This is a genomic window from Streptomyces sp. NPDC026575, assembly GCF_055567415.1.
On sequence record NZ_JBVHQM010000006.1, the window covers coordinates 1 to 55,937 of the forward strand.

The 55,937-nt window shown below is 71.8% G+C and carries 52 protein-coding genes, 2 tRNA genes and 1 riboswitch (1 of these 55 running past the window's edge); of the genes, 21 read left to right on the top strand and 33 right to left on the bottom strand.

Annotated elements, in window-relative coordinates; genetic code table 11:
* Nucleotides 1–416, top strand: a 416-nt coding sequence (locus tag ACZ4NB_RS09810; protein ID WP_467659835.1) for a sensor histidine kinase, incomplete at its 5' end; no start/stop codon positions are given.
* Nucleotides 417–438: 22 nt separating this feature from the next.
* Here the strand turns inward: ACZ4NB_RS09810 and ACZ4NB_RS09815 are convergent.
* The 4 genes from ACZ4NB_RS09815 to ACZ4NB_RS09830 all read right to left on the bottom strand — a co-directional run bounded on the left by ACZ4NB_RS09815 (nt 439) and on the right by ACZ4NB_RS09830 (nt 5,212).
* Entirely contained in the window at nt 439–1,998 is a 1,560-nt protein-coding gene (locus ACZ4NB_RS09815) for a glycoside hydrolase family 3 protein (RefSeq protein WP_467659837.1), read from the bottom strand.
* Nucleotides 1,999–2,006: 8 nt separating this feature from the next.
* A complete protein-coding gene (locus ACZ4NB_RS09820; RefSeq protein ID WP_467659839.1) occupies nt 2,007–2,837 on the bottom strand; it encodes a carbohydrate ABC transporter permease in 831 nt (276 codons plus the stop codon).
* Nucleotides 2,834–3,850 carry a carbohydrate ABC transporter permease gene (locus ACZ4NB_RS09825; RefSeq protein WP_467659840.1) on the bottom strand — a complete coding sequence of 339 codons (1,017 nt, stop codon included), beginning with the start codon at nt 3,848–3,850 and terminating at the stop codon, nt 2,834–2,836. Before ACZ4NB_RS09825 ends, ACZ4NB_RS09820 begins: the two co-directional genes overlap by 4 nt.
* Before the next feature lie 93 nt (nt 3,851–3,943).
* On the bottom strand, nt 3,944–5,212 hold the full coding sequence (locus ACZ4NB_RS09830; protein ID WP_467659842.1) for an extracellular solute-binding protein: 1,269 nt from the start codon (nt 5,210–5,212) through the stop codon (nt 3,944–3,946).
* 241 nt (nt 5,213–5,453) lie between these two features.
* Here ACZ4NB_RS09830 and ACZ4NB_RS09835 point away from each other — a divergent pair, with 241 nt between their 5' ends.
* From ACZ4NB_RS09835 to ACZ4NB_RS09860, 6 genes are all read left to right on the top strand, one after another.
* On the top strand, nt 5,454–6,209 hold the full coding sequence (locus ACZ4NB_RS09835; protein ID WP_467660324.1) for a GntR family transcriptional regulator: 756 nt from the start codon (nt 5,454–5,456) through the stop codon (nt 6,207–6,209).
* A gap of 134 nt (nt 6,210–6,343) precedes the next feature.
* A complete protein-coding gene (locus ACZ4NB_RS09840) occupies nt 6,344–6,601 on the top strand; it encodes a DUF3311 domain-containing protein (RefSeq protein WP_467659844.1) in 258 nt (85 codons plus the stop codon).
* Entirely contained in the window at nt 6,598–8,286 is a 1,689-nt protein-coding gene (gene mctP / locus ACZ4NB_RS09845; RefSeq protein ID WP_467659845.1) for a monocarboxylate uptake permease MctP, read from the top strand. The genes ACZ4NB_RS09840 and mctP overlap by 4 nt, the downstream gene beginning before the upstream one ends.
* A gap of 172 nt (nt 8,287–8,458) precedes the next feature.
* Nucleotides 8,459–8,608: riboswitch (cobalamin riboswitch) on the top strand.
* 158 nt (nt 8,609–8,766) lie between these two features.
* Entirely contained in the window at nt 8,767–11,202 is a 2,436-nt protein-coding gene (locus ACZ4NB_RS09850; protein WP_467659847.1) for a ribonucleoside-diphosphate reductase subunit alpha, read from the top strand.
* Complete coding sequence (locus ACZ4NB_RS09855) at nt 11,202–12,254, top strand: ribonucleotide-diphosphate reductase subunit beta (RefSeq protein WP_467659849.1); 1,053 nt, start codon at nt 11,202–11,204, stop codon at nt 12,252–12,254. The genes ACZ4NB_RS09850 and ACZ4NB_RS09855 overlap by 1 nt, the downstream gene beginning before the upstream one ends.
* Before the next feature lie 108 nt (nt 12,255–12,362).
* Entirely contained in the window at nt 12,363–14,351 is a 1,989-nt protein-coding gene (locus tag ACZ4NB_RS09860; protein WP_467659851.1) for a transglycosylase domain-containing protein, read from the top strand.
* Nucleotides 14,352–14,393: 42 nt separating this feature from the next.
* Here the strand turns inward: ACZ4NB_RS09860 and def are convergent, their stop codons facing one another.
* The 6 genes from def to ACZ4NB_RS09890 all read right to left on the bottom strand — a co-directional run bounded on the left by def (nt 14,394) and on the right by ACZ4NB_RS09890 (nt 20,686).
* Nucleotides 14,394–15,038, bottom strand: coding sequence for a peptide deformylase (gene def, locus ACZ4NB_RS09865; protein WP_467659853.1), 645 nt, complete (start codon nt 15,036–15,038; stop codon nt 14,394–14,396).
* Between the two features lie 66 nt (nt 15,039–15,104).
* Nucleotides 15,105–16,103, bottom strand: a complete 999-nt coding sequence (locus tag ACZ4NB_RS09870) for a tetratricopeptide repeat protein (protein WP_384433858.1) — start codon at nt 16,101–16,103, stop codon at nt 15,105–15,107.
* A gap of 448 nt (nt 16,104–16,551) precedes the next feature.
* Nucleotides 16,552–17,913 carry an HD-GYP domain-containing protein gene (locus ACZ4NB_RS09875; protein WP_467659855.1) on the bottom strand — a complete coding sequence of 454 codons (1,362 nt, stop codon included), beginning with the start codon at nt 17,911–17,913 and terminating at the stop codon, nt 16,552–16,554.
* On the bottom strand, nt 17,910–19,376 hold the full coding sequence (locus tag ACZ4NB_RS09880; protein ID WP_467659857.1) for an HD-GYP domain-containing protein: 1,467 nt from the start codon (nt 19,374–19,376) through the stop codon (nt 17,910–17,912). Before ACZ4NB_RS09880 ends, ACZ4NB_RS09875 begins: the two co-directional genes overlap by 4 nt.
* 201 nt (nt 19,377–19,577) lie before the next feature.
* A complete protein-coding gene (gene rsrA / locus ACZ4NB_RS09885; RefSeq protein WP_467659859.1) occupies nt 19,578–19,985 on the bottom strand; it encodes a mycothiol system anti-sigma-R factor in 408 nt (135 codons plus the stop codon).
* A complete protein-coding gene (locus ACZ4NB_RS09890) occupies nt 19,982–20,686 on the bottom strand; it encodes a sigma-70 family RNA polymerase sigma factor (RefSeq protein WP_384442926.1) in 705 nt (234 codons plus the stop codon). Before ACZ4NB_RS09890 ends, rsrA begins: the two co-directional genes overlap by 4 nt.
* Nucleotides 20,687–20,993: 307 nt before the next feature.
* On the opposite strand from ACZ4NB_RS09890, the gene ACZ4NB_RS09895 reads away from it, so the two are divergent.
* Nucleotides 20,994–21,620 carry a helix-turn-helix domain-containing protein gene (locus ACZ4NB_RS09895; protein ID WP_467659860.1) on the top strand — a complete coding sequence of 209 codons (627 nt, stop codon included), beginning with the start codon at nt 20,994–20,996 and terminating at the stop codon, nt 21,618–21,620.
* Between the two features lie 24 nt (nt 21,621–21,644).
* On the opposite strand, the gene ACZ4NB_RS09900 is transcribed toward ACZ4NB_RS09895, so the two are convergent.
* Together ACZ4NB_RS09900 and ACZ4NB_RS09905 are read right to left on the bottom strand one after the other, a co-directional pair.
* Nucleotides 21,645–22,292, bottom strand: coding sequence for an alpha/beta hydrolase family protein (locus ACZ4NB_RS09900; protein WP_467659862.1), 648 nt, complete (start codon nt 22,290–22,292; stop codon nt 21,645–21,647).
* A 70-nt stretch (nt 22,293–22,362) separates the two neighbouring features.
* On the bottom strand, nt 22,363–23,193 hold the full coding sequence (locus ACZ4NB_RS09905; RefSeq protein ID WP_467659864.1) for an SOS response-associated peptidase: 831 nt from the start codon (nt 23,191–23,193) through the stop codon (nt 22,363–22,365).
* A gap of 35 nt (nt 23,194–23,228) precedes the next feature.
* On the opposite strand from ACZ4NB_RS09905, the gene ACZ4NB_RS09910 reads away from it, so the two are divergent.
* From ACZ4NB_RS09910 to ACZ4NB_RS09925, 4 genes are all read left to right on the top strand, one after another.
* Complete coding sequence (locus ACZ4NB_RS09910; protein WP_467659865.1) at nt 23,229–23,942, top strand: M50 family metallopeptidase; 714 nt, start codon at nt 23,229–23,231, stop codon at nt 23,940–23,942.
* A gap of 145 nt (nt 23,943–24,087) precedes the next feature.
* Nucleotides 24,088–25,452, top strand: coding sequence for a 3-phosphoshikimate 1-carboxyvinyltransferase (gene aroA / locus ACZ4NB_RS09915; RefSeq protein WP_467659867.1), 1,365 nt, complete (start codon nt 24,088–24,090; stop codon nt 25,450–25,452).
* Between the two features lie 14 nt (nt 25,453–25,466).
* The gene (rsgA, locus tag ACZ4NB_RS09920; protein WP_467659869.1) at nt 25,467–26,474 is read left to right on the top strand and encodes a ribosome small subunit-dependent GTPase A; all 1,008 of its coding nucleotides are present in this window, start codon (nt 25,467–25,469) and stop codon (nt 26,472–26,474) included.
* 153 nt (nt 26,475–26,627) lie between these two features.
* Nucleotides 26,628–26,951, top strand: coding sequence for a DMT family transporter (locus ACZ4NB_RS09925; protein ID WP_399149636.1), 324 nt, complete (start codon nt 26,628–26,630; stop codon nt 26,949–26,951).
* Nucleotides 26,952–27,068: 117 nt separating this feature from the next.
* Here the strand turns inward: ACZ4NB_RS09925 and ACZ4NB_RS09930 are convergent, their stop codons facing one another.
* A complete protein-coding gene (locus tag ACZ4NB_RS09930; RefSeq protein ID WP_467659871.1) occupies nt 27,069–27,788 on the bottom strand; it encodes a TetR/AcrR family transcriptional regulator in 720 nt (239 codons plus the stop codon).
* Nucleotides 27,789–27,997: 209 nt separating this feature from the next.
* Here ACZ4NB_RS09930 and hisN point away from each other — a divergent pair, with 209 nt between their 5' ends.
* Complete coding sequence (gene hisN, locus ACZ4NB_RS09935; RefSeq protein ID WP_393489023.1) at nt 27,998–28,801, top strand: histidinol-phosphatase; 804 nt, start codon at nt 27,998–28,000, stop codon at nt 28,799–28,801.
* A gap of 162 nt (nt 28,802–28,963) precedes the next feature.
* Nucleotides 28,964–29,365 carry a CBS domain-containing protein gene (locus tag ACZ4NB_RS09940; protein ID WP_393489623.1) on the top strand — a complete coding sequence of 134 codons (402 nt, stop codon included), beginning with the start codon at nt 28,964–28,966 and terminating at the stop codon, nt 29,363–29,365.
* 143 nt (nt 29,366–29,508) lie between these two features.
* On the opposite strand, the gene ACZ4NB_RS09945 is transcribed toward ACZ4NB_RS09940, so the two are convergent.
* Complete coding sequence (locus ACZ4NB_RS09945; protein ID WP_467659873.1) at nt 29,509–30,972, bottom strand: catalase; 1,464 nt, start codon at nt 30,970–30,972, stop codon at nt 29,509–29,511.
* Between the two features lie 159 nt (nt 30,973–31,131).
* Here ACZ4NB_RS09945 and ACZ4NB_RS09950 point away from each other — a divergent pair, with 159 nt between their 5' ends.
* Nucleotides 31,132–31,551 carry a Fur family transcriptional regulator gene (locus ACZ4NB_RS09950; RefSeq protein WP_393489027.1) on the top strand — a complete coding sequence of 140 codons (420 nt, stop codon included), beginning with the start codon at nt 31,132–31,134 and terminating at the stop codon, nt 31,549–31,551.
* 186 nt (nt 31,552–31,737) lie between these two features.
* Here the strand turns inward: ACZ4NB_RS09950 and ACZ4NB_RS09955 are convergent.
* From ACZ4NB_RS09955 to ACZ4NB_RS09970, 4 genes are all read right to left on the bottom strand, one after another.
* Nucleotides 31,738–31,811, bottom strand: a tRNA-Met gene (locus tag ACZ4NB_RS09955).
* Between the two features lie 158 nt (nt 31,812–31,969).
* Nucleotides 31,970–33,820 (bottom strand): sel1 repeat family protein, encoded by a 1,851-nt coding sequence (locus ACZ4NB_RS09960; RefSeq protein ID WP_467659875.1) that lies wholly within the window; start codon nt 33,818–33,820, stop codon nt 31,970–31,972.
* Between the two features lie 207 nt (nt 33,821–34,027).
* Nucleotides 34,028–34,101 (bottom strand) — tRNA-Met (locus ACZ4NB_RS09965).
* A 112-nt stretch (nt 34,102–34,213) separates the two neighbouring features.
* Nucleotides 34,214–37,024, bottom strand: coding sequence for a UPF0182 family membrane protein (locus tag ACZ4NB_RS09970; RefSeq protein WP_467659877.1), 2,811 nt, complete (start codon nt 37,022–37,024; stop codon nt 34,214–34,216).
* 214 nt (nt 37,025–37,238) lie between these two features.
* Here ACZ4NB_RS09970 and ACZ4NB_RS09975 point away from each other — a divergent pair, with 214 nt between their 5' ends.
* Nucleotides 37,239–37,793 (top strand): PPA1309 family protein, encoded by a 555-nt coding sequence (locus ACZ4NB_RS09975; protein WP_467659879.1) that lies wholly within the window; start codon nt 37,239–37,241, stop codon nt 37,791–37,793.
* A 77-nt stretch (nt 37,794–37,870) separates the two neighbouring features.
* Here ACZ4NB_RS09975 and ACZ4NB_RS09980 read toward each other — a convergent pair whose 3' ends face one another.
* From ACZ4NB_RS09980 to ACZ4NB_RS09995, 4 genes are all read right to left on the bottom strand, one after another.
* A complete protein-coding gene (locus ACZ4NB_RS09980) occupies nt 37,871–38,968 on the bottom strand; it encodes a YlbL family protein (RefSeq protein WP_467659880.1) in 1,098 nt (365 codons plus the stop codon).
* 124 nt (nt 38,969–39,092) lie between these two features.
* Nucleotides 39,093–39,284 carry a hypothetical protein gene (locus ACZ4NB_RS09985; RefSeq protein WP_467659882.1) on the bottom strand — a complete coding sequence of 64 codons (192 nt, stop codon included), beginning with the start codon at nt 39,282–39,284 and terminating at the stop codon, nt 39,093–39,095.
* 171 nt (nt 39,285–39,455) lie between these two features.
* A complete protein-coding gene (locus ACZ4NB_RS09990) occupies nt 39,456–39,938 on the bottom strand; it encodes a molybdenum cofactor biosynthesis protein MoaE (RefSeq protein WP_467659884.1) in 483 nt (160 codons plus the stop codon).
* Between the two features lie 103 nt (nt 39,939–40,041).
* Nucleotides 40,042–41,193 carry an SDR family oxidoreductase gene (locus ACZ4NB_RS09995; RefSeq protein WP_467659886.1) on the bottom strand — a complete coding sequence of 384 codons (1,152 nt, stop codon included), beginning with the start codon at nt 41,191–41,193 and terminating at the stop codon, nt 40,042–40,044.
* Between the two features lie 192 nt (nt 41,194–41,385).
* On the opposite strand from ACZ4NB_RS09995, the gene ACZ4NB_RS10000 reads away from it, so the two are divergent.
* Together ACZ4NB_RS10000 and ACZ4NB_RS10005 are read left to right on the top strand one after the other, a co-directional pair.
* Entirely contained in the window at nt 41,386–42,849 is a 1,464-nt protein-coding gene (locus ACZ4NB_RS10000) for a zinc-dependent metalloprotease (protein ID WP_467659887.1), read from the top strand.
* On the top strand, nt 42,846–43,376 hold the full coding sequence (locus ACZ4NB_RS10005) for an NUDIX hydrolase (protein ID WP_467659888.1): 531 nt from the start codon (nt 42,846–42,848) through the stop codon (nt 43,374–43,376). Before ACZ4NB_RS10000 ends, ACZ4NB_RS10005 begins: the two co-directional genes overlap by 4 nt.
* 70 nt (nt 43,377–43,446) lie before the next feature.
* On the opposite strand, the gene ACZ4NB_RS10010 is transcribed toward ACZ4NB_RS10005, so the two are convergent.
* From ACZ4NB_RS10010 to ACZ4NB_RS10025, 4 genes are all read right to left on the bottom strand, one after another.
* Nucleotides 43,447–44,205 carry an AIM24 family protein gene (locus tag ACZ4NB_RS10010; RefSeq protein ID WP_384439150.1) on the bottom strand — a complete coding sequence of 253 codons (759 nt, stop codon included), beginning with the start codon at nt 44,203–44,205 and terminating at the stop codon, nt 43,447–43,449.
* Nucleotides 44,206–44,225: 20 nt separating this feature from the next.
* On the bottom strand, nt 44,226–44,909 hold the full coding sequence (locus ACZ4NB_RS10015; protein WP_384439147.1) for an AIM24 family protein: 684 nt from the start codon (nt 44,907–44,909) through the stop codon (nt 44,226–44,228).
* A gap of 15 nt (nt 44,910–44,924) precedes the next feature.
* The gene (locus ACZ4NB_RS10020) at nt 44,925–46,610 is read right to left on the bottom strand and encodes a TerD family protein (protein ID WP_467659891.1); all 1,686 of its coding nucleotides are present in this window, start codon (nt 46,608–46,610) and stop codon (nt 44,925–44,927) included.
* A gap of 111 nt (nt 46,611–46,721) precedes the next feature.
* Nucleotides 46,722–47,348 carry a M48 metallopeptidase family protein gene (locus ACZ4NB_RS10025; protein WP_467659892.1) on the bottom strand — a complete coding sequence of 209 codons (627 nt, stop codon included), beginning with the start codon at nt 47,346–47,348 and terminating at the stop codon, nt 46,722–46,724.
* 191 nt (nt 47,349–47,539) lie between these two features.
* Between ACZ4NB_RS10025 and ACZ4NB_RS10030 the strand changes: the two genes are divergently transcribed.
* Both ACZ4NB_RS10030 and ACZ4NB_RS10035 read left to right on the top strand, forming a co-directional pair.
* Entirely contained in the window at nt 47,540–48,655 is a 1,116-nt protein-coding gene (locus ACZ4NB_RS10030) for a ThiF family adenylyltransferase (RefSeq protein WP_467660326.1), read from the top strand.
* Between the two features lie 56 nt (nt 48,656–48,711).
* On the top strand, nt 48,712–50,106 hold the full coding sequence (locus ACZ4NB_RS10035; RefSeq protein WP_467659894.1) for an ABC1 kinase family protein: 1,395 nt from the start codon (nt 48,712–48,714) through the stop codon (nt 50,104–50,106).
* 21 nt (nt 50,107–50,127) lie between these two features.
* Here ACZ4NB_RS10035 and ACZ4NB_RS10040 read toward each other — a convergent pair whose 3' ends face one another.
* The 5 genes from ACZ4NB_RS10040 to ACZ4NB_RS10060 form a co-directional block, all read right to left on the bottom strand.
* Nucleotides 50,128–50,328 carry a hypothetical protein gene (locus tag ACZ4NB_RS10040; protein WP_467659896.1) on the bottom strand — a complete coding sequence of 67 codons (201 nt, stop codon included), beginning with the start codon at nt 50,326–50,328 and terminating at the stop codon, nt 50,128–50,130.
* Between the two features lie 105 nt (nt 50,329–50,433).
* Complete coding sequence (locus tag ACZ4NB_RS10045; RefSeq protein ID WP_467659898.1) at nt 50,434–50,751, bottom strand: hypothetical protein; 318 nt, start codon at nt 50,749–50,751, stop codon at nt 50,434–50,436.
* Nucleotides 50,748–51,101, bottom strand: coding sequence for a WhiB family transcriptional regulator (locus tag ACZ4NB_RS10050; RefSeq protein ID WP_030081837.1), 354 nt, complete (start codon nt 51,099–51,101; stop codon nt 50,748–50,750). The genes ACZ4NB_RS10045 and ACZ4NB_RS10050 overlap by 4 nt, the downstream gene beginning before the upstream one ends.
* A gap of 118 nt (nt 51,102–51,219) precedes the next feature.
* Nucleotides 51,220–51,546, bottom strand: a complete 327-nt coding sequence (locus ACZ4NB_RS10055; protein ID WP_467659900.1) for a hypothetical protein — start codon at nt 51,544–51,546, stop codon at nt 51,220–51,222.
* 146 nt (nt 51,547–51,692) lie between these two features.
* Nucleotides 51,693–53,921, bottom strand: coding sequence for an ATP-dependent DNA helicase UvrD2 (locus ACZ4NB_RS10060; protein WP_467659902.1), 2,229 nt, complete (start codon nt 53,919–53,921; stop codon nt 51,693–51,695).
* 238 nt (nt 53,922–54,159) lie between these two features.
* Between ACZ4NB_RS10060 and ACZ4NB_RS10065 the strand changes: the two genes are divergently transcribed.
* Nucleotides 54,160–54,405 carry a mycoredoxin gene (locus ACZ4NB_RS10065; protein ID WP_393489069.1) on the top strand — a complete coding sequence of 82 codons (246 nt, stop codon included), beginning with the start codon at nt 54,160–54,162 and terminating at the stop codon, nt 54,403–54,405.
* A 141-nt stretch (nt 54,406–54,546) separates the two neighbouring features.
* Here the strand turns inward: ACZ4NB_RS10065 and nudC are convergent, their stop codons facing one another.
* Together nudC and ACZ4NB_RS10075 are read right to left on the bottom strand one after the other, a co-directional pair.
* Nucleotides 54,547–55,485: an NAD(+) diphosphatase gene (gene nudC, locus ACZ4NB_RS10070; protein ID WP_467659904.1), complete on the bottom strand. Its 939-nt coding sequence runs from the start codon at nt 55,483–55,485 to the stop codon at nt 54,547–54,549.
* Nucleotides 55,486–55,593: 108 nt separating this feature from the next.
* Nucleotides 55,594–55,937, bottom strand: partial view of a dipeptidase gene (locus ACZ4NB_RS10075; RefSeq protein WP_467659906.1) — the end only. Its footprint extends 1,057 nt past the window's final position; 344 of the gene's 1,401 nt are visible here — the last part of the coding sequence; its start codon lies off the right edge, out of view; the stop codon is at nt 55,594–55,596.

Here is a 55,937-nt window from a genome sequence, read left to right on the forward strand (position 1 = left end):
GCGGGGTGCGGCAGCAGGTCTTCGTGCAGGGCAACGGTGTGCTGCTGGAGCGGATCGCGTTGAATCTGGTGCAGAACGCGGTGCGCTACAACGTCGCCGTTCAAGGGCGCGGAGCGCTTCCGGTCGAGGGTGGTGGCGGGCGACGGGAGGGCGGGTGGGTGGAGGTCACCACCGAGCCCCGGCCCGGTGGTGCGGTGCTGGTGGTGGCCAACACCGGGCCGGTGGTGCCGGCCTATGAAGTGGAGAACCTCTTCGAGCCGTTCAGGCGGCTGCGTACCGAGCGCACCGGCAGCGACAAGGGTGTGGGGCTGGGCCTGTCCATCGTGCGCTCGGTGGTCCGCGCCCACGACGGCAGCATCACCGCCGAGCCCCGCGAGGGCGGCGGCCTGACCATGCGCGTCGTCCTGCCGCAGTAGGCGCCGAGCCGCCGCGCGATCCTCAGGTGCCGTCCGCCGGGGCGCGGCCGGTGAGGGTTTCGGCGGCGGCCTGGCCGCAGACGCGGGCGGCGCCGTGGGTGGCGATGTGCAGGGCGCCCCGGGGCGGCGCCTGGGGGACGCCCATTTCCACGACGGCCGTGTCCGGGCGGGCGGTGAGCAGGGCGTCCAGGGCGTCGGCCATCCAGGGGTGGCGGTGGACGTCGCGGACGACGGCGACCACACGTCGGCCGCCGGCCGCGGTGAGCAGGCCGTCGATCAGCGCCCGGGTTCCGGTGCGGGCGGCGGATTCGGCGCTGTAGGCGGCGGTTTCGGTGCCGGGCACGAGCCGGGCCAGCTCGGCGCCGACGCCCCAGGGGGTGTCGTCGCCCACGGCGATATTGGCCAGCGGTGTGAAGGCGGCGACGTGGGCGGGGCCGGTCAGCGGCTCGTACGGACGGCCGGCGGTGGTGACGCGCAGCGCCCGGCGGGCCGCGGTCAGGCCGATCCCGGGTGCGGGCGCGGCCCCCTCCCCCGCGCCCGCACTCCGTGTCCAGCGCGCCAGGGCTCGCACCCGTGCCGCGGCGTCGGCGAGCCGCCTCTCCGGCAGTTCGCCGTCGCGCACCGCCCTCACCAGGGCGTCCCGCAGCCGCAGCACGGTGTCCTCGTCGGCCAGTCCGCCGCCCACGCAGATCGCGTCGGCGCCGGCCGCGATGGCCAGCACGCTGCCGCGCTCGATGCCGAAGGTGGCGGAGATGGCCTGCATCTCCATTCCGTCGGTGACGATCAGCCCGTCGAAGCCCAGCCCGCCCTCGTCGGCGGGCGCGCGCAGCAGGCCGTGCAGGGCGGCGGGGCTGAGCGTGGCCGGGCGGTCGCCGTCCAGGGCGGGCAGCAGGATGTGCGCGCTCATCACGGCCCGGGTGCCGGCGGCGACGGCGGCGCGGAACGGCACCAGTTCGCGTTCCTGGAGGGTGGGCAGGTCGGCGGCGATGCGCGGCAGGTCGTGGTGGGAGTCGACCGCGGTGTCGCCGTGGCCGGGGAAGTGCTTGGTGCAGGCGGCGACGCCCGCCGACTGCAGCCCCTCGACGTAGGCGGCGGTGTGCCGGGCGACCAGCCGCGGGTCGGCGCCGAAGGAGCGGACGCCGATGACCGGATTGGCAGGGTTGGAGTTGACGTCGGCGGACGGCGCCCAGTTGAGGTTGACGCCGCAGTCGGCCAGCCGGCGGCCGAGCTCGCGGGCGACGCCTCGGGTCAGCGCGGTGTCGTCGACGGCGCCCAGCGCGTGGTTGCCGGGGAAGGAGGAGCCGCCGCGCACTTCGAGGCGGGTGACGTCGCCGCCCTCCTCGTCGATGGCGACCAGGACGTCCTCGCGGGCGCCGCGCAACTGGCCGGTGAGGGCGGCCAGTTGCGCGGGGTCGGTGATGTTGCGGCCGAAGAGGCCGACGGCGGCCAGGCCCTCGTCGAGCCGGCGCAGCAGCCAGTCGGGCGCGGTGGTGCCGGTGAAGCCGGGCTGGAGGACGGCGAGCGCGTCGCGGGTGAGGGTGTCGGCGGCGCGTACCGAGCGTGCGGAGCCTACGGGAGTCATGGACTGCGTTATCCCTTCACTGCGCCGGAGGTGAGACCGCCGACCGCCTTGCGTTGCAGGAACAGGAAGAGCACCAGGATCGGGACGGCGAAGATCGAGGCGGCGGCCATGGTGGCGCCCCAGTCGTCCCCGAACTGGCTCTGGAACTGCGAGAGCCACAGCGGCAGGGTGCCCATGGCCGGCTCCTTGTTGAGGACCAGCACGAGCGGGAACTCGTTCCACGCGGTGATGAAGCCGAAGAGGGAGGTGGCCATCAGGCCGGGCGCCAGCAGCGGGAAGACGACCTTGAGGAATGCCTGGCGGCGGGAGCAGCCGTCGACCATCGCGGACTCCTCCAGTTCCCTGGGCACCGCGGCGACATAGCCGCGCAGGGTCAGCAGGGTGAAGGGCAGCACCATCAGCAGGTAGAAGCAGGTGAGCGGCACCAGGCTGTTGAGCATGTCGGCGTCCCGGACGATCAGGTAGATCGAGATCACCATGACCTCCCAGGGGGCCATCTGGGCGACCATGAAGGTCAGCAGGATGCCGCGGCGGCCCTTGAAGCGCATCCGGGTGAGCGCGAACGCCCCGCACAGCGCGATGACCAGCGACAGCCCGACGGCGAGTACGGTCACGATGACCGAGTTCCCGGCCAGGGTCCAGAAGTTCGGGGCGTCCACGGCGGTCGTGAAGTGCTCCAGGGTGCCGTGGAAGGGGAACCACACGGGCTCGTCGCTGATGATGTCCCGGGTCGGCTTGAAGGCCGTGTTGAACATCCAGTAGACGGGGAAGACGAAGCCGGCGGCGAGCACGATCGCCGTGGCGTTGGGCCAGATGCGGCCGGCGAGGGAGGGCTTCACCGCTCGTTCTCCTCTTGCTGTTCCTGCCTGATCGTCAGACGCAGGTAGTACGCGGTCATGGCCAGCAGCACCACGATCGTCAGCAGCGAGATCGCGGCGCCCATACCGAAGTGCAGGTTGCCGACGCCCTCGGTGAAGGCGTAGATCGGCAGCGTCTCGGTGGACCGGTCCGGGCCGCCCTCGTTGATCGCGAAGATCTGCGGGAACGCCTTGAAGACCCAGATCACTTCGAGGAACGTCGTGGCGAGGAAGAAGGGCTTGAGGAACGGGAAGGTGACCGAGGTGAAGACCTTCCAGGTGCCGGCGCCGTCCATCCGGGCCGCCTCGTACAGCTCCTTGGGGATGGTCGTGGTGGCCGCGTAGAGGTTGAGCGCCACGAACGGCAGCGACTGCCAGACGATCAGCACGGTGATCACGAAGAAGGTCGACAGCTGGGTGCCGACCCAGTCGTAGTGGGCCATCGCATGCCAGCCGAGCCGGTCCAGCACCCAGTTGACCACGCCGTAGCGGGAGTCGAAGAGCCACTGGAAGACCGTGGTGGCGGCGATCACCGGCATGGCCCAGGCCAGCACCAGCGCGAGGGAGAGCACCAGCCGCATCTTCTTGCCGAGCCGGGCCAGCAGCAGTCCGATCAGTACGCCCAGGACCATGATCAGGGTGACGTTGACCGCGGTGAAGGCGATGGTGCGGCCGGTGACCCGCCAGAACTGCTCGCTGCCCAGGACCTCCTGGTAGTTGCCGATCCCCCGCCAGTCGGTCAGATGCTGGATCAGCTCCTTCATGTTGAGGTTCTGGAAGGAGAGCAGCAGATTGCGGACCATGGGCCAGCCCAGGAAGACCGCGGTGGCGGCCAGGGCGGGCAGCAGCAGGAGGTACGGGGTGCGGCGGGCGGGGGGACCGGAAGCACCGCGGGCGTCCCGCCGGCCTCCTGTGCCGCGGCGGGCGGGCGGATCGCCGCCCTTGCCGTTCCGCGGCACGGCCGTGGCCGCCGCGTCGTCGAGCTGCACTGCCATGGGTCGCTGCTCCCCCTTGTTGCCGTGGGACCTCGGTGCACCGCCGGCGGGCGTACGGGGCCGGGGCCGGCCGGCCCCGTACGCGGCCGTTTCCTACTGCTTGGCGAGCCGCGCGTTGACCTCGGACTCGATGTCCTTGGCGGCGTCGGCCGGGGACGTGCCGTTCAAAACGGCCGTCATATAGCTCTTGATGGGGTTCGGTACGTTCTCCACCGCCGCCCACTGCGCGATCAGCGGGGTGGTGCCGCCGGACTTCTGCGCCGCGGGAGCGGCGGCAGCGGCCGCGGGATTCTCCTTGGCGGCGCCGGCCAGGTCCGCGGACTTGGGGGTCCAGCCGGACTCCCTGACCATCTGCCCGTCGTTCTCCTTCGACAGGGCGATCTTCAGGAATTCCTTGGCGAGTTCCTGGTTCTTGCCCATACCGGCGACCGCGAAGTTGGAACCGCCGAGGAATACGCCCTCGGGCTTGGCCGCGGTCTCACCGGGAATGGTGAAGAATCCGATGTCGTCCTTGATCTTCGGATTGGCCTTGATGGCGGTGGCGGCCTCATATCCCATGGCGATGACGGCGCCGGTCTTCCCCTTGGCGAAGACCTCGGCCTGCTGCGGGGTGGCCTCGTCCTTGTTCTTCGGGGCGGTGCTGAATGCCTGGTACTGCCGGTAGATGTCCATGGCCTTGGAGACCTTGGGGTCGCCGAGGTTGGAGACCCACTTGCCGCCCTGCTTCTTCACCAGGTCGGCGCCGGTGCCGATGGTCAGCCCGTCGAAGAAGTACCAGTTCTGGCCCGGAAGATACAGCGGCTCGGCGTCGGTCTTCCGCTTGATCGCGTCCAGCGCCTTGAACAGCTGGTTGCGGGTCCGGGGAAGCTCCTTGAGCCCCGCCTGGGCCCAGATCCTCTTGTTGTACATCACCACGCGGTTTCCGGCGTACCAGGGCAGCGCGTACTGCTTCCCGTCCACGAGCGAGGCCCTGTTGAATGCCTCGTTCCAGTCGGCGCCGATCTCCTTCTTCAGGTCGCCGAGGTCGGCCAGGGCGCCGGCCTTCGCGTAGGCGGCGGTCTGGGTGTTGCCGATTTCGACGACGTCCGGCGGAGTGTCCTCGGAGAGTGCGGTACTCAGCTTCTGCTGAATTCCGTTCCACTGCTGGACCTTGAACTCGACGGTGGCTCCGGTCTTCTTCCTGAACTGTTCGGAGACCTGCTTGCTCCACTGCTCCGGATTCGAGCCGCTCATCACCCAGACGGTCAGCTTCTGGCCCTTGAAGCCATCCGCGCCCGCCTTGTTGCCGTCGCTGGACCCACAGGCAGCGACACTCACCAGCATTCCCGCGACGGCCGTCGCCGCTATGAGCCCACGCTTCATTGCGCTCTCCCCTAAAGGCCGGGTGTGGTCTTTAATGGTTTAGACCAGTGCCCGCAGCTTGGCCTAGACCTTTTGGGGTGTCAAGGGTGTATAAGAGTCGCTGTCAGGTCCGTTACCGGACCGACATCCGGCACGCCGGGACCTGCGAGGGAGCACAACGAACCCGCGCGTGCCACGATGTGAGCCGCTACGTACGGAGGAGCCGGTGACGGCAGCACGACAGGCGTCGGAGAGGCGGGCCATGGAGACCGACGGGGGCAGCGCGGAGAGCGGCGGCACGCGGACCGCACGGGTGCCCAAGTACTACCGCCTCAAGCGGCACTTGCTGGAGATCACCGAGACCCTGCCGCCCGGCACCCCGGTACCGCCCGAGCGCACCCTCGCCGCGGAGTTCGACACCTCCCGCACGACGGTGCGCCAGGCGCTGCAGGAGCTGGTCGTCGAGGGCCGGCTGGAGCGCATCCAGGGCAAGGGCACCTTCGTGGCCAAGCCCAAGGTCTCCCAGGCGCTGCAACTGACCTCCTACACGGAGGACATGCGGGCCCAGGGCCTGGAGCCGACCTCCCAGCTGCTGGACATCGGCTACGTCACCGCCGACGACCGGCTGGCCGGCCTGCTGGACATCACCCCCGGCGGCAGGGTGCTGCGCATCGAGCGGCTGCGGCTGGCCAGCGGTGAGCCGATGGCCATCGAGACCACCCACCTGTCGGCGAAGCGCTTCCCCGCACTGCGCCGCAACCTGGTCAAGTACACCTCCCTGTACACCGCGCTGGCCGAGGTCTACGACGTCCGCCTGGCGGAGGCCGAGGAGACCATCGAGACCTCGCTGGCCACCCCGCGCGAGGCCGGTCTGCTGGGCACCGACGTCGGCCTGCCGATGCTGATGCTCTCGCGGCACTCGCTCGACGCCCAGGGCCGGCCGGTGGAGTGGGTGCGCTCGGTCTACCGCGGCGACCGCTACAAGTTCGTGGCCAGGCTGCAGCGCCCCACGGAGTGAACTCCGCCTGCTCACCGCTCCCCCGCTCGGATTCTTCGTACCGATATGCGGACAGCTAGTGACGCGTGCCACGGCCCTGCCATAGATTTTCAGCCGATTGCACAGGAGTTCGCCGCCACGGACGGAGCCACGCGATGCCAGAGCCAGCCGAAGCCCCCAGCAGCAGACAGATCGTCACACCCACACGTGCGGTGGCCGGCCTGTGCCTGCTCGCTCCGTTCGTGGCGATGCTGTGGGTGAGTTCGTACGCCCGGATCGAGCCCACGCTCATCGGGATCCCGTTCTTCTACTGGTACCAGATGCTGTGGGTGCCGATCTCGACGGCGCTGACGATGGTGGCGTACAAGCTCGTGCAGCGTGAGCAGCGCGCCCGCAAGGGCGGTGCCCAGTGACCGACGCGCTCTCCGCAACGGGCGCCGCCACCGCGCTCGCGGCCTCCTCGACCCAGGGCGTCAACGGCGTGGCGCTCGCCGTGTTCGTCTTCTTCTTCCTGGCCGTGACGGTCATGGGCTTCCTGGCGGCCCGCTGGCGCAAGGCCGAGCAGTCCGCCAACCTCGACGAATGGGGCCTGGGCGGGCGGAGCTTCGGCACCTGGGTGACGTGGTTCCTGCTGGGCGGCGACCTCTACACCGCCTACACCTTCGTGGCCGTACCGGCGGCGATCTACGCGGCGGGCGCGGCCGGCTTCTTCGCCGTCCCGTACACCATCCTGGTCTACCCCCTCATCTTCACCTTCCTGCCCCGCCTGTGGTCGGTCTCGCACAAGCACGGCTACGTCACCACCTCCGACTTCGTCCGCGGACGCTTCGGCTCCAAGGGCCTGTCGCTGGCCGTGGCGCTCACCGGCATCCTCGCCACCATGCCGTACATCGCGCTCCAACTCGTCGGCATCCAGGCCGTCCTGGACGTGCTGGGCATCGGCGGCGGCGCGCACACCAACTGGTTCGTCAAGGACCTGCCGCTGCTGATCGCCTTCGCGGTGCTGGCGGCGTACACCTACTCCTCCGGCCTGCGTGCGCCCGCCCTGATCGCCTTCGTCAAGGACGGGCTGATCTACCTGGTCATCATCGTGGCGATCGTCTACATCCCGATCAAGCTGGGCGGTTTCGACCAGATCTTCCACGCCGCCGGCAAGGCGTTCGCCGAGCCCGGCGCCGTCCCCGGCAAACCGCGCGGCGAGCTGACCAGCGGGCCCAACGCGCAGTGGGCGTACGCGACCCTGGCGCTCGGCTCGGCGCTGGCGCTCTTCATGTACCCGCACTCGATCACCGCCACGCTCTCCTCGCGCAGCCGCAACGTGATCCGCCGCAACACCACCATCCTGCCGCTGTACTCCCTGATGCTGGGCCTGCTGGCGCTGCTCGGCTTCATGGCCATCAAGGCCGGTACGGACATCCAGGGCAACCCCCAGCTGGCCATCCCGCAGCTGTTCGAGGACATGTTCCCCAGCTGGTTCGCCGGCGTCGCGTTCGCCGCGATCGGGATCGGCGCGCTGGTCCCGGCGGCCATCATGTCGATCGCCGCGGCCAACCTGTTCACCCGCAACGTCTACAAGGACTTCCTCAAGCCGGCCGCCACGCCCGAGCAGGAGCACAGGGTCGCCAAGCTCGTCTCCCTGCTGGTCAAGGTCGGCGCCCTGGTCTTCGTCCTCACCATGGACAAGACCGTCGCCATCAACTTCCAGCTGCTGGGCGGCATCTGGATCCTGCAGACCCTGCCGGCCCTGGTCGGCGGCCTGTTCACCCGCTGGTTCCACCGCTGGGCGCTGCTGACCGGCTGGGCGGTCGGCATGCTCTACGGCACGCTCGCCGCGTACGGCGTCGCGAGCCCGACCCAGGCCCACTTCGGCGGCTCCAGCAAGGAGATCCCCGGCATCGGCGAGATCGGCTACATCGGCCTGACCGCCCTCGTCCTGAACCTCGTGGTGACGGTCGTCCTGACCGTCGCCCTGAAGGCCCTCAAGGCCCCCGACGGCGTCGACGAGACCTCTCCCGCCGACTACACCGCGGACATCGGCGACGAGGGCGTCTCGGCGGACCTGCCGCCGGCCACGGCGGGGGCACCCGCCGGGCACTGACACCACCGACTCGCCTGCGGCCACGGGCCGTCGCGCTCCTTCGGGGCGCGGCGGCCCGTGGCGTTGTACGGACCGCCGCACACGGCGCCGCCCCGGTGCGAGGCCACTGACAGGCACCACATGATCACTCTCAACACACTAGATGTGGGGGTGCACGCGTGGAGCCACCACCACATGTATGCTCGTCTTCGCTGTCGCCGCAGGGGAATCCGGTGGGAATCCGGAACTGTCCCGCAACGGTGTAAGAGCGCGCCCAGTGCCCGGAAAGGGCCCTGCCGCGCGCCCGTGAAGTCCGAGGACCTGCCGACGGTACGCCCGCACCGCCATGGGTGCGGACGTCGATACGTCCGGGCCCCGAGGGTTGGGCCGGTGGACGCCGCGCGGTGTGCCCGCGCACCCCTGACCGTCACGGGGTGCGGCATGCGCGCGTGCGGCCGTCGCGCCCCCTCCTGGCCCCCGCCGAGTGAGGGAGAGCATCACGTGACCATCGCGCCAACGGAGCCCGCGTCCAACGCCGAGGTCGTGCAGCCTGCGGTGACCGCGCCTGCCGCCCCCGCCGACGGCGGTCCGGGCGAGGACGGCCCGGGCGTCGCGCTGCTGCGCACCCTGACGAAGCTGACCGAGGACCTGACCGCGACCGACCCCGGCAAGGTGGCCGCCGCCGCCCTGCGCGGCCGGTACGAGGGCGCGGGCGAGTTCGAACTGCGGTCGCTGGCCATCGAGGCCGCGGCCGGACTGATCGGTGACGAACCGCAGTACTCCAGGCTGGCCGCGCGGCTGCTCACCCTCTCGATCTCGGAGGAGGCGGCCGCACAGGGGGCGGTCGCCTTCTCCGCCTCCGTCGAGGTCGGCCACCGCGAGGGGCTGATCGCCGACGAGACCGCACAGTTCGTACGGACCCACGCCGCCCGGCTGGACGCCCTGGTCGACCGGGCGCTCGCCGACGGCGCCGACGACCGGTTCGGCTATTTCGGACTGCGCACCCTGCACTCGCGCTACCTGCTGCGCCACCCGACCACCCGCCAGGTCATCGAGACGCCCCAGCACTTCCTGCTGCGGGTGGCCTGCGGCCTCGCCGAGGACCACAGCGAGCGCGCCCTGGACGACGTGGCCGAGCTGTACCGCCTGACCAGCTCGCTGTCGTACCTGCCCTCCTCCCCCACCCTGTTCAACTCCGGCACCCGCCACCCGCAGATGTCGTCCTGCTACCTGCTGGACTCCCCGCTGGACGAGCTGGACTCGATCTACGACCGCTACCACCAGGTGGCGCGGCTGTCGAAGCACGCCGGCGGCATCGGCCTGTCGTACTCCCGCATCCGCGCCCGCGGTTCGCTGATCCGCGGCACCAACGGGCACTCCAACGGCATCGTGCCGTTCCTGCGCACCCTGGACGCCTCGGTCGCGGCCGTGAACCAGGGCGGCCGGCGCAAGGGCGCCGCCTGTGTCTACCTGGAGACCTGGCACGCCGACATCGAGGAGTTCCTGGAGCTGCGCGACAACACCGGTGAGGAGGCCCGCCGCACCCACAACCTGAACATCGCGCACTGGATCCCGGACGAGTTCATGCGCCGGGTGGAGGCGGACGCCGACTGGTCGCTGTTCTCCCCCTCGGACGCCCCGGAGCTGGTGGACCTGTGGGGCGAGGAGTTCGACGCCGCGTACCGCAGGGCCGAGGCCGAGGGCCGGGCGCTCAAGCAGATCCCGGCGCGGGTGCTGTACTCCCGCATGATGCGCACCCTGGCGCAGACCGGCAACGGCTGGATGACGTTCAAGGACGCCGCCAACCGCACCGCCAACCAGACCGCCGAGCCCGGCCAGGTCGTGCACTCCTCCAACCTGTGCACGGAGATCCTGGAGGTGACCAACGACGGGGAGACCGCGGTCTGCAACCTGGGGTCGGTCAACCTCGCCGCCCACCTGGGCGACGACGGACAGATGGACTGGGAGAAGCTGGACGCCACGGTCCGTACCGCCGTCACCTTCCTCGACCGCGTCGTGGACATCAACTTCTACCCGACCGAGCAGGCGGGGGCCTCCAACTCCCGCTGGCGCCCGGTGGGCCTGGGCCTGATGGGCCTGCAGGACGTCTTCTTCCGGCTGCGGCTGCCGTTCGACTCGGCCGAGGCGCAGGAGCTGTCGACCCGGATCTCCGAGCGGATCATGCTCGCCGCGTACGAGGCGTCCGCCGATCTCGCCGAGCGGCACGGCCCGCACCCGGCCTGGTCGGCGACCCGCACCGCCCGCGGTGTGCTGCACCCGGACCACTACCCGAACGCCGAGCCCCGCTGGGCGGACCGCTGGGCGGCGCTGCGCACCCGGATCGCCGCGACCGGGATGCGCAACTCGCTGCTGCTGGCCATCGCGCCGACCGCGACCATCGCCTCGATCGCGGGCGTGTACGAGTGCATCGAGCCGCAGGTCTCCAACCTCTTCAAGCGCGAGACGCTGTCGGGTGAGTTCCTCCAGGTCAACGCGTATCTGATCGAGGAGCTCAAGGCCCTGGGGCTGTGGGACGCGCGGACCCGTGACGCGCTGCGCGAGGCGAACGGCTCGGTGCAGGACGTCGAGTGGATCCCCGAGGACGTCCGGGCGCTGTACCGCACCGCCTGGGAGATCCCGCAGCGCGCCCTGATCGACATGGCCGCGGCCCGTACGCCGTTCCTCGACCAGAGCCAGTCGCTGAACCTCTTCATGGCGTCGCCGACCATCGGCAAGCTCAGCTCGATGTACGCCTACGCCTGGAAGCGCGGCATCAAGACGACGTACTACCTGCGGTCGCGCCCGGCCACCCGGATCGCCCAGTCGGCCCGCGGCACCGCGGCCGCCGCCACCGTGCCCGTCCCGCAGCAGGCCACCGACCCCGAGGCGGTCGCCTGCTCCCTGGAAAACCCCGAGTCCTGCGAGGCCTGCCAGTAATGACCACCGACCAGACCACCGCCGCTGCCGCGCACACCGCCACCACCGGCGAGAAGAACCTCCTCGACCCGGGCTTCGAGCTGACGCTGCGTCCCATGCGGTACCCGGACTTCTACGACCGCTACCGCGACGCGATCAAGAACACCTGGACCGTGGAGGAGGTCGACCTCCACTCCGACGTCGCCGACCTCGCCAAGCTCTCGCCGGGCGAGCAGCACATGATCGGCCGGCTGGTCGCGTTCTTCGCGACCGGTGACTCGATCGTCGCCAACAACCTCGTGCTGACGCTCTACAAGCACATCAACTCCCCCGAGGCGCGGCTGTACCTGAGCCGTCAGCTCTTCGAGGAGGCGGTGCACGTCCAGTTCTATCTGACGCTGCTGGACACCTACCTCCCCGACCCGGACGACCGCGCCGCCGCCTTCGCGGCCGTGGAGAACATCCCCTCCATCCGGGAGAAGGCCGAGTTCTGCTTCAAGTGGATGGACTCGGTCGAGAGCATCGACCGGCTGGAGTCCAAGGCCGACCGGCGCCGCTTCCTGCTGAACCTGATCTGCTTCGCGGCCTGCATCGAGGGGCTGTTCTTCTACGGCGCCTTCGCGTACGTCTACTGGTTCCGCTCGCGCGGTCTGCTGCACGGGCTGGCCACCGGCACCAACTGGGTCTTCCGCGACGAGTCCATGCACATGGACTTCGCGTTCTCGGTGGTGGACACGGTCCGCGAGGAGGAGCCCGAGCTCTTCGACGACAAGCTGGAGCAGCAGGTCACCGAGATGCTCAAGGAGGCCGTCGAGGCCGAGCTGCAGTTCGGCCGCGATCTGTGCGGTGACGGCCTGCCGGGCATGAACACCGAGTCGATGCGCGAGTACCTCCAGTGCGTCGCCGACCAGCGGCTGCAGCGTCTGGGATTTGCTCCCGTGTACGGGTCGGAGAACCCGTTCTCCTTCATGGAGCTGCAGAACGTCCAGGAGCTGACCAACTTCTTCGAGCGCCGGGCCTCGGCCTACCAGGTCGCCGTCGAGGGTTCGGTCTCCTTCGACGACGACTTCTAGGCCCGGGGAACCGAGGATCTGCGACGCCCCGTCGGCCCTGGTCATCCGCCAATGTGAGCGTTCTGTTACCTCGGCAACCGGAGCCGTGGCCACCACATCCTTGTGGATATGAAGGCCACGAAGGGGCGTCGTCGGTTCATCGACTATCCGCGCCAGGGACGAGAGGGGCCGCGCCGCTGGCTGCCGTCATGGCGGCTGTGGCTCGGCACCCTCTCGTTCGGGATCCTCTGCCTGGCGGGGCTGTTCACCGTCGTGTACGCGACGATCGACTTTCCGAACGAGAACGAGTTCGCCGGGCAGGAGGCCACCGTCTACTACTGGGCGGACGGCAGCCAGATGGTGAGCGTGGGCGCCGTCAACCGGCAGAACGTCACCCTCGACAAGGTGCCCGACTCCGTCGAGAACTCCGTGATCGCCGCGGAGAACGCCACCTTCTACAGCGACCCCGGCGTCTCCCTGCAGGGCATCGCCCGCGCCGTGGTCAACATGGTCTCCGGCGAGGAGACCCAGGGCGGCTCCACCATCACCCAGCAGTATGTGAAGAACACCTATCTCTCGCAGGACCAGACGGTCACCCGCAAGGCGCGGGAGTTCATCCTCTCGCTGAAGGTGAGCAACCAGAAGTCCAAGCCGGAGATCCTGCGCGGCTACCTCAACACCAGCTGGTTCGGCCGCGGTTCGTACGGAATCCAGGCGGCCGCCCACGCGTACTACGGCATCGACGCCAAGGACCTCAACCCCAGCCAGGGCGCGCTGCTGGCCGCCCTGCTGAAGGGGTCGGAGCAGTTCGATCCGGGGCTGAGCAAGGCCAACCACCAGCGGGCCGTGGAACGCTGGAAGTGGATACTCGACCGGCAGGTCGCCACCGGCAAGATGAGCCCGCGGGAACGGGCGAAGTACCGCACGTTCCCCGAGCCGCGCACGCTGTCCAAGCCCACCAGCCAGGCCGGCCAGATCGGCTATCTCGTCGATGTCGCCAACAAGTTCGTCAAGGCCGGCACCGGCCTGACCGACAAGGACCTGGCGCGCGGCGGCTACCGCATACACACCACCTTCGACAAGCAGCGCACCCGCCGCCTGGAGAAGGCGGTGAGCGACGTCCGCCGCGAGAACCTCGATCCGAAGGAGCGCACCGCCGACGCCTTCGTGGAGTTCGGCGCGGCCTCCGTACGCCCCAAGGACGGCGCGATCGTCGCCCTGTACGGCGGCGCGGACGCCACCCGGCACTTCAGCAACAACGCGGACACCTCGGCCGTCCCGGCCGGCTCCGCCTTCAAGCCGTTCGTGCTGGCGACCGCGCTCCAGCAGCAGGTCGACGGGCCCGACGAGGACGCCGGCCGGTTCGACGACGCCGACGACATGAGTCCGGTGGACTGGCAGCAGCAGGTCGGTGATCTGCGCGGGGCGCTGATCAAGGCCCAGAGCCCGCCGTTCGTACAGGCCGGGCAGCGCCTCGGGCTGGCGCGGATCCGGGATCTGGCGGTGGACGCGGGGCTGCGCGAGGAGAGCATGGCGCCCCTGGAGCAGACCTTCCCGCTGGGCACCTCGGCGCCCAGCGCGATCCGGATGGCGAGCGCCTACACCACCTTCGCCAACGGCGGACTGCACGCCGACCCCTACGCGGTGACGTCGATGACCTACGACGGCAAGAAGATCCGCGGCTTCGAGCGCACCAAGCCCGAGCAGGTGCTCGACGCCGGGGTCGCCCAGCAGGTCTCCGCGACCCTGGAGGGGCTGGGCCGGCGCACCCTGGGGGCGCCGGACGGCGCGGCGGCCGGGCGGCCGGTCGCGGCCGGCCGCACCGAGCCGGGCGACCGGATGAAGTCGGCGTGGTTCATCGGCAGCCCGACGACCACCGGCCCGGAATTCGGCGCCGGCGCCGGTCCCGGCACGGACAAGGAGGACTGGGCCGCCGTCCGCCCCGACCGCGCGCCCGGCGCGGACGCCGACGCCGAGCCGACCACGGCCGTCACCATGTTCCGCAACAAGCCGGGCGCGCCCGAGCTGCTGCCGATGCAGGGCGTCGGCGGCGACGACAAGGGGCTGGGCACCGCCCTCCCCCCGAAGGTCTGGAGCGCCTACCAGAAGGCGTCCTGACGGGGCCGGGCGCCCGGCCCCGGGACCGGGCGCCCGCCCGCCTCAGTCGTTGGGGACGACGGGGTAGCGCGGCTCCAGCTCGGCCATCTGCTTCAGCGCGGCCTTGCGGTCCCGCTTGCTGAGCCGGTCGATGTAGAGGTAGCCGTTGAGGTGGTCGGTCTCGTGCTGCAGGCAGCGCGCGAAGTAGCCGGTGCCCCGGACGGCGATCGGCTCGCCCTCGGCGTTCTGGCCGCGGCACACGGCGTAGTCGGGACGGGCCAGCTCGGCGTACGCGCCCGGCACGGACAGGCAGCCCTCGTTGGAGTCGTCCAGCACCCGGCGCTCGGCCGGCAGCTCGTCCAGCACCGGGTTGCAGATCGCGCCGACGTGCCGGACGCCCTCGTCGTCCAGGCAGTCGTAGACGAAGACCTTCAGGTCCACGCCGATCTGGTTGGCGGCCAGGCCCACGCCCTCGGCGGTGCGCTGGCTGGCGAACATGTCGTCGATGAGCTGGGCGAGCTCGTCGCCGAAGTCCGTGACGTCCTTGCACTCCTTGTGGAGCACCGGATTGCCGACGACCGTGATCGGCCGCGAGGTGCCGCGCTCGCGGTGGGCGACCTCCCGCTGCTCGGCGTCCGTGACGTCGTCGACGAACTCGCCGTCCACCCGCTCGTCACCGTCTTGATCAAACACAGGCTGCTGGGCCATCTCCGCCGTACGCCTTCCTGAAAACCCTGTTAGTCGCCCTAAGCCTACGGTGGCGCGGGCGGCCGCTCAGCAGACCTCTTCGAGGTCGCGCCATTCCCGGGTGTCCGGGCTGTCCGCGACCCAGCCGTCCAGCAGCCCGCGGACCAGGGCCGACGGCGCGGCGATACCGCATTCGCGCTCGGGCACCCACAGCGAACCCGAGCCGGCGGTGCGGTGCCCGAGCGGGCCCGGGTGGCCCGGCTCGCTGTGGTCGTGCGGGTCCAGATGCTCGCCGTCGCCCTCGTCGCTGGGCATCCGGCTCTCCGAGCACGTACGGCACAGCAGCCGGACGGAGGAGGACCAGTCCTCGGCGGCGAAGCCGGCGTCGGCCGCCAGCTGCTCCAGGGCGTCCCGGTCGGCCTCCGTGGCGGCCTCCAGGAGCACGACCCAGGTGGGCACCGGGGAGGGCGCCCACAGCTCGATCTCGTCGAAGACCGGAAAGGCCCTGGTGGCCCCGTCGGCGTCGACGGTGGTCCGCTCGCCGTGCGGGACGCCGTCGTGCAGCACCACCTCGCCCCAGCGCCGCCCGGAGGACGGCAGCGGGATCGACAGCACCTCGATACGGGCCGGGTCCAGCCGGCGGCCCCAGACCACCTCGGCCTCGCCCTCCGGGGAGAGCCGGACGGCGGCGCTGCCCAGGGCCATACCGTGCGGTTCGCCGGACGGCGAGCCCTCGCCGGGCACCTTGAGGCCGTACGCCTGCCAGGCGCGGCGGGCCAGCGGCCAGTCCTGCAGGGCGGTGGCGGCGATGCCGACGTTCCACCAGTCGGGCGCCCCGGTCTCGCGGTCCAGCAGGGCGACCGCCCGCAGGCCGGCGGCCCGGGCCTGCTCCCAGTCGTGCCGGAACTTGTGCAGCAGGGCGAGGTTGAACCAGGACTCCGACAGCCACGGCTCCATGTCCGCGGCGCGCGTCAGCAGCGCCCCCGCGTCGTCGTAACGGCCGTCGCCGATCAGCGTGAAAGCGCGGTCGGTCGCCTGCCGCCACGAGGCGGAGGGCCGGTGCCGTACCTTGCCGAAGATCCTCACGATTCCCGCCTGCTGGTTGCTCTCGATGCCGCTCCGGAGGTGTCCCGGGCGGTGCCCGGGGCCCTACTGGGGGCCCACTCGACAACCTGCCACAGATTGCCGTCGGGCTCAGCCTGGTTTGCTGTGCCCCTCTGCGGCTCCTTGCCTTCGCCCGACCCCCTGAATCCCCCTGCGGGGGGCTTCCTTCGCATCCAACCATGCCCATCTCGAAGGGCGCTCATTACCCATGGGTTCCCTCCCACCGGGCGCCCGCGGCGGCTCAACCACGGGGTTTCGGGGCGTTCGGGGGCTTCCCGGACCATGCCGGACCCCCCGGCCCGTGAGGGAGCCGCTCGCGACCCTTGCCGGGTCATTTCCGACCTTACCGGCGGATAGCCATCCGTGAAGGGGTTCCGCAGGATGGATCGGGCGGGCAGGCCCGTGACCCCGTCCCACGAAGTCACTCATGTCACACCGGTCGGCCACCGCGCCCCAGGACCCGGGCCAGCGCCTCGACGACCAGGGGTTCGTGCTCCCGCGCGGTGGCCAGCCGCAGCCGCTCCAGGGCGCGCAGCGCGCCGCCGGTCCCCGCGGCGCCGCCCGACAGGTCGTCGTAGGCGTTGACGGTGCGCACGATACGGGCCGTGACCGGCTGGTCCCGGTACGGATCGGCCTGCCGCTCGACGATCACCGCGACCTCCGCGGGGACGCCGGTCTGCCGGACAACGGCGCCGCCCAGCAGGGCGATCCGGCGCTGCTCGGCGGGCGGGAGCGGCGCCGTCGCCCCGTCCGGCACCGGGTCCAGCAGCGAGAGCTGGCCGATGTCGTGCATCAGGGCGGCGTGTTCCAGTACGTCCAAGTCCGGTTCGCTCAGCCCCAGTTCGCGCCCCACCGCACGGCTGAGCGCGGCCACCCGGCGGGCATGGCCGTGCGGAGTGTAGCCGGCGATCTCGGTGGACCGGGCCAGCGAGGCGATGGTCTGGCGGTAGGTGGCGCGGACGGCCGCGAACCGGCGCAGCGCGAACTGGGTCAGCAGCAGCGGCAGGCAGAACACCGGCAGCGCCCACAGCCCGGCGACCGCGGTGGCCAGCGAGATCACCACCCCGGTGGCGCAGATCGCGGTGCCGGTGCCGAGCAGCGCCCGCAACTCGTCGCGCAGCAGCGGCCCGTACGGCCAGCCGGTACGGGCCCGGGCGAGCGCCGCCGCCAGCACCACGTCGCACAGCGCGGTCAGCGCCAGCAGCCCGATCAGCAGGAGCGGGCGGAGGGGCCCGGACGCCGCCCAGCCGCCCAACGCCCCGGCGGGGTGCAGAGGGTGGAAGCAGGTGGCGGCGAAGCCGACGGTCAGCACCCGGCGTGCGAGCGGGTCGAGCGCCGGGCGGCGGCCGTGCGCGAGCCGCGGGACGACTCCCACCAGGCCGGCCGCCAGGACGACGGCCACGGTCTGCGGGACGCCGTGGGCGGTGGGCAGTCCGCCGGCCTCGCCGAGCAGCGCATAGGCGAGCGCACCGGCCGCACCGAGCGGTGCGGCCTCCCGCTCCCCCGGCTCCGGCCGGTCCCCGCTCGCCGGCGCCGGGCCCCATCCGACCAGCTCACCGACCGCGATCAGCACCCCGAAGGCCAGCGCGACCCCCGGCCGGTCCAGCCCGTCCCACAGCGTCCGGCCGAGCGACCAGCAGGCCAGGGCCGCGGCCGGGACGTGGACGGCGGCGACGACGGCGCTGCCGGGGGCGGCCGGCCGACGCGGGCGCGGGGGCCGGGCGGTGCGGTCGTGGCGGTCGCCGCGGCCGCCGGTGCGCCGGGTGCCCGGGGGCTCCTCGGGGGCGGTCATCGCACGCCGCCCTGCCGGGGCTCCGCGGCGCGTTCCGCCCGTGCGGCCCGGTCCGCCCCTCCGGTCCGTCCCGGCGCCGCGGCCGCGGGCACGGTGCGGCCGTCCGGCCCGCCCGCCCGTTCAGGCGTGACGTTTCCTCTACCGCCCCGCACCGCAGCCGGCTCCACGTCCGCCGCCGTCACCAGGTCCGGGTGCCAGCCGTACCGGTCGAGCGACGCGGCCAGCGCCCGGACCATCCGCGGGTCGAACTGCGTACCGGCGCACTTGCGCAGCTCCGCGACCGCCACCGGCACCGGGCGGGCCCGGCTGTAGGAGCGGGTCGAGGTCATCGCGTCGAAGGCGTCGGCAACCGCCACCACCCGCGCGAACTCCGGAATATGACGCCCTTTCAGGCCGTAGGGGTAGCCCGTGCCGTCCAGCCGCTCGTGGTGGTGCAGGATGGCCGACCGCGCCTCCCCCAGGAATCCGATGCCGCGCACGATCTCGTGCCCGTACTCCGGGTGCAGCTCGATGACCCGGCGCTCCTCCGGGGTCAGCGGCCCGTCCTTGCGCAACAGCCGGGTCGGGACGCCGAGTTTGCCGACGTCGTGCAGGATGCCGGCGAACCGGAGCACCTCCATCCGGTCCTCCGCCATGCCCAGTTCCCGGGCGATCATCACCGAGGCCCGGCCGACCCGCTCGCTGTGCCCGCGGGTGTAGCGGTCCTTGATGTCCACGGCCTGGACCAGGGCGCGGATGGTGGCCTGATGGGCGGCGCGCTCGCGGTGGTAGCGGTCGAAGGCCCAGTAGGACAGGTGCATCGGCAGCAGCACCAGCAGCGCCGCCGACGGCCCGTAGGAGCTGCGCCACAGCACGGCCATCATCAGCCCGGCCAGGCCGTGGACCAGGTGCGGGCCCAGCGAGGGGGTCAGCAGTCCGCGCCAGGCGGTGCGTACGGGGTGGCGTTCGGCGGTGACCAGCACCCCGCCCTCCAGCGCGGCCGGCACCGCGCAGAAGGCCGCCGCGGCCGCCGCGGCGGGCAGCAGCAGGGCGGGGAACCGCGGTGCGGACAGCGAGTGGTGGGCGAACGCCCGGAAGACCTCGGCGGCCGCGCAGCAGGCCAGGGCCGGTACGGCGGCGTGCCAGAGCCGGCGGGCGGCAGCCGAACGGGTGTCGGCCGGTGCGAGCAGCGCTCCGGGGACGGCGGTCAGCGCGGCCAGCGGGGGCGGCAGCAGGAAGGCCCCGGCGAGCAGGACGGGGGCGGCCCAGCCGGGTCCGGCGTAGGACGGCGTCCCGTACGGCACCCGGCCGCCGGGCGGTGGTCGGCGGCGGACCTGTTCGCACAGTGCGTAGAGGGTGGCCAGGGCCAGGGCACCGGCCCAGGGGGCGCCGGCGCCGAGCCGTATCGCGGGGGCGGTGCACAGCGCCGCGGCCAGCGCGACGCCTCCGATGTACCCTCGCGCGGCCGCCGGCAGTCCCCGCATCGCGCCCTCCTCAGCATGCCCACCGCTCGCCCCCGGCTCCTGGGGAGCGGGGGAACCCTCGCGGCCGCGGTGCGCTCGCGTCGCCTCCGCGGTGCGCCGGGGTTCGGTGAGAATAGAAGGGGCCGGGGCGCCGGGGAGGGCGCATCGGCGGATCGGGCGGCTCTGACGGCCTGCCCTCACCCCTTCGGGTGATGCGCCGCCCTATTCGGCGCGCGTGGCCTTCGTCCGTGCATCGGCGGAGCCGGCCGCCTCGGACGGACCCGCGGTCCCGCCCGCATCGGCCGCGTCCGCCTGCTCCCGCTGCGCCTGCTCGTGCTTGGCCTGTTCGAGCACGCTCACCTCGGGCACGGCCTCGCCGGCCCGGATCAGATCGATCCGGCCCATGACCTTGGAGCGCAGATCGCTGGGGACGTCGTCATGGCCGCAGCAGCGCTTGACGAGCTTCTTGACGGCCTGCTCCAGGCCGTACTTCTCCAGGCACGGCGAGCATTCGTCGAGATGCACCTGGAACTCCGCGCACTCCCCGGCGGGCATCTCGCGGTCGAGATACTCGTAGAGGTGGTCGAGGACCTCTGAGCAGTCCTTCTCGTGCGGGTCTCCGCAGCTCATGATCCCGAGCCTTTCCGGTCGTGCGATTCCGACGTACGCGCGGCCTGCGGGTCCGCGGCCGCCGCCCCCGCCGGAACCAGCCCGCGCTCACGGGCGTAGTCCTCCAGCATGCCGCGCAGCTGGCGCCGGCCACGGTGCAGTCGGGACATCACCGTGCCGATGGGTGTCCCCATGATGTCCGCGATCTCCTTGTACGCAAACCCCTCGACGTCCGCGAGGTATACCGCGATGCGGAACTCCTCTGGGATCGCCTGGAGCGCGGCCTTCACGTCCGAGTCCGGCAGGTGGTCGAGCGCCTGGGACTCGGCGGAGCGCAGGCCCGTCGACATATGCGACTCGGCGCGCGCCAGCTGCCAGTCCTCGATCTCGTCGGCGGCGCTGCGCTGGGGCTCGCGCTGCTTCTTGCGGTAGGAGTTGATGAAGGTGTTCGTGAGGATGCGGTACAGCCAGGCCTTGAGGTTGGTGCCCTCCCGGAACTGGTGGAAGGACGCATACGCCTTGGCGTAGGTCTCCTGCACCAGGTCCTCCGCATCGGCCGGATTGCGCGTCATGCGCAGCGCGGCGGAGTACATCTGGTCCAGGAAGGTGAGCGCGTCCCGCTCGAAGCGCGCATTGCGCTCGGCCGCGCTCTCCTGTCGGCGCGCGGACTGCTCCTCGGCCGTGCCGTCGGTCCCTGCGTCGGTACCGGTGACCGGACCCACCTCCTCCAACAGCGTCACGGATCCGGAAGCGGACCCACTCGAATCGGAGAATAGACGACGATCCGGTGCCGCCGCCGCTCCAGCCAGGGCGGGCTGCGTCACCTGCATCTGCGACCACGGCAGGTCTGCGGCCGGGCGGGCCGGGCAAGCGATTCCCATGCGGCGGACTCCCATTCCTCATGCTTCGCCGGACGTACTCGACTACCTACGACACCCACAACAGCCGCATACGCCGGGTCATTCCCGCTCCGCACACCGATCTTCGCCACGAGTTGACAAACCGCGTTGCCCCTTCGGCAATGGAGGGGTGGACGGTACGAGGCGGGACGACACGGACGGCACGGGCGGCACGGGCGGCGGCGCCTACGAGCGGGTGCTCGGCGAGGTGGGCCCGCGGCTGCGACGGCTGCGCCAGGAGCGCGGGGTGACGCTCGCCGCGCTGTCCGAAGTGACCGGCATCTCGGTGAGCACCCTCTCGCGCCTGGAGTCCGGCGGCCGCCGGGCCACCCTCGAACTGCTGCTGCCGCTCGCGCAGGCGCACCAGGTACCGCTGGACGAGCTGGTGGGCGCGCCCGAGGTGGGCGATCCGCGGGTGCGTGCGGTGCCGGTGCGGCGCGGGGACCGCACCGTGGTGCCGCTGACCCGCCAGCCGGGCGCCCTGCAGGCGTTCAAGCTGGTCATCGACCCCAGTGGCGAGCCACCCGAGCAGCGTACGCACGAGGGGTACGAGTGGTTCTACGTCCTGTCCGGGCGGCTGCGGCTGCTGCTCGCCGACCGCGATGTGGAGCTGCGGGCCGGCGAGGCCGCCGAGTTCGACACCCGGCTGCCGCACTGGTTCGGCCCCGCGGGCGACGAGCCGGTGGAGCTGCTGAGCCTGTTCGGCAGGCAGGGCGAGCGGATGCACGTACGGGCCCGGCCGCGCGGGCAGGGGTGAGCGGCGGCCGGACCGGCGGCCGGGTCAGCCGAACAGCGTGTCCAGCCAGGCCGCCACGGCCTCCGTGATCACCGCCATCGACTCCGCCTCGCCGACGCCGGCCTTCTTCGGCACCGCGAAGCCGTGGTCGCCGTGCGCGACCTCGGTGATCCGCGTCCCCGGCGGGAACTCCTCCGGCCGGCCGAACGGGTCGCGGCCGCCCTGGACGACCAGGGTCGGCACCCCGGCGCCGGTCAGCTCCTGTGCGCGGGACTTCTCCGGCCGCCCCGGAGGGTGCAGCGGGAAGCTCAGCGCCAATACCGCCTGGGCGCCCAGCTCGCGCGCCGTACGGCAGGCCACCCGGGCCCCCGCGCTCCGGCCGCCGGCGACCACCGGCAGCCCCGGCTTCTCCAGCGCCGGCCACAGCGCGGTCCATCCGGTGTCCAGGGTCTTCGGCGCGGGCGCCACCTTCTTGCCGGCCACCCGCCACGGCTGCTCGACCAGCGCCACGGTGTAGCCGCGGGCCGGCAGCGCGGCCGCCAGGGCCCGCAGATCGCGGGCCTCGATGCCGCCGCCGGCGCCATGGCCGAGGGCCACCACGGCGCGGGCGGGCGTCGCGTCGCGGTACCAGGTGATCCGGGCGTCGCCCGCCGGTGTCGCGACCGTCTCGGTCTCCTTCACCCCTGTACTCATACGCCCCATCCTGCCCGCGCCGACGCGCGAAGGGGCACCGCGGCCCGCCGGTGCCCGCGCCGGGCCGCCGTCAGAACAGGGTGCCGACCTCCGGCCCGTCGAGCTCGGTGAGCAGCTCGGGACCGTTGTTGCGGACGTTGCTGACCTCGGTGGGAACGGGGTAGGCGCGCATCAGGCCGGGCGGCGGGGGCGCGAGCAGCCCGCGCAGCGCGTCGGGGTCCGTACGGGCCGGGTCGAGCCAGGCGTCCCAGCGGTCCGGGGTCAGCACCAGCGGCATCCGGGGGTGGATCTCGGCCAGCGACCGCGGGCCCTCGCCGCCATCCGCCCCGGCCAGCGGGGTGGTCTCGGCCTCGGTGGTGACGACCGTGCACGTCACCCACCAGGCCAGCGGGTGGTCTGCTGGCAGCGTCCGGTCCCGCCAGAACTCGTACAGCCCGGCCATCGCCATCACCGAGCCGTCCGCGGGCGTGACGAAGTACGGCTGCTTGCGGGGCCGCTTCTTGCGGCCCTGCTCCTCCAGCTGCCGCTCGGCGGCGTCGGTGACCCACTCGAAGTAGCCGTCCCCGGGGAGCAGGCAGCGGCGGGTGGCGAACGCCTGCCGGAAGGACGGCTTCTCGTGCACCGTCTCGGCCCGCGCGTTGATCATCCGCGCGGCGCCCTCGGGTGATTTCGACCACGACGGGACCAGGCCCCACTTCAGCGTCCGCAGCTGCCGCACCGGGCCCGGCGGGAACGCGGCGGCCGCCTCGCCCTTGAGGGGGCGCTCCAGCACCACGTGCACCGGGTCCGTCGGCGCCACGTTCCAACTGGGCGCCAGGGTCTCCTTCGGCTCCCACTGCCGCACGCCGAAGACCTCCGCCACGTCCTCGGCCCGTCGACTCGCCGCATACCTACCGCACATGCATGCCACACTGCCATGCCACACGAAGGGGAGACATGGACACCGACCACCTCACCGACATATGGAGCCGCGTCTTCGGGACCCAGCCCGCTCCTTCGCTCTGGCTGGTGATCGTCACCGCGGTGCTCGCGCTGGGCGCCGTCGCCCCGAGGACCGCCTGGCGGCTGTCGCGCAACGCCGTGACCATCGCCCACGAGGGCGGGCACGGGCTGATCGCGCTGGTCACCGGCCGCCGCCTGGACGGCATCCGGCTGCACTCGGACACCTCGGGTCTGACCGTCTCGCGCGGCAAGCCGACCGGTCTGGGCATGGTGCTGACCGCGGCGGCCGGGTACATCGCGCCGTCCCTGCTGGGCCTGGCGGGGGCCGCGCTGCTCGCCGCGGGGCACATCACGGCGCTGCTGTGGGGCGCGACCGCCCTGCTGCTGGCGATGCTGGTCATGATCCGCAATGCCTACGGTGTGCTCACGGTCGTACTGGCCGGCGCCGCGTTCGTGCTGGTGTCCTGGCTGACCACGGCCGCTGTACAGGCGGCGTTCGCGTACGCGGCAGTGTGGTTCCTGCTGCTGGGCGGGGTGCGGCCGCCCTTCGAGCTGCAGGGCAAGCGGCGCCGGGGCGGGGCCGAGGACTCCGATCCGGACCAGCTGGCGCGGCTGACCAACGTCCCGGCGGCCCTCTGGCTCGGCCTGTTCCACGTGGTGACGCTGTGCTCCCTGATCGGCGGCGGACGCTGGCTGCTCGGCCTCTGAGACCGCCGGCGGCCGCCCTCCCGCACCACCGCGCCCCCGGCTGCGCGCGCCCGGCACACGAGCGCACTACCAGTGCCGTGTTTCGGTGAGGTTGCGCCACTTTTGATCAAGATCGGCACCCTTGCCCAGCCATTAAAGTAAGGGCATGACCGAGAGCCCCGCACACCCCGCCCTGTGGCCCGCCCCCCTCGCCTCCGGGGCCGTCGATGCAACCGTCACCGTGCCCGGCTCCAAATCGGTCACCAACCGCGGCCTGGTGCTGGCCGCCCTCTCCTCCGAGCCCGGCTGGCTGCGCCGCCCGCTGCGCTCCCGCGACACGCTGCTGATGGCCGAGGCGCTGCGCACGATGGGCGTCGGCATCGAGGAGACCGCCTCCTCCAGCTCCGTCGGCGCGGCGGGGCAGCCCGGCGGCGGTGAGGCCTGGCGGATCATCCCGGCGGGGCTGCACGGCCCGGCCACCATCGACGTCGGCAACGCAGGAACGGTCATGCGCTTCCTGCCGCCGGTCGCCGCCCTCGCCGACGGCCCGATCCGCTTCGACGGCGACCCGCGCTCCTACGAGCGGCCGCTCGGCGGCGTCATCGACGCGCTGCGCGCCCTGGGCGCCCGGATCGACGACGACCACCGCGGCGCGCTCCCGATGACCGTCTTCGGCGGCGGCGCCCTGGACGGCGGCCCGGTCGAGATCGACGCCTCGTCCTCCTCCCAGTTCGTCAGCGCCCTGCTGCTGTCCGCACCGCGCTTCAACCAGGGCGTCGAGGTCCGGCACGTGGGCGCGGCGCTGCCGTCGATGCCGCACATCCGGATGACCGTCGACATGCTGCGCAGCGTCGGCGCGCAGGTGGACACCCCCGAGGCGGGCGGCGAGCCGAACGTCTGGCGGGTCACTCCGGGCGCGCTGCTCGGCCGCGATCTGGTCGTCGAGCCGGACCTGTCCAACGCCCAGCCGTTCCTGGCCGCGGCGCTGGTCACCGGCGGCCGGGTCACCATTCCGGACTGGCCCGAGCACACCACCCAACCCGGTGACGCGCTGCGCGAGATCTTCACCACCATGGGCGGCTCCTGCGAGCTGACCGAGCACGGCCTGACCTTCACCGGCAGCGGCCGGATCCACGGCATCGACGTCGACCTGGGCGAGGTCGGCGAGCTGACCCCCGGCATCGCCGCGGTCGCCGCGCTGGCCGACTCCCCGTCCACGCTGCGCGGGGTGGCGCACCTCCGGCTGCACGAGACCGACCGGCTGGCCGCGCTCACCAAGGAGCTCAACGAACTCGGCGGCGATGTCACCGAGACCGCGGACGGGCTGCACATCCGGCCGCGCCCGCTGCACGGCGGGATCTTCCACACCTACGAGGACCACCGCCTGGCCACCGCCGCCGCGGTGATCGGCCTCGCGGTCGAGGGCGTGGAGGTGGAGAACGTCGCCACCACCGCCAAGACCCTGCCGGACTTCCCCGCGCTGTGGCGGGACATGCTCGACCCGGCGGCCGCCCCCGCCCGGAGAGCCTGAGGGGTATCGCCGCCATGCGCCGCTACGGCAAGAACCCCGACGAGGACGACATCCGCGTCCGCCCCAACCCCAAGGGCAACCGCCCCCGCACCAACATCCGCCCCAAGCACGAGGACGCCGGCGCGGGCCTGGTCCTGACCGTCGACCGCGGCCGGCTGACCTGCCTCATCGAGGGCCGCACGGTCACCGCGATGAAGGCCCGCGAACTGGGCCGCAAGAGCGCGGTGGTCGGCGACCGGGTCGCCGTCGTCGGCGATCTGAGCGGGACCAAGGACACCCTCGCCCGGATCGTCCGGGTCGAGCCGCGCACCTCGACGCTGCGCCGTACGGCCGATGACGACGACCCCTACGAGCGGGTCGTGGTCGCCAACGCCGACCAGCTCGCGATCGTCACCGCGCTCGCCGACCCCGAGCCGCGCCCCCGGCTCATCGACCGCTGCCTGGTCGCCGCCTACGACGCGGGCCTGGACCCGCTGCTGGTGCTGACCAAGTCCGATCTGGCGTCCGCGGACGCCCTGTTGGAGTCCTACGGCGCGCTCGGTGTCCCCTACATCGTCACCAACCGCGACGAGCTGACCGACGGCAGCGCCGCCGAGCGGGTCAGGGCCGTGCTGACGGGCCGTATGACGGCGTTCGTCGGGCACTCCGGTGTCGGCAAGACGACCCTGGTCAACGCCCTGGTCCCGGAGCGCCGCCGGGCCACCGGGCATGTCAACGCGGTCACCGGCCGCGGCCGGCACACCACCACGTCCGCGCTGGCGCTGCCGCTGCCCGGCGACTCGGGCTGGGTCATCGACACCCCGGGGGTGCGCTCCTTCGGACTGGCGCACATCGATCCGTCCCGGGTCATCCACGCCTTCCCCGACCTGGAGCCGGGCACCGCCGACTGCCCGCGCGCCTGCAGCCACGACGAGCAGGACTGCGCGCTGGACGCCTGGGTCGGCGACGGCCACGCCGAACCGGCCCGCCTCTACTCGCTGCGCCGCCTGCTGGCCACCCGCGAGCGACGCGAGGGCGACTGACCGCCGGCGATCTCCTGCCGCCCGCCCTGGGTAAAGGCATAATCACACAAGGCCGGCGAACTGGTAACGGGGCCGCGGCCGCCCGGTCGGGGCTCCAGATGAGTGCGGGTGACGTCCTGCCGCCGCTCATCCAGCTGACGGAGGCAATGGGTCATGGCGTGGCTGCTGGTGGTGGTGGCGGGGCTGCTGGAGACCGGCTTCGCAGTCTGTCTGAAGCTCTCGCACGGCTTCACCCGTCTGTACCCGACCATCGCCTTCGCCATCTTCGCGCTGGGCAGCTTCGGCCTGCTGACGCTGGCGCTGCGCAAGCTGGACGTCGGGCCGGCGTACGCGGTGTGGACCGGCATCGGTGCGGCGGGCACCGCGATCTACGGCATGGCCTTCCTCGGCGATCTGGTCTCCACGCTGAAGATCGTCTCCATCTCGATGGTCATCGCGGGCGTGATCGGGCTGCAGTTGTCGGGCTCGGCACACTGAGGTCCGGGCGTTGAGCGTCGGGCAGTGAGGTCCGGGCCCGAGGTCCGGGCCGGCGCCACCGGCGCATCGGGTGTGCGCCCGCCGACCGCCGTACGCCGCCGCCACGGTGACGCTCCGTCAGCGCCGGGCGCCCGGCTCCACACCGTCCGACAACCGCGCGAAGGCCCCTCGTACGAGCCGCGACACCGCCTCCGTCTCCCCCTCCCGCCGCGTCCGCCGCGCCGGCAGGCGTCCCGGCGCCGGCCCCGCCGCCGGGGCGACCACACAGGACAGCGTCAGCCGCGCCGCGGTCTCGCAGGCGGCGCCCAGGGCGGCCCGCTCCTCCTCGGGCCAGCCCGGCTCCAGCACGGCGACGGCCTGATCGCGGAGCCGGCCGACGAGCTCGGCGGGCTCGGGCGGCGGCCCCTCGACGGCCGGCGCCCTGCGCTGCGCGGGGACGCCCGGCCGTGCCGTTCCGGCCGGCGCGGGGTCCGCCGCCGGGGCCGGCAGCCGGTCTCCCCAGCAGCCGGTCAGCGCGGCCCTGACCAGGGGGTTGACCCGCGCGGTGCGCAGCGTCCAGGTGGCCGCGGCCGCCATCCGGGCCGCCGCGTCGGCCCGCGTCCCGGCGTCCGGGGTGCCGCCGCGGGCCAGCACCCGGGCGACCCCGGCGAGGTAGCCGTCGGTCTCCCGGCGCACCAGGGCGCGGGCGAGGCCCTCCTTGCTGCCGAACTCGTTGTAGAGCGTCTGCCGGGAGACGCCGGCGGCGGCCGCGACATCGACCATCCGTACGGCCGTCCAGGCCCGGGCCAGCAATGCCGTATAGGCGGCATCCAGCAGGGATTCACGCGCTGCGGACATCCATCGCCTCCCTGGACGCCGGCCCAGGTGGCCGGTTTTCGCACAGAATTGACGTGGCATCAGGGGGTGTCAAGGGGCGTGACGCCCTGATCGCCATGCGCCGCCCGCGCACACCGCGCTCCGGCGCCGCCCCCCGACCGGAGCACGCCACACGCCGGGCGGACCGCGGCCGTGTGGCTCCGGCGTATACCAATGGATACTGTTCGCACATGCCCGACTATCACGATGATCTTCGCCTCGGCCATGTCCTCGCCGACGCCGCGGACGCCGCCACGATGGAGCGCTTCAAGGCGCTCGACCTCAAGGTCGAGACCAAACCGGACATGACGCCGGTGAGCGAGGCGGACAAGAGCGCCGAGGAGCTGATCCGCAGCCAGCTCCAGCGGGCCCGGCCGCGGGACGCGGTGCTCGGCGAGGAGTTCGGCAGCGAGGGCGCGGGGCCGCGCCGCTGGATCATCGACCCGATCGACGGCACGAAGAACTACGTCCGCGGCGTGCCGGTCTGGGCGACGCTGATCGCGCTGATGGAGCGCGGCGAGGGCGGCGACCGCCCGGTGGTCGGCATCGTCTCCGCGCCGGCGCTCAACCGCCGCTGGTGGGCCGCGGAGGGCCTGGGGGCCTTCACCGGCCGCAGCCTGACCTCCGCGACCCGGCTGCAGGTGTCCAAGGTCGGCCGCATCCAGGACGCGTCGTTCGCGTACTCCTCGCTGACCGGCTGGGAGGAGCGCGGCAATCTGGCGGGCTTCCTCGACCTGAGTCGGGACTGCTGGCGCACCCGGGCCTACGGCGACTTCTGGCCGTACATGATGGTCGCCGAGGGCTCGGTGGACATCTGCGCGGAGCCGGAGCTCTCGCTGTGGGACATGGCGGCCTGCGCGGTGGTGGTGAAGGAGGCGGGGGGTCAGTTCTCCGGCCTGGACGGCAAGCCCGGCCCGCACAGCGGCAACGCGGCGGCCTCCAACGGCCTGCTGCACGAGGATCTGCTGGGCTACCTCGGCGACGACAAGCGCTGACCTGCGCCAACGCGGTTGAGGGGGCGGGTAATCGGACTGGTGTCCCGCACTCGCCCCTTGTTGCATCGACGACGGCATGTGAACATGAGAATCCCCCACTTTGTGAACTTGTGAATTCCTTCGCAAGCACACTCACCAAGGAGGTGGCTCCGCTCCATGCCCATGTACGTCAAAGACGCCATGAGCACGGTGGTCCTCACCATCGGGCCCGCTCACACCCTCCGCCAGGCGGCGCAGCTGATGGCGGCCCGCCGCATCGGCTCGGCCGTGGTCCTCGACAACGACAACAGCGGCATCGGCATCCTCACCGAGCGCGACATCCTCAACTCGCTGGGCGCGGGCGAGAACCCCGACCGGGAGACCGCCCAGACCCACACCACCCCCGACGTGGTCTTCGCCGCCCCGGAATGGACCCTGGAAGACGCCGCGGACGCCATGGTGCGCGGCGGCTTCCGCCATCTGATCGTGCTGGACGGGCATGAGCCGGTCGGCGTCGTGTCCGTGCGCGACATCATCCGCTGCTGGTCACCCGCCGCCGCACGAGCGGGTGCCGTACCGGCCTGACACCGGGCTCCGGTACGCGAAGAGGCCGGAGCCCATCGGCATCCGGCCTCTTCGGTTGTTACGGCAAGCGGCAGTCGGGCAACCCCCACGGCGAGCCACCGCATCCGCGGGAGCGGTGGCAGCCCGGCCGCACGGGGCCCTTGTCAGCCGCGCAGGGCCTGGACCGCGGCTTCCAGCCGCTTGCCGTAGTCCGCGTCCGCCTTGCGGAAGTTCTCGATCGCCCGCTGGGCGATGTCGTCGCGGGAGACCTGGGCGATGAAGCCCGCCAGGTTGTCGATCAGGCGCTCCTTCTCGTCCTCCGACATCAGGCGGTAGAGGTTGCCGGCCTGGACGAAGTCGGTGTCCTCGGCGTGCGAGGGCGCGGCCTGCTCGCCCGTGGCGCCGGTGACGGGGGCCGGCTGCCACAGCGGCCGGCCGGTCTGGACGGGGCCGCCGAAGCTGTTCGGCTCGTAGTTCTTCTCGCCCGCGTGACGGCCGTCGTAGAGCACGCCGTCCCGGCCGTGGGTGCGCGCCTCGGTGGCGTGCGGGCGGTTGACCGGCAGGTGGTCGGCGTTGATGCCGACGCGGTAGCGGTGCGCGTCGCCGTACGCGAAGAGACGGCCCTGCAGCATCTTGTCGGGGGACGGGCCGATACCCGGCACGAAGTGGTGCGGGGAGAAGATCGACTGCTCGACCTCGGCGAAGATGTTCTGCGGGTTGCGGTTGAGCTCCAGCTTGCCGATCTCGATCGGCGGGTAGTCCTCGTGCGGCCAGACCTTGGTCAGGTCGAACGGGTTGAAGCGGTAGTTCGCCGCCTCGGCCGCGGGCATGATCTGCACCTGCACGGTCCAGGTCGGGAAGTCGCCCCGCTCGATGGCCGTGCGCAGGTCGCGCTGGTGGCTGTCCGGGTCCTCACCGGCGAGCTTGTTGGCCTCGTCCTGGGTGAGGTTCTCGATGCCCTGGTCGGTCTTGAAGTGGTACTTGACCCAGAAGACCTCGCCCGCCTCGTTGTTCCACTGGAAGGTGTGCGAGCCGTAGCCGTTCATGTGGCGGTACGAAGCCGGGATGCCGCGGTCGCCGAACAGCCAGGTCACCTGGTGGGTGGACTCGGGCGACAGACCCCAGAAGTCCCAGACGTTGTCCGCCTCCTGCGAGCCGGTGTACGGGTCGCGCTTCTGGGTGTGGATGAAGTCCGGGAACTTCATGGCGTCCTTGATGAAGAACACCGGGGTGTTGTTGCCGACGAGGTCGTAATTGCCCTCCTCGGTGTAGAACTTCAGCGCGAAGCCGCGCGGGTCGCGCACCGCGTCGGCGGCACCGAGGTTGCCCGCGACCGTGGAGAAGCGCAGGAAGGTCTCGGTCTGCTTGCCGACCTCGGAGAGGAACTTGGCGCGGGTGTACTTGGTCACGTCCGCGGTCACCGTGAACGTGCCGTACGCACCGGCACCGCGGGCGTGCACGATGCGCTCCGGGATGCGCTCGCGGTTGAAGTGCGCCAGCTTCTCGATCAGGAGCTGGTCCTGGATGAGGCCGGGTCCGCCGATGCCGGCCGTCTCGCTGTTCTGGTTGTCCGCGACCGGAGCACCGGTCTCCGTGGTCAGCGGTCCGGTGCTGCTCTCTACCGACACGTGCGCCTCCTGAAGTCTTCTACACCTGCCCTTGGCTTGCGCCGACCCCGATCCTACATTGGACAATGTCTAAGTCAAGAAGAACACGAAAGTCGTACGCGATCCGGTGATGGACCGGCCACTGCTACCCTGGCTCTATCTGACTGATAGGTGATTGGCATGAGTGACCTGCTGGAACGGCTCCGAGGACGCGGCTGGCGGCTGACCGCGCAGCGACGCGTCGTCGCCGAGGTCCTCGACGGGGACCACGTCCACTACACCGCCGACGAAGTGCACGCGCTGGCATCCGACCGACTCCCGGAGATCTCCCGCGCCACCGTCTACAACACCCTGGGCGAGCTGGTCTCGCTCGGCGAGGTGATCGAGGTGAGCACGGACGGCCGCGCCAAGCGCTACGACCCCAACGCCCATCACGACCATCAGCACCTCGTCTGCTCGCAGTGCGGCACGATCCGCGATGTGCACGTCCAGGGCGACCCGCTGTCCGCCCTCCCCGAGCCGGAGCGCTACGGCTTCCAGGTCTCCGAGGTCACCGTGACCTACCGGGGCATCTGCCCCCACTGCAGCGGCACGTCCTGACGCAAGGCCGCGCCTGCCCCGTTCCGGCAGGCCGCGCCGAAACTCCGCCGAGAGCCCGCGCCCGTCCGGCCGCGGGCTCCTTCGCGCGCACCGGGCCCCGGCACCCGCCGGCGAGCCCGTCGACCGTAACGGCCGCAGACACGACGAAGGCCCGGATCCCACGGAATCCGGGCCTTGGCCTGTGAGTAGCGGGGACAGGATTTGAACCTGCGACCTCTGGGTTATGAGCCCAGCGAGCTACCGAGCTGCTCCACCCCGCGTCGTTGTGGCTTTACTCTAACCCCGGCCCGACGACCAGCGCAAATCCCTTTCCCACCGCCCGGGGGCCGGCCCGCGACCCCGGGGCTTGTGGGCCCCGCCCCGCCCGAAACGCGAGTGCGTGCCGTCCCGGACCGGGCCCGGTCCGGGACGGCACGCACTACGCGCTCAGCTCGTCCTGGAGCGCCGCACTCAGCCGCGCCGCGCGCTCCGCCACCTCCGGCGGCCCCAGCTCCACGGCGCGCGCACACCATGCCTGCGCCTCCGCGAGCGCACCGCGCCGGGCGGCGATCAGCGCCAGCCGCAGGGCGGCCCGGCCGTGCCCGGCCTCGGCGGCCCGCTGCCACCACAGGGCCGCCTCGGGGAGGCTGCCCTCCCGGGCCAGCAGCAGCCCGAGGTTGAAGGCGCCGTTGCGGCTGCCGGACTCGGCCGCCGTGCGGTACCACTCCGCGGCCTCGGCCAGCTCGCCACGAGCCGCCGCGAACATGCCAACCCGGACCTGGGCGCGGCGATGGCCCTGCCGGGCGGCCCGCTCGTACCACTGCATGCTCTCGTCGTCCGCCGCCCGCTCGCTGTCGGCCAGCCCCGCACCCGCCGCCGCGGCCCTGCGGTCCAGCAGGTCCGCGAGCCGGAAGGCCGCCTCGGCGCTGCCGCCGCCGGCCGCACAGCGCAGATTGCGTTCCGCGCGCTGGAGCTCGCCGTCCCGCAGCTGGACGATGGCGACCTGCAGCGCCGCCTCCGTGTGCCCGGCCGCGGCCGCTCGCTCGTACCAGGTGTGCGCCATCCGCTCCTCGCCGCGTCCGGCGAAGAGGATGCCGAGGTTGAACGCGGCATCCACACTGCCCGCCTCGGCCGCCTTGGAGAACCACGGCTCGGCTCCCGAGGCGTCGCCGCGCTGGAGCAGCAGGATGGCCAGTGCGTTGGCGGCCTCGCGGTGCCCGGCGTAGGCGGCGCGGCGGTACCACTGCTCGCCGCGCCCGGCCCGGCCCTGCCGGGTGCACAGCAGGCCGATGTTGTACGCCCCGTTGACGTCCCCGGCGTCCAGCGCGACGCGGTACCAGCGCTCGGCGCTCTGCAGCTCACCGCGCTCGGCGTGCAGCGCGCCCAGCGCGTTGGCGGCGTTGCCGTCGCCGTCCTGGGCGGCGCGCCGCCACCACTCCGCGGCGCTCTCCTCGTCGCCGGCGTCGCGCAGCAGGTAGCCCAGCGCACAGGCCGCGCGCGCCTCGCCGTCCTTGGCGGCGGAGAGGTACCAGCGGCCCGCCTCCTGGACGTCGCCGCGGTCCTCCAGGAGCGCGCCCAGCTGCAGCGCCGCCCTGCGGTGGCCGCGCGCGGCGGCCTGGCGGTACCACTGCTCGGCCTCCTCCTGCTGGTTCAGCTCGCCGTAGGCGGTGGCCGCCCGGCGGTCCGCGTCGCGGCCGTCCTCGATCAGCCGGGCGAGGCGGTAGGCGGCCTCGCGGTGGCCCCGCTCGGCGGCGGCCCGGAACCAGCGCTCGGCGCCGATGTCGCCGCGGTGCTCCAGCAGGTCGGCGAGGGCGTACGCGCCCAGGCAGTGACCGGACTCGGCGGACTGGCGCAGCCAGTACTCGGCGGCCGGCTCGTCGCCGCGCTCGCGGTAGTGCCGGCCCAGGGCGTGCGCGGCGGCGGCGGAGCCGGCGACGGCGGCGATCCGCCACCAGCCGGCGGCCTCGTCCCCGTAGCCGCGCTGGTGCAGCAGCACGCCGAGGTTGTTGGCCGCGGCGCGGTCCCCGGCGGCGGCCGCGGAGCGCAGATGCGGCTCGGCGCCGTCGAGGTCACCGCGGCGCAGCAGCATCGCACCGAGTGCGCTCATCGCGGCGGTGTCGCCCGCCTCGGCCGCCCGGCGGTAGCCGGTCTCGGTCACGGCATCGGACGCGTCGGCGGCCTCCGCGGCCTCCATCGCGTCCATCTGCAGCTCGGATTCGCGCCCGTCGTCGGGCGCGTGCACAAACCGGTCCGTCTCCAACAACCTTGCCTTGTCCCCCATAAGACCCATCGTCGCATCACCTGTAACCCGCGTACACCTGGTATACCGCAGCCAGTGAGGTCACTTCAGCGGTTTGTCGACTTCCCGACACGGCGACTTGTCAAACTCAAGCACACAGGTTCCCTACATAGGCCGCGCGACCCGGCCTTCCTCAGGATCGACCCGAACGCATGACGAAGGCCCGGATCCGTTCGGATCCAGGCCTTCGGCTTTCCGTAGCGGGGACAGGATTTGAACCTGCGACCTCTGGGTTATGAGCCCAGCGAGCTACCGAGCTGCTCCACCCCGCGTCGTTGTGCCATCAATCTATCACGGCGCGGGGTCGGCCCCCGCAGTGGCGCGGCCCCGCGGCCACCGGTTGCGCACCGGCGGCCGCGGGGCCCGGGGACCACCGCCAGCGGGTCAGCCGCCCGACTTGCCGCCCTTCTCGGACGCCTTGGCGGCCCGGTCCAGCGCCGCCTTGAGCTTCTTCTGGGCCTCGCCGTAAGCGCCCCAGTCGCCCGCCACGCGCGCCTTCTCGCCTTCCTCGTAGGCCCTCTGGGCGTCGGACAGGGCCTGCTGCACCGTCTGGTTCGACGGCGGCTGCTGGCCGGTGTCCCCGCCGCCCGGCGGCTTCTCCGTACCCGAACTGGGCGCCTTCTTCCCGAAGACCACGTCCAGCGCGTCCTTGAGGGAGTCCTCCAGGACCGGCTTGTTGTCGCCGTAGCTCACCAACACCTTCTTCAGCAGGGGGTAGTTGGTGTTGGCGCCGCGCAGGTACACCGGTTCGACATAGAGCAGTCCGCCGTCCAGCGGGACGGTCAGCAGATTGCCGTACTCGATCTCCGAGTCGCCGAACTTCTTGAGGATGTTGAGCTCGTTGGCGATGACCGGATCGGAGTTGAACTTGGACTGCACCAGCTGCGGACCCGGGACCGGGGTCTGCGCGGGCAGTTTCAGCAGCCTGATCTTGCCGTAGTCGCCGCTGGTCGCATTGGCGTCGACGGCCATGAAGGCGCCGAGGTTGTCCTTCTTGTTCGGCGTGAAGGTCGTCGTCAGCGAGAAGGTCTGGTCCTTCTGATCCGGCATCTTCAAGCTCAGGTAGTACGGCGGTACCGCGTTGCCCGACTTGGTCGTCGGATCGCTGGGGATCTGCCAGCGCTCGGAGCCGGTGTAGAAGGTCCCCGGGTCCGTGACGTGGTACGTGGTCAGCAGCTGGCGCTGCACCTTGAAGAGGTCCTGCGGGTAGCGCAGGTGCTCCTTGAGCGACGGGCTGATGGCGCTCTTCTTCTCGACCGTGCCGGGGAAGGCGTTCATCCAGGTCTTGAGGACCGGGTCCTTCTCGTCCCACTGGTAGAGCTTGACCGAGCCGTCGTAGGCGTCGACCGTCGCCTTGACGGAGTTGCGGATGTAGTTGACCTGGTTCTGCTGGGCCACCACCGCGCGCTGCCCGTCGGTGAGCGAGTCGGCCGTGGTGTCCCCGAGCGTGGTGCGCGAGGCGTACGGGTAGCCGTTGCTGGTGGTGTAGGCGTCCACGATCCACTTGATCCGGCCGTCGATGACCGCCGGATAGGCGTCGCCGTCGATGGTCAGCCAGGGGGCGACGGACTCGACGCGCTCCTTGGGCGTGCGGTTGTACAGGATCCGCGAGCCGTCGCCGATCGCGCCGGAGTACAGGATCTGCGGCTCCCCGAACGCCACCGCGTACGCGGCGCGGTTGATCGGGTTGGCGAGGTTGACCCCGCTGTCGCCCTGGTAGCTGTAGCTCTTCTCGCCCTTGTCGTCGGAGTAGTCCAGCTCCTTCTGCGGACCGCCGACGATGGAGTACTGCGTGGTCTTCTCGCCGTAGTACACCCGCTGCTCATGCTGGGGGAGCTGCCCCTTGGCGGGCAGATCCGACTGGGTGTACTTCGGACCGCCGCCGTCGGCGGCCTCGGTGCCCTTGGCGGCGACCGCGCCGTAGCCGTGGGTGTACTTGAAGTGGTCGTTGATCCAGTTGCGCTCGGGGATGCCGGCGATGTTCAGCTCGCGCAGACCGATGACGGTGTCCTGCTCGGCGCCGTCCGCGTCCTTGTACCGGTCGACGTCGAGGGTGGAGGGGAACTGGTAGTACGCCCGCACCTGCTGCTGTTGCTGGAAGGCCGGCGAGACCACGTTCGGGTCCAGCAGCCGCATGCTGGCGGTGGTGTCGGCGTTGTCACGCAGCCGCTGGCCGTCCTCCTTGCCGGTGGGCTTGTAGTCGCCCTTGTACGGCGTGACCTCGGCGTCCTGGATGTCGTACGCGTCCCGGGTCGCCTTGATGTTCTGCTTGATGTACGGCGCTTCCTTGGCCTGCTCGTTCGGCTGGACCTGGAACTTCTGCACGATGGCCGGATACAGCCCGCCGATCAGGACCGCCGAGAGCACCATCAGGCCGAAGCCGATCACCGGCAGCTGCCAGGTGCGCCGCCAGAGCGTCGCGAAGAACAGCACCGCGCAGATCGCCGCGATGAAGAACAGGATGGTCTTCGCCGGGAGGTAGGCGTTGGCGTCCACATAGCGCATGCCCGCCCAGTTCTCGGCCGACTTCAGGCCGCTGGACTTCACCGCGAGTCCGTACCGGTCGAGCCAGTACGCGATCGCCTTGAGCGAGACGAAGAGGCCCAGCAGCACCGACAGATGGCCGGTGGCCGCGGCCGTCGCCCGCGAACCGGGGCTGGTCAGCCGCAGTCCGCCGTAGAGGTAGTGCGTCAGCGCGGCGGCCACCAGGCACAGCACCGCGCAGGCGAAGCCGAAGCTCAGCAGAAAGCGGTACCAGGGCAGGTCGAACGCGTAGAAGGAGACGTCCATGCCGAACTGCGGGTCCGTCTTGCCGAACGGGACGCCGTTGACCCACTGCAGCCACGTGCGCCACTCACCGGACGCGGAGGCGCCGGCGATCAGGCCGACCACCGCCGTGATGGCGATCAGCGCCCACTTCTTGAAGGGCGCGATGCTCATCCGATAGCGGTCCAGGCTCTGCTGCTCCATGGACATCGCGCTCAGCGGCGGCCGCAGGCGGTGCGCCAGCCAGACGTTGAAGCCGACGGCCACGGCCATCAGGACACCGAAGACGACGAAGAGGCCGACCTTCGTCGTCAGGGTGGTGGTGAAGACCGAGGAGTACTTGACCGAGCGATACCACAGCCAATCGGTCCAAAACCCCGCAAACATCACGAAGAGCATGGCCAGCACGGCCAGCACACCCAATGTCATGAGCAGGGTCCGGATCCGCCGCGATGGTCGGCCGACTCTGATCCGTGGCCCTGTGGGGCCTCCGCCGCGGTCCGGCATCTGGAAAGCCAAGGTGCGCACCTCGAAGTTCGCTGTCGTGTGGAGCAGGCCCGGCGATAGTAGGACCCACTGATGCAACTTACGAAGGCTTTACTCGGTTCCCGATTTCCGGGGTGGACAAGGCACGATGTTGAGCATGACCAACCTCCCCGTTGACGGCACCCCGCTCGCCGCCGACCCGCTGACCCGCGCGGTGCTCGAAATCGATGAGTACAGCGCCGGGCTCGGCTGGGATCAGCCCGCCCGACTGTTCGCCCTCGTCGACACCGCCAAGCTGCGCGCGCAGGAGCCCTCGCTCGCCGCCCAGCTCGGCATCGACGACTCCACCACCGCTTCCCTGACCCCCGTGGAACAGGACGAGATCCCGGCCGGTGTGCCGCTCGACGAGTTCCTGGGCACCATCGCCTGGCCGGACGCCGTCACCGGCTGTGCGCTGACCGTGGAGCGGCTGATGCTGCCGCCGTCCGCCGAGGACTCCGAGCCCGAGGGCATGGACGAGGCGCAGCTCGCCAAGTGGGTCGCCCAGCACCCGGACCGCCAGGAGGTCCGGATGACGGTGGCCGTGCTGCGCGACGGCTCCCGCGAATCGGCGCTGCGCCTGCGCGAGAAGGACTCCACCGCAGAGGTCCTCACCGGCTCGGCGCTCGTACCGGGCCTCGCCGACGCGCTCGCCGCGACCTTCGAGGCCTGACGCGACGGCGCACCACGGCCCTGGGGGCGTCTTCCACGGGAGCGCCCCGTGAGGAAGTCCTCCCCAGGGAAGGCTTCCTAGGACCGGCCTGCCGGGCTGCAGCTCGGCAGGCCGGCGAGGTCGCCCTTGCGGATCTTCTCCAGCGCCTTGACGGCGTCGCCTATCGTGTCGACCTTGACCAGGCGCAGCCCGCTCGGGGTGTCCTTGGCGGCGGTGGCGCAGTTGTCCTTCGGCGTCAGGAAGAACTCCGCGCCCTTGTCGCGCGCGCCGACCGTCTTCATCGAAATGCCGCCGATCGGGCCGACCTTGCCCTTGTCGTCGATCGTGCCCGTACCGGCCACGAACCTGCCGCCGGTCATGTTCCCGGGCGTGAGCTTGTCGACGATGCCGAGCGCGAACATCAGCCCGGCGCTCGGGCCGCCGACGTCGGCCAGCTTGATGTCGATGGGGAACGGGAAGATGTGGTCCACGCCGGCCTGGATGCCCACGATGGCGCGGCCGTCGTCCGCCTTCTGGGTCGTGATCGAGATCTGCTGCGCGCCGGTCTCGGGCCTCTTGCCCCGCTTCTCGGCCGCGGCCGCCTCCTTGGCGGGGATGATCGTGAAGACGACCTTCTCACCGGGCTCGTGCTTGGTGACGAGCTTGGCGACATCGCCGGCCTGCCTGACCTCCGTGCCGTCCACCGCCTTGATCACATCGCCCGCGTGCAACCGCCCGTCGGCCGGCTTGTCCTTGACGACGGAGCCGACGACGGTCTGCGTGCCGACCGGCACGTGCAGCTGCTGGAGCGCGGCGACCTTGGCGCTCTCCTGGGACTGGCTGAACTCCTCGGCGTTCTCCTGGTCGGCCTGCTCGGCCGTCTGCCCCTCGGGGTAGAGCGTCTTGTGCGGCACCACGGCGCTGTCGTGGTCGAGCCAGCCGTAGAGCGCCTCGAAGAGGTTCATGGTGTAGTCGGGGCCGGTGACCCGGACCGTGGTCATGTTCAGATGACCGGTCGTCGGATAGGTCTTGCGCTCGGAGATCTGCAGCACCGGCTCGCCGTCGTGATCGCCGAGGGTGTTCACCGTCGGTCCCGGAGACATCTCCGCGTACGGCACGGGGAACAGCACCCCCGCGCAGAGCAGCGCGATCAGCATCAGGAACGAGGCGAGCAGCGTCGCGGTGCGGCGTGGCATGGAACGACAGTACGGGACGGGTATGACAACCGGCCCGCGGGGCCGTCCGTCCGGGATCGAACACCTGTCCGTCTGTAGACGCGGACCGGCAGCCCCGATTGCTACTGCGTAGGGAGGACGGCGCTCAGACCGAGTCGGAGCCGGCCGGGGCCGGCTCGGAAGCGGAATGCTCCTTCTCCATCGCGTCACGGAACCGGGCGTAGCCCGCCAGCTCCGCCACATCGCCGGATTTGCGGTGACGCAGGGCCCATGTGCTCCACAGTGCGGCGACCAGCCCGGCACCAACCGGAATCAGCAACCACAGGAGCGCACCCATCAGCGACCTCCCAACCCCTTGCACGACCGCAATCGACGAATAAGCAGATTAACCATCTGCCAGGTCAACGCTCACGCCAGGGGGCGGGTTACGCAACCGGAACGCGCGACACCGGTTCGGCCCCGCGTTCGAGTACTGCCACCTCAGGGCCAAGGGCCGCCGCCCCCGTACTTAGGAGGCTCCTACCCACTCCTCGGTTCCATCCACGAACATCTGGTGCTTCCAGATCGGGACCTCGTGCTTGAGGTCGTCGATCAGCCTGCGGCAGGCCTCGAACGCCTCGCCCCGGTGGGGGCAGGACACCGCCGCGACCACTGCCAGGTCGCCGATGCTCAGGTCGCCCACCCGGTGAACGGCGGCCAGTGCCCGCACCGGGTACTCGGCGACGACCTTCTCGGCGATCCGGCGCATCTCCGCCACGGCGGTCGGGTGCGCGGAGTACCCGAGGCGCTCGACGTCGGCGCCGTTGTCGTGCGAGCGGACCGTGCCGACGAACAGGGCCGTGCCGCCGGCGGCCGCGTCCCCCACGGCCGTGAAGACCTCGTCCAGCGACAGCGCGGTGTCGCGGATATCCAGGAGCCGGATCGGATCCGCCGCGGCCCGCTCACCAGGGTGGTCGCGGCCGGGCGTCGAAGAGGAGGGCGTGCCAGACATACCTCCATCGTGCCGTAACCGCGGGGAGGCTGGGAATGGCGGTTTCCGCCGGGCGTCCCGGCCGCCGTATGGAGACTCCTCCAGGCCGGCGGCCTTCCGCCGCTCAGATGCGCCGGCGGGCCTTGCGGGCGCGCCGCACCAGCGCGGCCGTTCCCAGGAGCGCGACGGTGGCCCCGGCGGCACCCGCGGCGGTGGCGTCCTTGCGGCCCAGCCGGCGGCCGGCGACGGTGTGCCGTCCGGCGACCTCCTCCAGCAGCTCGGCGAGCACCTCCTCGTTCGTCCACCGGGGCCGCCAGCCCGCGTCGTGCAGCCGGCTGCCGCTGACCACCCAGGGGTGCATCGTGTAGGCGAGGTCCCCCGCGGGCGACGGCGTCAGGCCGATGCGGTGCAGCCGGGCGGCGGCCCCCAGGGCCACCGAGGACGGCAGCTCCATCCGCCGGATACCGGACAGCTCCTCGACCTCCTCCTGCTCCAGCCAGCCGTCGCAGCCCACCGCCAGCTCGCCGTCGACCTTCTCCAGGGCCGCGTACTCCAGGGCGCCGACCAGGTCGTCGACATGGCAGAACTGCCAGGCGGGACGGGATCCGGCGACGACCAGGAGGCGGGGCGACTCGAAGTAGCGGGTCAGCGCGGTGTCGGTGCCGCCCACCAGGACGGCGGGGCGCAGCACGGTGACGTTCAGGCCCGGGTGCGCGCGGGGCGCACGGCGCGCCAGGTGCTCGATCTCCAGGAGGTCGCCGACGCCGGTGGCGTCCGCGGTGGCCCGCAGCTCGGCGTCCTCGGCCAGCGGAACATCGTTGTCGGGCAGCGCCCCGTAGACCATGGCGGAGGTGCACAGCACCACCCGGTGGACACCGGCGGCCGCGGCGGCGGTGAGCACGGTCTGGGTGCCGCGCACGTTGTAGGCGGTGCGCGCGGTGTCGTCGGTCCCCAGGTCGAGGTCGAGCGCCAGGTGGACCACGACGTCCGCGCCGCGCAGCTTGTCGGCGATCGCGGGGTCGCGCACGTCCAGGACGTGCCAGTGCGCCTCGGCAACGTCGCCGCGCCGCTCGTCGATGGCCACCACCTGCTTGACCTCGTCGGAGGCGACCAGGGCGCGGGTGAGCTGCGCGCCGACTCCGGAGGCGGCTCCGGTGACGGCGACGACGGGCCGGCGCAGCGGTCGGTCGGGGGCACCGCCTGCTGTGTCGCCTGCCTTTTCGGTCTGGGCCGCAGCGTTTCGCGCTGCGCGAACGGTCGGATCTGGGGAACTCACCGGGCGTCTCCAGCGGTTGTCTTCAGTGCGGACGCGTGCAGCACGCGTCCGCACCAGGTGGCTCCATCCTGCCGCAGCCACCGGGACAGCGAAGCACCGAGCCCCGAAGCGGTCCAGGTGTCTACGCTGGAGGTGATGTCGGGCAGCCGCCGTCGGCCACCTGGTCGGCGGCCCTACGAGCCGAGGAAACCCGTGAGTGACACCCCATTTGGATTCGGCCTTCCGCCGGAGGAGCCGGAGGACGGCGACAACGGCAAGAAGAAGGGCGGCCAGGGAGGTAGCCAGGGCCCCGCGGACCCGTTCGGGTTCGGCGGCGGGAGCGGCGGCGCGGACAATCCGTTCGCGGCGCTCTTCGGCGGCATGGGCGGCCCCGGCGGCGAAATGAACCCTGGCGATCTGGGAGCCGCCTTCCAGAAGCTCGGCCAGATGCTCTCGTACGAGGGCGGCCCGGTGAACTGGGACATGGCCAAGGACATCGCGCGGCAGACCGTCGCGCAGGGCGCCGAGAACGGCAGCAAGGACGCGAGCCTGTCGCCGGGCGAGCGCTCGGCCGTGGAGGAGGCCGTGCGGCTGGCGGATCTGTGGCTGGACGGTGTCACGTCGCTGCCGTCGGGCTCCGGCTCGGTGGTGGCCTGGAGCCGCGCCGAGTGGGTCGAGGAGACCCTGCCGGTGTGGAAGGACCTGGTCAATCCGCTCGCCGAGCGCGTCGGGTCGGCCATGGGCGACGTACTGCCCGGGGAGATGCAGGCCATGGCGGGCCCGCTGCTCGGGATGATGCGCTCCATGGGCGGTGCGATGTTCGGCACCCAGATCGGCCAGGCGCTGGGCGTCCTGGCCGGTGAGGTCGTCGGATCGACGGACATCGGGCTGCCGCTGGGGCCGGCCGGCAAGGCCGCGCTGCTCCCGGTGAACATCGCCACGTTCGGCGAGGGCCTGGGTGTGCCGGCGGAGGAGGTGCGGCTGTATCTGGCCCTGCGCGAGGCCGCCCACCAGCGGCTCTTCGCCCATGTGCCGTGGCTGCGCTCGCATCTGTTCGGTGCCGTCGAGGGCTATGCGCGGGGCATCAAGGTCGACACGACCAAGCTGGAGGACGTGGTCGGCCAGATCGACCCGCAGCATCCGGAGGAGCTGCAGAACGCACTGCAGCAGGGCATGTTCCAGCCCGAGGACACCCCGGAGCAGAAGGCCGCGCTGGCCCGGCTGGAGACCGCGCTGGCGCTCGTCGAGGGCTGGGTGGACGCAGTGGTGCACGCCGCCGCCAAGCCGCATCTGCCCTCGGCGGACAAGCTGCGGGAGACGCTGCGGCGGCGCCGGGCCAGCGGTGGTCCGGCCGAGCAGACGTTCTCGACCCTGATCGGGCTCCAGCTGCGGCCGCGGCGGCTGCGGGACGCCTCGCGGCTGTGGGCGTCGCTCACGGACGCCCGGGGCCTGGACGGCCGCGACGGCCTGTGGGAGCACCCGGACATGCTGCCGACAGCGGCCGATCTGGACGATCCGGACGGGTTTGTGCACCACGAGCAGCCGGACTTCTCCGAGCTCGACAAGATGCTCGGCGAGGCCGCGAGCGGCGGCCGGACGGATCTGGGCAAGCCCTCCCAGGAGGGCGACGGCCCCGATGCGGCGCCGGGCGAGGGCAAGGGTGACGACGGCAAGTGAGTCTGCACGCGGATGCGGCGCGGGTGCTCAAGGAGTGGCCCGCGCCGTCGCCCGATCAGGAGCGGCTGCGGCTGGCGTATCTGGATCACCTCGCTGCCTATCAGGACGGCATGTGGAAGCCCTGCAAGGACGGGCATCTCACGGCGAGCGCGCTGGTGATCGACCCGGCCGGCGGCCGGGTGCTGCTCACCCTGCACCGCAAGCTGGAGATGTGGCTGCAGATGGGCGGCCACTGCGAGCCCGAGGACGCCTCGCTGGCGGACGCGGCGCTGCGTGAGGCGCGCGAGGAGTCGGGCATCGCCCAGGGGCTGACCCTGCTGCCCGGAGGCCCGGTGCGGCTGGATCGCCATCAGACGCCCTGCGCGGTGCATCTGGACGTCCAGTACGCGGCGCTGGCGCCCGAGGGCGCGGTGGCGGCGATCAGCGACGAGTCGCTGGACCTGCGCTGGTTCGCCTACGACGAGGTGCCCGGCGTCGCCGATGCCTCGGTGGCACGCCTGGTGGAGCGCGTCCGCGCGCTGCTGTAGACGACGGCGACCGCATCCGGCGCCCACCCGCTGCGAGGCGGGCGGGCGCCGGATGGGCTTCGGCGGCGGGTCAGTTGGTGAAGATGTTGCCCTGGTTCTGTCCCCGGGCGCCCTGCTGGCCCATGCCGAACTGGGCCGCCATACCGGAGCCGATGACGGCGTTCTGCGGTGGCAGCAGCTCGCTGGGCTGGACCAGCGCATAGCCCTGGCCCAGGAAGCTCAGCTCCCAGCCCTCGCCGGTGTTGCCACGCCGCCGCCACACTCCGGAGGAGTGGGTCTGCGCCTGCATCTGCACCCGCAGCGAGGCGGACCAGGCGACCACCGCGTCGGCGTCGGCGTTGACGTACTTGTCCGGCGTGACCTGCAGCATCAGCGGCTCACCCGAGGTCATCAGGGCGACCTTGCCCTGCCCGGAGATGTTGAGCTGGTACTTGCCGGTGCCGGAGATGCCGTACTGGCTGTCGACGGAGACGGCCTCCCAGTGGAGCCCGGAGTCCAGCGCCAGGACATAGCTGCTGTCGACGGTCAGACCGTCGTGGTCGACGTCGACGACATGGACGTACTGGGCGAGGTTGGCCAGATAGACCGTGCCCTGCCCGGAGACGCGCATCAGGTCGAGGCCCTCGCCGGAGTAGGCGCGGGTGCGCTGCTGCCCGGGCGTCTGGTAGGTGCCGTCGAATTCGAGCAGCCCCTGGTAGGCGACCATCGACCCCTTGCGGGCCAGGACGTCCTCGTGGCCCTGGAGGGCGACGCGCAGCAGCTGGTTGTTCTGCAGGGCGTAGCGGTCCTGGGTCTGTGCCTCGGTGAAGGCGAAAAGCGGACTCTGCATGGCGTGTTCGGTCCTCCCCCTCAGCCCCGGGCCCGGAGCCGGTCGGTGCTGTCCTCGCTGGGCTGGACGACGACGAACCCCTGGCCGGAGAAGCCGAGTTGGTACGCCTCGCCGCTGCCGCGCCCGATCATCGAGGACGCCTTGAAGCTGCGCTTGCCCTTCATCTTCAGATGGGTCGACCAGGCGACCAGGGCGTCCGGGTCCACATACGTCTCGTCCTCGCCGCGGCCGCAGTCGACGACGATGGGCGTGCCCCGGGAGGTCAGCGCGACCCAGCCGGTGCCGGAGATCCCGACGTTGAAGAGTCCCTGGCCGGCGAACTTCGCCATGCCCTTGACGCGCTGCACGCCCCACTGGAGGTGCGCGTCGAAGGCGAGGAGGTTGGTGCCGTTGACGGAGAGCGAGTCGCCGTTGAGGTTGATGCAGACCACGTCGGCGCCGTAGTCGGCCAGATAGAGCAGGCCGTCGCCGGAGCACTTCATCAGGGGCGCGCCCTCGCCGGTGAGCCACTGGGAGGCCATCTGGCGGACGGCGGGCGGGTTCGGCTCGTACTGGACGAAGCCCTCGTAGGCGACCATCGAGCCGGTGCGGGCGAAGACGTCCTGGCCGCTCTGCATGGCAATCTTCACCATGGCGCTGCCGTGGTTCTCCATACGGGCGGCGGGCGGGGTCGGGACGTAGCCCGACAGCTGCTGTTGGTTCATGAGTTACGGGCTCCCTCAGACCTCGTAGGGCTGGACGACGATGAAGTTGCCGGGCGCACCGCGGAACTGGAGGTTCACGGTCTCCCCGGAGTGGCCCGGATAGGCGTGCCGGCGCAGGCTCACCTGGCTGGAGATGATCACCTGCGAGGCGGCGGACCAGGCCACGATGGCGTTGGAGTCGGCGAAGGTGGTCGGCGTGACCGGCAGCACGACCGGGGTGCCCTGGGTTTTGACGACGAGGGTGCCGGTTCCCTGGAACTGCATGGTGAACAGGGCGCCACCGGGGATGCCGTGGCCCTCGATCCGGCGGACCTCGTGCTGCAGCGACTCGTCGAAGGCGAGGACGGACTCGGCCGACACGCAGATGGCGTCGCCCTGCAGCTCGATGGGGTGCACATGGGCGCCGTTCTCCGCGAAGAAGACCTGGCCCTGGCCGGTGCAGCGCATCAGCTGCATCTCCTGGCCGGTGGCGTTGCCGACGATCCGGCCGCGGAAGCCGGCACCCTTGTAGCCGAAGTCGACCTTGCCCTGGTACAGCACCATGCTGCCCTGGCGGGCGAGCACCGGCTGGCCGTCGACACCGAGGTCGACGCGGATCAGCTTGCTGTTCTGCGGTGCCCAGCGCTGGCCCGTGGGGGCTTCCTTGTACTTGTCCAGTACGACGCCGAGTCCGGGGCCGCCGCCCTGGGGGACCGCGGCCTGGCCGCCGGGGTAGGGGGCGCCCGGAGGCTGCTGTCCCGGCTGGCCGTACGGGGCGGGCTGGCCCGGGAACTGGCCGGGCTGGCCATAAGGGGGTGCCTGCGGGGCCTGCTGGCCGGGGAAGCCGCCGGGCGCGGGCTGCGGCTGGCCGTACGGCTCCTGACCGGGCGCCGGATGGCCGTAGGGGGCGGGCGGCTGCTGACCGGGCGGCGCCACCGGGCCGGGGGGCGGGGCGAGCGGTGCGGCGATCGTGGGCGCGCTGTGCACCTGCGGGGCGGCGGGCGGCGGGGCCTGCGGCGCGGGGGCCTGCGGGGGCGCTCCCTGCGGCAGGCCGAACTCCGGCGCGGGCTGCGGCGGTACGGGCGCGGCGGCGGGCGCCGCGAAGGAGGGGGCGGGGGCGGCCGGCCCGGACGGCGGCGCGAAACCGGGCACACCCTGGGCCGGGGCGGGCGGCTCGGGCTGCGCCTCGGCCTCCTCGGCGACCTCGCCGCCGAAGTTCTTCAGCAGCGCCTCCAGACCGCCGTCGAACCCCTGGCCGACCGCGGCGAACCGCCAGACGTCCTTGAGGTAGAAGTCGCCGAGCATGACGGCGCGTTCCGTGCTGAACTCGCTGCCGGTGAAGGAGTAGCGGGCGACCTCTTCGCCGCCGGCCACGATCCGGAGGTAGCCGGGGCCGATCTGCGAGACCTGGCCCGCGCCGTCCAGCGCGGCGGTGAAGGAGAGCTTCTGGATGTGCGGCGGGATCTTGTCGAGGGTGACCCGGAAGGACTCGCTGTCGCCGGCCTGTGCGCCGAGCAGCTGGATCGACTCCTCGGGCGACTTGGGCTGGTTGAAGAAGATGAAGTACCGGTCGTCGGAGAGCCGCTCGTCGGCGTCCAGTCCGAAGCAGCTGATGTCGAAGGTCAGGCCGGGTCCGGCGATCTGCACGCCGACGTACAGATCCGTTCCCGCCGTCAGATCACCGATCTTGGCCTTGTGGCCCCGCTGGAATTCCCTGGCCATACGTAACGCCCGTCCCCCGCTCCCGCTGTGAGTTCGTCTGCGTCGCCAGGCTATCCGCTGGCACCGACACCGAGCGATGGCGGGGCGCACCGGATATTCCGCGGGTCGCCGCTATTCGGTGCGGGCGGCGGGCAGATGGGGCAGCCGGTCGGCCGCGACCACTCCTTCCAGGTAGCCGCGGGCCCGTTCGGTACGGGGGTAGGACTCCAGCAGGCGCCAGAACCGGGGGCCGTGGCCAGGGACGAGCAGATGGGCGAGCTCGTGCAGCAGGACGTAGTCGATGACGTACTCCGGCATGCCCTGGAGGCGGTGCGAGAGGCGGATGCTGCCCTCGGCCGGGGTGCACGATCCCCAGCGGGTGTTCTGGTTGGTGACCCAGCGCACCGACGCGGGCCGGGCCCGGCCGCCGAGGAACTGCTCCGACAGCCGCTCGGCGCGTTCGGCCAGCTCGCCGTCGCCGAGCATCCGCTTGCTCTCCTGAGCGGCGAGCCTGTCGAGCATGACGGTCACCCAGCGCTGCTCCTCGGCCTCGGACATACGGGCCGGAATCAGGACGACCGTGCGATCTCCCTCGCGGTACGCGGAGACCGTTCTGCGCCGCCGCGAGCTGCGGCGCACCTCGACCGCGCTGGTGCCCGACCCGCGGGCCTTCGGGCTCGGAGCAACCCTGCGCGATGTGTCGGCGGCGCGGCGCAGGGGTGTCTCCCCTGAACCGTGTACGGGAGGGTCGGCGGGCACGCGCCCGACGTTACCCGCTGGCCCTGCGGGAAGTCCCGCCCCGCGAGTGGTTCGCCGCTGAACCACTCCATGCGCGGACCGTTTGTACGACTAATACCTCCGCTGCCTGTGGATAACTTCGGCCCCGATCCGCCGCAGGGCGCATGCTGAAGGCCGGACGACGAAGGACGGGGGCGGATGCCATGCATCCGATGCTCAAGCCCGCGCTGCGGCGCGGGTGGCAGAACAGGGAAACGGTGCGGTTCGGGGTGGCTCCGGCCCATGCGATGGTGCTCGGTCCGCTCGATATCGCGACCGGCAGCTTCCTGTCGCTGATCGACGGCACCCGCACCATGCGGCAACTGGTCGCGGAGGCCGCGGCACTGGACCTGCCGCCCGAGCACGCGCGGGGAGTGGTGGACCGGCTCGCCGCCGCCGGGTTGCTGGAGGCATCCACCGCGGGCGGCCCGGCGGCCGATGCCGTACGGGCCGACCACCCCGCCTTCGAGCAGCTCCGGCCCGACCTGGCCTCCCTCTCGGTGCAGCATCGGGAACCGGCCGGAGCGCTGGGCCGGATGGGAGCACGCCGGGCGGTCCGAGCCCGGGTCAAAGGCGTGGGGCGGGTGGGCGCGGCGGTCGCGGCGCTGCTGTCGGCCTCGGGGATCGGCCGGGTGGAGGTGTTCGACGGCGGCAAGGTCACACCCGGGGACGTGGCGCCCGGCGGGCTGCCGGCCGAGCGCATCGGTGAGCCGCGCAAGGAGGCCGCCGAGCGGCTGGTCCAGCAGTCCTCCCCCTGGAGCCGCCGGCCCCGTCCGCGGGTCCCGGTCAGCGAATCCGGCGAGCCCGGACTGTCCCTGGTGGTGCTCGCCCCGCGCGACGGACTCGGCGCGTACGCCCCCGACCCGGTGCTGTCCGAACCGCTGCTCACGGCCGGAATCCCGCATCTTTACGCGGGGGTGATCGAGGGCACGGGTGTGGTGGGTCCGTTGGTGCTGCCCGGTGGTTCGGCCTGCGCCGGCTGCGACGAGCTGCGCCGCACGGACGCGGAGCCGGCCTGGCCGCGGCTGCTGGCGCAGTGGCGGTCCGGGCGCGCGTCGCCCGCGGTGCCGGCTTGCGACGCGGCGCTGGCGTCCGCGGTCGCGGGGCTGGCCGCCGTCCAGGCGCTGACCTTCCTCGACGGTGAACTCCCGCCGTGCACAGGGGCGCGGATGGAGCTCGCGCTGCCGTGTGCGAGCGTGCGCACGGTGCGGATCGAGGCGCATCCGGAGTGCGGGTGCGGCGCTGCCGCTTCGCCGACTGCGGCGGGCACCTCGGATCCTCGGCGATGACACGCCACAATGACGGAGTAACCCCGGTTGGGGGACAGTGTGAGTTGGAGGGGCGCATGTCTGATCTTCCCCGCAAGGCGGTCACCCGCACCGCCAAGCTGGCCGCGCTGCCACTGGGGTTCGCCGGCCGTGCCACCTGGGGCCTGGGCAAGCGGATCGGCGGCAGATCCGCCGAGATCGTCGGCCGGGAGCTCCAACAGCGCACCGCGGAACAGCTCTTCAAGGTGCTCGGTGAGCTCAAGGGCGGAGCGATGAAGTTCGGGCAGGCGCTGTCCGTCTTCGAGTCGGCGCTGCCGGAGGAGATCGCCGGTCCGTACCGCGCCGCGCTGACGAAGCTTCAGGAGGCGGCGCCGCCGATGCCGACGAGCACGGTGCACTCCGTCCTCGCGGAGCAGCTCGGCGAGGACTGGCGGGAGCTGTTCGAGGAGTTCGAGGACAAGCCGGCCGCGGCGGCCTCGATCGGGCAGGTGCACCGGGCGGTCTGGCACGACGGCCGCGAGGTGGCGGTCAAGGTGCAGTATCCGGGGGCGGGCCAGGCCCTGCTGTCGGATCTGGCACAGCTGAGCCGCTTCGCCCGGCTGCTGGGGCCGCTGATCCCCGGTATGGACATCAAGCCGCTGATCACCGAGCTGCGCGACCGGGTCTCGGAGGAGCTGGACTACTCCCTGGAGGCGCAGGCCCAGCGGACGCACGCCGAGGAGTTCGCCGACGATCCGGACGTGGTGGTGCCGGCCGTGGTGCACCAGTGCGACCAGGTGCTGGTGACGGAGTGGATGGAGGGGGTGCCGCTGTCCGAGGTGATCTCGGACGGCACCGAAGAGCAGCGGGACCGGGCCGGCCAGCTCCTGGCCCGCTTCCTGTTCTCCGGTCCGGCGCGCACCGGCCTGCTGCACGCCGACCCGCATCCGGGCAACTTCCGGCTGCTGGCCGGGGATTTCCCGGACGGGCCCGCCGAGCAGTGGCGCCTGGGCGTGCTGGACTTCGGCACCGTCGACCGGCTGCCCGACGGGCTGCCGCCGACGATCGGCGCCTCACTGCGGATGACGCTGGGCGGCGAGGCGGACGCGGTCTATCAGCAGCTGTGCCAGGAGGGCTTCGTCAAGGAGTCCATCGAGCTGGATCCGGACGCGGTACTGGAGTATCTGCTGCCGATCATCGAGCCCGCCCAGGTGGACGCGTTCACCTTCACCCGGAGCTGGATGCGCCAGCAGGCGGCCCGGGTCGGCGATCCCCGCTCCCCCGCACACCAGTTGGGCAAGCGGCTCAACCTGCCGCCCGCGTATCTGCTGATCCACCGAGTCACCCTGAGCACGATCGGGGTGCTGTGCCAGCTGGGCGCGACGGTACGGCTGCGCGACGAGCTGGAGGCATGGATGCCCGGCTTCGTGGAGGACGAGGAACCGCCGGCGCCGGACGTCACCGAGGAGGCCGTCGAGGAGACCCCGGCCTGAGCCCGCCGGACGGGTCGGGTCTCACCACCAGCTCGAATCCAGGCGCCCCTCGATCGCCCGGATGTGCTCCCGTGCGCACTTGTCACAGAAGTAGCGGCGCTCGCCGTTCTCCACGGAGCAGGTCCAGGTCGGCGGAGCGCCCTCGGCGACCGCGTCACAGCCGGCGCACACCGTGTGCCCGTCGGCCAACTCCGCCTGTTCATGCGTCTTCCGGTCCACCATCCGACGATATCCCCGTCAACCCCGCGAAGCCGGATACAACGCACCGCGGGGCCCGCCCTCTCGGACGGACCCCGCGGTGGAGGGGGGCGGTGTCAGAGCACCGCCTTACTGCATCACGGCCATGGCCAGGGCACGGCGGGCCCGGAGCGACGCGCGCTCGGCCCGCCGCTGCATACGCCGCGCGGCGGCGAGCCGATGAGCCCTGCGTTCGGACTCGGCTTCCCGCAGCCTTTCATGCATATGGGCACGGGCCAGGGCTTCTGGGATGAGTTGCATGGCGAGGTTCCTGTTCTGACGCGACTCGATCACGTCGGCGTTCGCGGGGACGGGGGTGTCGGTGAAGGTGGGGTTCATCGTGAGGTCCTGCTTCTGGGGATCCCGTGTGAGGGGACGGTCGATCGTTCCTGTTCCGATGGTGTTCATGCCGCGACCGGGTTCTTGCGCGGACGGCCACGCGGACGCTTCCGGGGCACCACGACGCCCTGGACGAAGAGTTCGCCACCCCAGACGCCCCACGGCTCACGGCGGTCCTTGGCACCGGCGAGGCATGCCTCACGGACCGGACAGGTCTGGCAGAGCGTCTTGGCGTACTCCACGTCGGCCGGGGACTCGGCGAAGAAGACCTCGGGGTCGTAGGTGCGGCACGGGACGGCAGCGCCGAGGCGGTCGATCTCGTCGTCGAGCTCGGTGAGGGGCAGCAAGGGGTTCTCCTGGGGGTCGGGCGGAGGGATCAGGTCGGTGGCTACGGACGGGGTGTGCGTCTGCAGTTGCACGGTGTGTGTTCCTCGTCTGTTTTGGCCCGGCTGGTGGCGGGCGCAATGGGCAAACAAAAGGGCCGCGGATCCCGGTGTGGGTTCCGCGGCCCTGGAAGGTGCCGACCTGATCTGCCGATCAGGCTGGATCTCTCCAGGGTTCGAGGCCGCGGTAGGCCCACATTTCATGCTGCGTCTGGTACTGCTTCCGGGATTCGGCACCATTGGCCGCCGCGATGGCAAAGGCATTCGCCTCAGCCGCCACTGCTACTGCCGCAGGTGCCTCGGTCGGTCGCGCGGTGCGCTCACTGCGCGTCAGCACAGCGAGGGACTCGGGGCGCGCGACCTCGGTACCGGACAGGCGGCCGAAGCCGGACAGACCGGTGCCAGGGAGCGAGGAGCCGAGCGTGCAGGTGGCGACGACCGAGAGATCGGTCATTTTGTTGGTCTCGATGAAGCTGATCACTGGGCTCGCCTCCTCTCGGCGTCTCGGTGGAACGGGAAGTCCCGTTCCAGGGTGTTCAAGTACAGCACGGATCCATCGGATCTCGGAAAGTTTCCGTTGTCTCCGTTGCTCCCGAAGGCTATGGGGATGCGCTCCGCGTGCGCAAACTATTTTTCCGACGAGTTTTCCGCGGGTCCTTCGGACGGGTCTCCCAAGGCTCCCATCAGCTCCTCGCCGGCGCAGATAGCCAGCACATCGCTGCCGTAGCGGTCGAACTTGCGCCGCCCCACCCCTGAGATGACCGCAAGCTCCGATTCGGTTCCCGGAACGGCCTCCGCGATCGCCATCAGGGTCTTGTCGGTGAAGACGCAGTAGGCGGGCTGCCGCGAGCGAGCGGCCTGCTCGGCCCGCCACTCGCACAGCCGCTCGTACAGCGCCTCGTCGAGCTCCGAGGGGCAGTCCTCACACCGCATCAGCTTCATCTCGCCGGCGTCCGTCAGCGTTCTGTTGCAGACCCGGCAGCGGGCCGGGCGGCGGTGCGCGGGGCGCTTGGCCACCGCGGCCGCCCCGTCGCCGCGCTCCACGCCGCCCGTGGCCGCGCCGGGTCTGCGGCGCCCCGCGACCGCCCCGGAACCCGGGCGCAGGCCCCGCAGGAAGCGGCTGGCGCTGCGCGAGGCCCGCCCGCCGGGAGAGCGCGCCAGCGACCAGGACAGCCCCAGATGCTGACGGGCGCGGGTCACGCCGACGTACAGCAGCCGGCGCTCCTCCTCGATCTGCTCATCGGTCCTGGCGTATGTGATCGGCATCATGCCGTCGGTAAGGCCCACAAGGAACACGGCGTCCCACTCCAGGCCCTTGGCGGCGTGCAGGGAGGCGAGTGTCACACCTTCCACCGTCGGGGCGTGCTGGGCGTTGGCCCGCTCGTCCAGCTCGGCGACCAGGTCGGCGAGCGTGGCCCCGGGCCGGGCCCCGGCGAAGTCCTCGGCGAGCCGGACGAGGGCCGCCAGGGACTCCCAGCGGTCCCGCGCCGCCCCCGAGCCGGCCGGCGGCTCGCCGGTCCAGCCCATGTCGCTGAGCACCGCCCGTACCTCGGACGGCAGATCCACCGCGCCGTCCAGCAGCGTGTCGTTGGCACCGAAGCGGGCGGCGCCGCGCAGCTTGATGCCGGCCTCGCGCACCTCGGGCCGTTCGAAGAACCGCTCCGCGCCCCGCAGCTGATACGGCACTCCGGCATCGGCCAGCGCCTGCTCGTAGACCTCGGACTGGGCGTTGACGCGGAAGAGCACCGCTATCTCGCTGGCCGGGACGCCGGAGGCGATCAGGTCCCGGATGCGGCGGGCGGTGCCCTCCGCCTCGGCGGGCTCGTCGGCGTACTCCGTGTACACCGGCTCGGGTCCGGCCGCGCGCTGCGAGACCAGCTCCAGGCGGTGCTCGGCGGCGCGCCCCTTGGCCTGGGAGAGCAGGCCGTTGGCGAGGTGCACGACCTGCGGGCTGGAGCGGTAGTCGCGGACGAGCTTGACGACCGTGGCGTTCGGATGGCGGGTGCGGAAGTTGAGGAGGTGGTCGGGGGTGGCGCCGGTGAAGCTGTAGATCGTCTGGCTGGCGTCGCCGACCACGCAGAGGCTGTCGCGGTCCCCCAGCCACAGCTCCAGCAGCCGCTGCTGGAGCGGGCTGACGTCCTGGTACTCGTCGACGACGAAGTGCTGGTACTGGGCACGGACCTGTTCGGCGATGTCATGCCGGTCCTGCAGCACGCCGACGGTGAGCAGCAGCACGTCCTCGAAGTCGATGGCGCCCCGGTCGCGCTTGAGCTGTTCGTACGTGCCGTAGATCTGCCCGATCTCGGCCGGGTCGCGAGGGGCCTCGCGGGCGGCCTTGGCGACCGCGGCCGGGTAGTCGGCCGGCACGGTCTGGGTGACCTTGGACCATTCGATCTCGGCGGTGACATCGCGCAGCTCGTTGCGGTCGAGCCGGACGCGGCAGCGGGCGGCCGCCTCGGACACGAGCTGGACCTTGCGCTCCAGCAGCCGCGGGACCTCACCCCCGACCGCCTTCGGCCAGAAGAACTGCAGCTGCCGCAGGGCCGCGGAGTGGAACGTCCGGGCCTGGACCCCGCCGGCGCCGAGCTGGCGCAGCCGGCCGCGCATCTCGCCGGCCGCGCGGGCCGTGAACGTGACCGCGAGCACACTCGCGGGCTGCAGGATCCCGGCCCGCACGCCGTACGCGATCCGATGGGTGATCGCCCGCGTCTTGCCCGTGCCGGCACCGGCCAGCACACACACCGGACCGTGCAGAGCCGTCGCGACCTCGCGCTGCTCGGGGTCGAGCCCGTCGAGCACCCCGTCGGCCGAATCAGGCACCGGCGGGAAGAGAGAGGAGTCCGTTGCTGCTGTCACCCCGCCATGCTGCCAGGTCCGCTGAGGCGCCCGGGACGCCTGTCCACAGCCGCGGGGCGCGGTCGTACCGGACGCGGCCGCTGTGGACGGCCGGCGACGCGCGCCGGCGGTATGCCGGAGACTGGCTGCGTCGGCGGTTCCGCGAGGACGGGAATTGCCGGGGCCCGATGTGCGTTGTGCTCCTTGGCCGCGCCGAGTGGGCGGTATGGATCACGACTTACGAAGGAGCGCGGGGCACATGGCGGGCACTGTGACGATGTACAGCACGACCTGGTGCGGTTACTGCCGTCGGCTGAAGAGCCAGATGGACCGTGAGGGAATCGCGTACACCGAGATCAACATCGAGCAGGACCCGGAGTCCGCGGCGTTCGTGGAGAAGGCCAACGGCGGCAACCAGACGGTGCCGACCGTGCTCTTCGCCGATGGTTCGACGCTGACCAACCCGTCCCTGGCGCAGGTCAAGCAGAAGGTGGGCGCGGCCTGAGGGCCGAGCGCGGCAGGTCCGGACGCACCGCGTAAGGACACGAACCGGGGCGCCGTCGGCATGAGCGCGGCCGGCTCGGTGTGAGTTCGCGCACAGGGCCGCCGGCCGGTCCCGGTGAGGGAGCCGGCCGGCGGCCTGTGCTCACGGCTTCGGCAGCGGCTTGCCGTACCAGAGCTCGATCAGGCGGGCGGCGATGGAGATGCCGTACGGCGGGAGGACCTCGCCGGACTCGAAGGCGGCGCGCAGGTCCTCGCGGGAGAACCAGCGGGCCTCCTCGATCTCCTCGCCGTCGACCTGGATCTCGCAGGACGTGGCGCGGGCCATGAAGCCCAGCATCAGGCTGGAGGGGAAGGGCCAGGGCTGGCTGGCGACGTACTCGACGTCGCCGATGACGACGCCCGCCTCCTCGAAGACCTCGCGGGCCACGGACTGCTCGATGGACTCGCCCGGCTCGACGAAGCCGGCGAGGGTGGAGAAACGCCCCTCGGGCCAGTGCACCTGGCGCCCCAGGAGCGCGCGGTCCTCCTCGTCGGTGACGAGCATGATCACGGCCGGATCGGTGCGCGGGTAGTGCTCGGCACCGCAGGCCGGGCAGCGGCGGATGTGGCCGGCGGCCGCGATGACGGTGCGCTCGCCGCAGCGCGAGCAGAAGCGGTGCAGACGCTGCCAGTTCTCCAGGGCGACGGCGTGGACGAGCAGACCGGCGTCCCGCGGGGACAGCAGCAGCCCGGCCTCGCGCAGGCCCGCCGGGCGCGCGGACTGGTCCATGCGGCCGGGCAGCGCGTCCTTCTGGAGGGCGAAGTAGCTGACCCCGTCGTCGTCGGTGCCGAGGTAGTAGCGGTGCGCCTCGGTCAGCGGCGCCTCGAAGGACGGCGTCATGATCAGTTCGGTGCGGCCGTCGGGGGTGTCGTCGATCAGCGCCTGGCCTCCGGACACCACGAAGACACGGGTCGTCGGGTGGCTCCAGGCCGCCGCCAGCCATGCCTCGTCCAGGCGGTGGTGGGCGGAGCGGTCGATTCCGCTCGGCGCGCTGAAGGTGATCGGCCGGGCGGTGGTCTGATCGGTCCAGGTGGTGGTCACTACTGTTTCCAACTCCCCCTATGGCGTGGGTGGTTGCTGCATACGGTCGCGGAGCGGTGCGGCGATGGGGGTGCCTCCCGTGCCCTCCAGGCTACGGGGCCGGCGCGGTCAGGCCGTGCGCCAGTTCTCCGCCAGGTCCCCCCACAGGTGGGCGGCGGTCTCGACGCCCTTCATCAGCAGATCGAGCTCGACCTTCTCGTTCGGCGCGTGCCAGCCGTCGGAGGGGACGGAGATGCCGAGGAAGAGGACCGGGACACCCAGGACGTCCTGGAGGTCGGCGGCAGGCCCCGAGCCGCCCTCACGGGTGAAGCGGATCTTCTGCTCGAAGGCGCGTCCCATGGCCCGGACGACGGACTGGAGCGCGGGGTGGTCGAGTGGGGTCAGGCAGGGGCGGGTGGCCCCCCAGAAGGTGATCTCGTGGCGGATGCCGGGCGGCAGCCGGTCGGCGACCC

Bases quoted from the DNA above. Each gene is read 5' to 3' on its own strand.
- ACZ4NB_RS09815 (WP_467659837.1), bottom strand. From the start codon at position 1,998: ATGACTCCCGTAGGCTCCGCACGCTCGGTACGCGCCGCCGACACCCTC.
- ACZ4NB_RS09825 (WP_467659840.1), bottom strand. From the start codon at position 3,850: ATGGCAGTGCAGCTCGACGACGCGGCGGCCACGGCCGTGCCGCGGAAC.
- ACZ4NB_RS09830 (WP_467659842.1), bottom strand. From the start codon at position 5,212: ATGAAGCGTGGGCTCATAGCGGCGACGGCCGTCGCGGGAATGCTGGTG.
- ACZ4NB_RS09835 (WP_467660324.1), top strand. From the start codon at position 5,454: ATGGAGACCGACGGGGGCAGCGCGGAGAGCGGCGGCACGCGGACCGCA.
- ACZ4NB_RS09840 (WP_467659844.1), top strand. From the start codon at position 6,344: ATGCCAGAGCCAGCCGAAGCCCCCAGCAGCAGACAGATCGTCACACCC.
- ACZ4NB_RS09855 (WP_467659849.1), top strand. From the start codon at position 11,202: ATGACCACCGACCAGACCACCGCCGCTGCCGCGCACACCGCCACCACC.
- ACZ4NB_RS09860 (WP_467659851.1), top strand. From the start codon at position 12,363: ATGAAGGCCACGAAGGGGCGTCGTCGGTTCATCGACTATCCGCGCCAG.
- def (WP_467659853.1), bottom strand. From the start codon at position 15,038: ATGGCCCAGCAGCCTGTGTTTGATCAAGACGGTGACGAGCGGGTGGAC.
- ACZ4NB_RS09875 (WP_467659855.1), bottom strand. From the start codon at position 17,913: ATGACCGCCCCCGAGGAGCCCCCGGGCACCCGGCGCACCGGCGGCCGC.
- ACZ4NB_RS09880 (WP_467659857.1), bottom strand. From the start codon at position 19,376: ATGCGGGGACTGCCGGCGGCCGCGCGAGGGTACATCGGAGGCGTCGCG.
- rsrA (WP_467659859.1), bottom strand. From the start codon at position 19,985: ATGAGCTGCGGAGACCCGCACGAGAAGGACTGCTCAGAGGTCCTCGAC.
- ACZ4NB_RS09900 (WP_467659862.1), bottom strand. From the start codon at position 22,292: ATGAGTACAGGGGTGAAGGAGACCGAGACGGTCGCGACACCGGCGGGC.
- ACZ4NB_RS09905 (WP_467659864.1), bottom strand. From the start codon at position 23,193: ATGTGCGGTAGGTATGCGGCGAGTCGACGGGCCGAGGACGTGGCGGAG.
- ACZ4NB_RS09910 (WP_467659865.1), top strand. From the start codon at position 23,229: ATGGACACCGACCACCTCACCGACATATGGAGCCGCGTCTTCGGGACC.
- aroA (WP_467659867.1), top strand. From the start codon at position 24,088: ATGACCGAGAGCCCCGCACACCCCGCCCTGTGGCCCGCCCCCCTCGCC.
- rsgA (WP_467659869.1), top strand. From the start codon at position 25,467: ATGCGCCGCTACGGCAAGAACCCCGACGAGGACGACATCCGCGTCCGC.
- ACZ4NB_RS09925 (WP_399149636.1), top strand. From the start codon at position 26,628: ATGGCGTGGCTGCTGGTGGTGGTGGCGGGGCTGCTGGAGACCGGCTTC.
- ACZ4NB_RS09930 (WP_467659871.1), bottom strand. From the start codon at position 27,788: ATGTCCGCAGCGCGTGAATCCCTGCTGGATGCCGCCTATACGGCATTG.
- hisN (WP_393489023.1), top strand. From the start codon at position 27,998: ATGCCCGACTATCACGATGATCTTCGCCTCGGCCATGTCCTCGCCGAC.
- ACZ4NB_RS09940 (WP_393489623.1), top strand. From the start codon at position 28,964: ATGTACGTCAAAGACGCCATGAGCACGGTGGTCCTCACCATCGGGCCC.
- ACZ4NB_RS09950 (WP_393489027.1), top strand. From the start codon at position 31,132: ATGAGTGACCTGCTGGAACGGCTCCGAGGACGCGGCTGGCGGCTGACC.
- ACZ4NB_RS09960 (WP_467659875.1), bottom strand. From the start codon at position 33,820: ATGGGTCTTATGGGGGACAAGGCAAGGTTGTTGGAGACGGACCGGTTT.
- ACZ4NB_RS09970 (WP_467659877.1), bottom strand. From the start codon at position 37,024: ATGACATTGGGTGTGCTGGCCGTGCTGGCCATGCTCTTCGTGATGTTT.
- ACZ4NB_RS09975 (WP_467659879.1), top strand. From the start codon at position 37,239: ATGACCAACCTCCCCGTTGACGGCACCCCGCTCGCCGCCGACCCGCTG.
- ACZ4NB_RS09980 (WP_467659880.1), bottom strand. From the start codon at position 38,968: ATGCCACGCCGCACCGCGACGCTGCTCGCCTCGTTCCTGATGCTGATC.
- ACZ4NB_RS09985 (WP_467659882.1), bottom strand. From the start codon at position 39,284: ATGGGTGCGCTCCTGTGGTTGCTGATTCCGGTTGGTGCCGGGCTGGTC.
- ACZ4NB_RS09990 (WP_467659884.1), bottom strand. From the start codon at position 39,938: ATGTCTGGCACGCCCTCCTCTTCGACGCCCGGCCGCGACCACCCTGGT.
- ACZ4NB_RS10010 (WP_384439150.1), bottom strand. From the start codon at position 44,205: ATGCAGAGTCCGCTTTTCGCCTTCACCGAGGCACAGACCCAGGACCGC.
- ACZ4NB_RS10015 (WP_384439147.1), bottom strand. From the start codon at position 44,909: ATGAACCAACAGCAGCTGTCGGGCTACGTCCCGACCCCGCCCGCCGCC.
- ACZ4NB_RS10020 (WP_467659891.1), bottom strand. From the start codon at position 46,610: ATGGCCAGGGAATTCCAGCGGGGCCACAAGGCCAAGATCGGTGATCTG.
- ACZ4NB_RS10030 (WP_467660326.1), top strand. From the start codon at position 47,540: ATGCTCAAGCCCGCGCTGCGGCGCGGGTGGCAGAACAGGGAAACGGTG.
- ACZ4NB_RS10035 (WP_467659894.1), top strand. From the start codon at position 48,712: ATGTCTGATCTTCCCCGCAAGGCGGTCACCCGCACCGCCAAGCTGGCC.
- ACZ4NB_RS10040 (WP_467659896.1), bottom strand. From the start codon at position 50,328: ATGGTGGACCGGAAGACGCATGAACAGGCGGAGTTGGCCGACGGGCAC.
- ACZ4NB_RS10045 (WP_467659898.1), bottom strand. From the start codon at position 50,751: ATGAACACCATCGGAACAGGAACGATCGACCGTCCCCTCACACGGGAT.
- ACZ4NB_RS10065 (WP_393489069.1), top strand. From the start codon at position 54,160: ATGGCGGGCACTGTGACGATGTACAGCACGACCTGGTGCGGTTACTGC.